Origin of the sequence: Parageobacillus caldoxylosilyticus (assembly GCF_019272935.1) — a bacterium.
Classification (GTDB): Bacteria; Bacillota; Bacilli; order Bacillales; family Anoxybacillaceae; genus Saccharococcus; species Saccharococcus caldoxylosilyticus.
Map to the genome: position 1 here is coordinate 3,670,020 of NZ_CP040553.1, position 57,671 is coordinate 3,727,690.

General features: G+C 42.9%; 53 protein-coding genes and 1 pseudogene (2 of these 54 cut by a window edge). 31 read left to right on the forward strand and 23 right to left on the reverse strand.

The window, feature by feature from the left end:
• The 4 genes in view from BV455_RS18645 to cydC are tightly spaced (at most 1 nt apart) and all read left to right on the forward strand, a layout consistent with a single transcriptional unit that may run on beyond the window.
• Positions 1–285, forward strand: partial view of a cytochrome ubiquinol oxidase subunit I gene (locus tag BV455_RS18645; protein ID WP_042408005.1) — the final stretch only. The gene continues 1,122 nt to the left of window position 1, outside the view; the window shows 285 of its 1,407 coding nt (coding positions 1,123–1,407); the start codon falls outside the window, past its left edge; it ends in the stop codon at positions 283–285.
• A 1-nt stretch (position 286) separates the two neighbouring features.
• The gene (gene cydB / locus BV455_RS18650) at positions 287–1,300 is read left to right on the forward strand and encodes a cytochrome d ubiquinol oxidase subunit II (RefSeq protein ID WP_042408009.1); all 1,014 of its coding nucleotides are present in this window, start codon (positions 287–289) and stop codon (positions 1,298–1,300) included.
• On the forward strand, positions 1,300–3,015 hold the full coding sequence (cydD, locus tag BV455_RS18655; protein ID WP_218687544.1) for a thiol reductant ABC exporter subunit CydD: 1,716 nt from the start codon (positions 1,300–1,302) through the stop codon (positions 3,013–3,015). Before cydB ends, cydD begins: the two co-directional genes overlap by 1 nt.
• Positions 3,015–4,766: a thiol reductant ABC exporter subunit CydC gene (cydC, locus tag BV455_RS18660; RefSeq protein WP_061579184.1), complete on the forward strand. Its 1,752-nt coding sequence runs from the start codon at positions 3,015–3,017 to the stop codon at positions 4,764–4,766. Before cydD ends, cydC begins: the two co-directional genes overlap by 1 nt.
• 364 nt (positions 4,767–5,130) lie before the next feature.
• On the opposite strand, the gene BV455_RS18665 is transcribed toward cydC, so the two are convergent.
• Positions 5,131–5,760, reverse strand: a complete 630-nt coding sequence (locus BV455_RS18665; protein WP_042408014.1) for a DUF2238 domain-containing protein — start codon at positions 5,758–5,760, stop codon at positions 5,131–5,133.
• Between the two features lie 332 nt (positions 5,761–6,092).
• Between BV455_RS18665 and BV455_RS18670 the strand changes: the two genes are divergently transcribed.
• The 9 genes from BV455_RS18670 (at position 6,093) to BV455_RS20725 (ending at position 15,668) form a co-directional block, all read left to right on the forward strand.
• Positions 6,093–6,170, forward strand: coding sequence for a YjcZ family sporulation protein (locus tag BV455_RS18670; protein WP_071532920.1), 78 nt, complete (start codon positions 6,093–6,095; stop codon positions 6,168–6,170).
• Between the two features lie 206 nt (positions 6,171–6,376).
• A complete protein-coding gene (locus BV455_RS18675; RefSeq protein ID WP_155835554.1) occupies positions 6,377–6,547 on the forward strand; it encodes a hypothetical protein in 171 nt (56 codons plus the stop codon).
• A 166-nt stretch (positions 6,548–6,713) separates the two neighbouring features.
• A complete protein-coding gene (locus tag BV455_RS18680; RefSeq protein WP_061579183.1) occupies positions 6,714–7,598 on the forward strand; it encodes a diacylglycerol/lipid kinase family protein in 885 nt (294 codons plus the stop codon).
• A gap of 176 nt (positions 7,599–7,774) precedes the next feature.
• A complete protein-coding gene (locus BV455_RS18685) occupies positions 7,775–7,957 on the forward strand; it encodes a DUF255 domain-containing protein (RefSeq protein WP_042408022.1) in 183 nt (60 codons plus the stop codon).
• Between the two features lie 444 nt (positions 7,958–8,401).
• Positions 8,402–10,462 carry a thioredoxin domain-containing protein gene (locus BV455_RS18690; protein ID WP_218687545.1) on the forward strand — a complete coding sequence of 687 codons (2,061 nt, stop codon included), beginning with the start codon at positions 8,402–8,404 and terminating at the stop codon, positions 10,460–10,462.
• Between the two features lie 92 nt (positions 10,463–10,554).
• Complete coding sequence (locus BV455_RS18695; RefSeq protein ID WP_042408072.1) at positions 10,555–10,974, forward strand: CoA-binding protein; 420 nt, start codon at positions 10,555–10,557, stop codon at positions 10,972–10,974.
• 163 nt (positions 10,975–11,137) lie between these two features.
• Complete coding sequence (parE, locus tag BV455_RS18700; RefSeq protein ID WP_061579180.1) at positions 11,138–13,108, forward strand: DNA topoisomerase IV subunit B; 1,971 nt, start codon at positions 11,138–11,140, stop codon at positions 13,106–13,108.
• The gene (parC, locus tag BV455_RS18705) at positions 13,108–15,549 is read left to right on the forward strand and encodes a DNA topoisomerase IV subunit A (RefSeq protein WP_061579179.1); all 2,442 of its coding nucleotides are present in this window, start codon (positions 13,108–13,110) and stop codon (positions 15,547–15,549) included. Before parE ends, parC begins: the two co-directional genes overlap by 1 nt.
• Positions 15,546–15,668, forward strand: a complete 123-nt coding sequence (locus BV455_RS20725; protein WP_255212263.1) for a hypothetical protein — start codon at positions 15,546–15,548, stop codon at positions 15,666–15,668. Before parC ends, BV455_RS20725 begins: the two co-directional genes overlap by 4 nt.
• A 274-nt stretch (positions 15,669–15,942) precedes the next feature.
• On the opposite strand, the gene BV455_RS18715 is transcribed toward BV455_RS20725, so the two are convergent.
• Positions 15,943–16,641, reverse strand: a complete 699-nt coding sequence (locus BV455_RS18715; RefSeq protein WP_061579178.1) for a MerR family transcriptional regulator — start codon at positions 16,639–16,641, stop codon at positions 15,943–15,945.
• Between the two features lie 283 nt (positions 16,642–16,924).
• Here BV455_RS18715 and treP point away from each other — a divergent pair, with 283 nt between their 5' ends.
• The 7 genes from treP to BV455_RS18750 all read left to right on the forward strand — a co-directional run bounded on the left by treP (position 16,925) and on the right by BV455_RS18750 (position 25,876).
• Positions 16,925–18,340 carry a PTS system trehalose-specific EIIBC component gene (gene treP, locus BV455_RS18720; RefSeq protein ID WP_218687546.1) on the forward strand — a complete coding sequence of 472 codons (1,416 nt, stop codon included), beginning with the start codon at positions 16,925–16,927 and terminating at the stop codon, positions 18,338–18,340.
• A 117-nt stretch (positions 18,341–18,457) separates the two neighbouring features.
• Positions 18,458–20,149 carry an alpha,alpha-phosphotrehalase gene (treC, locus tag BV455_RS18725; RefSeq protein WP_081161885.1) on the forward strand — a complete coding sequence of 564 codons (1,692 nt, stop codon included), beginning with the start codon at positions 18,458–18,460 and terminating at the stop codon, positions 20,147–20,149.
• Positions 20,150–20,172: 23 nt separating this feature from the next.
• Entirely contained in the window at positions 20,173–20,886 is a 714-nt protein-coding gene (gene treR / locus BV455_RS18730; RefSeq protein ID WP_190977449.1) for a trehalose operon repressor, read from the forward strand.
• Between the two features lie 145 nt (positions 20,887–21,031).
• A complete protein-coding gene (locus BV455_RS18735; RefSeq protein WP_218687547.1) occupies positions 21,032–22,444 on the forward strand; it encodes a Na+/H+ antiporter NhaC family protein in 1,413 nt (470 codons plus the stop codon).
• A 181-nt stretch (positions 22,445–22,625) separates the two neighbouring features.
• On the forward strand, positions 22,626–23,057 hold the full coding sequence (locus BV455_RS18740) for an acyl-CoA thioesterase (protein ID WP_017434066.1): 432 nt from the start codon (positions 22,626–22,628) through the stop codon (positions 23,055–23,057).
• 85 nt (positions 23,058–23,142) lie between these two features.
• A complete protein-coding gene (locus BV455_RS18745; protein WP_017434067.1) occupies positions 23,143–24,642 on the forward strand; it encodes an aminotransferase class V-fold PLP-dependent enzyme in 1,500 nt (499 codons plus the stop codon).
• Positions 24,643–24,712: 70 nt separating this feature from the next.
• On the forward strand, positions 24,713–25,876 hold the full coding sequence (locus BV455_RS18750) for an acyl-CoA dehydrogenase family protein (protein WP_017434068.1): 1,164 nt from the start codon (positions 24,713–24,715) through the stop codon (positions 25,874–25,876).
• Positions 25,877–25,907: 31 nt separating this feature from the next.
• On the opposite strand, the gene speE is transcribed toward BV455_RS18750, so the two are convergent.
• From speE to BV455_RS18765, 3 genes are all read right to left on the reverse strand, one after another.
• On the reverse strand, positions 25,908–26,783 hold the full coding sequence (gene speE / locus BV455_RS18755; RefSeq protein WP_017434069.1) for a polyamine aminopropyltransferase: 876 nt from the start codon (positions 26,781–26,783) through the stop codon (positions 25,908–25,910).
• Positions 26,784–26,870: 87 nt separating this feature from the next.
• Positions 26,871–27,020, reverse strand: coding sequence for a hypothetical protein (locus BV455_RS18760; protein ID WP_169735603.1), 150 nt, complete (start codon positions 27,018–27,020; stop codon positions 26,871–26,873).
• 92 nt (positions 27,021–27,112) lie between these two features.
• Positions 27,113–27,556 carry an Rrf2 family transcriptional regulator gene (locus tag BV455_RS18765; RefSeq protein WP_042408089.1) on the reverse strand — a complete coding sequence of 148 codons (444 nt, stop codon included), beginning with the start codon at positions 27,554–27,556 and terminating at the stop codon, positions 27,113–27,115.
• 170 nt (positions 27,557–27,726) lie between these two features.
• Here BV455_RS18765 and hmpA point away from each other — a divergent pair, with 170 nt between their 5' ends.
• From hmpA to BV455_RS18815, 10 genes are all read left to right on the forward strand, one after another.
• Positions 27,727–28,959, forward strand: coding sequence for an NO-inducible flavohemoprotein (gene hmpA / locus BV455_RS18770; RefSeq protein ID WP_218687548.1), 1,233 nt, complete (start codon positions 27,727–27,729; stop codon positions 28,957–28,959).
• Between the two features lie 80 nt (positions 28,960–29,039).
• The gene (gene msrA, locus BV455_RS18775; protein ID WP_218687549.1) at positions 29,040–30,011 is read left to right on the forward strand and encodes a peptide-methionine (S)-S-oxide reductase MsrA; all 972 of its coding nucleotides are present in this window, start codon (positions 29,040–29,042) and stop codon (positions 30,009–30,011) included.
• A gap of 90 nt (positions 30,012–30,101) precedes the next feature.
• Positions 30,102–31,004 (forward strand): formyltetrahydrofolate deformylase, encoded by a 903-nt coding sequence (purU, locus tag BV455_RS18780; RefSeq protein WP_218687550.1) that lies wholly within the window; start codon positions 30,102–30,104, stop codon positions 31,002–31,004.
• A gap of 151 nt (positions 31,005–31,155) precedes the next feature.
• On the forward strand, positions 31,156–31,530 hold the full coding sequence (locus BV455_RS18785) for a replication termination protein (RefSeq protein WP_017434075.1): 375 nt from the start codon (positions 31,156–31,158) through the stop codon (positions 31,528–31,530).
• Between the two features lie 160 nt (positions 31,531–31,690).
• The gene (locus BV455_RS18790) at positions 31,691–32,557 is read left to right on the forward strand and encodes an ATP-binding protein (protein ID WP_217499500.1); all 867 of its coding nucleotides are present in this window, start codon (positions 31,691–31,693) and stop codon (positions 32,555–32,557) included.
• Between the two features lie 10 nt (positions 32,558–32,567).
• Complete coding sequence (locus BV455_RS18795) at positions 32,568–34,487, forward strand: vWA domain-containing protein (RefSeq protein ID WP_218688071.1); 1,920 nt, start codon at positions 32,568–32,570, stop codon at positions 34,485–34,487.
• 19 nt (positions 34,488–34,506) lie between these two features.
• Positions 34,507–35,748: a DHH family phosphoesterase gene (locus tag BV455_RS18800; RefSeq protein ID WP_017434078.1), complete on the forward strand. Its 1,242-nt coding sequence runs from the start codon at positions 34,507–34,509 to the stop codon at positions 35,746–35,748.
• A gap of 495 nt (positions 35,749–36,243) precedes the next feature.
• Positions 36,244–36,438 (forward strand): hypothetical protein, encoded by a 195-nt coding sequence (locus tag BV455_RS18805; RefSeq protein WP_081162366.1) that lies wholly within the window; start codon positions 36,244–36,246, stop codon positions 36,436–36,438.
• Positions 36,439–36,814: 376 nt separating this feature from the next.
• Complete coding sequence (locus BV455_RS18810; RefSeq protein ID WP_017434080.1) at positions 36,815–37,378, forward strand: hypothetical protein; 564 nt, start codon at positions 36,815–36,817, stop codon at positions 37,376–37,378.
• Between the two features lie 737 nt (positions 37,379–38,115).
• On the forward strand, positions 38,116–39,021 hold the full coding sequence (locus BV455_RS18815) for a tyrosine-type recombinase/integrase (RefSeq protein WP_008881860.1): 906 nt from the start codon (positions 38,116–38,118) through the stop codon (positions 39,019–39,021).
• A 479-nt stretch (positions 39,022–39,500) separates the two neighbouring features.
• Here BV455_RS18815 and BV455_RS18820 read toward each other — a convergent pair whose 3' ends face one another.
• The 5 genes from BV455_RS18820 to BV455_RS18840 all read right to left on the reverse strand — a co-directional run bounded on the left by BV455_RS18820 (position 39,501) and on the right by BV455_RS18840 (position 43,885).
• A complete protein-coding gene (locus BV455_RS18820) occupies positions 39,501–40,667 on the reverse strand; it encodes an IS256 family transposase (RefSeq protein WP_081162984.1) in 1,167 nt (388 codons plus the stop codon).
• A gap of 246 nt (positions 40,668–40,913) precedes the next feature.
• Complete coding sequence (locus BV455_RS18825) at positions 40,914–41,159, reverse strand: hypothetical protein (protein WP_020755374.1); 246 nt, start codon at positions 41,157–41,159, stop codon at positions 40,914–40,916.
• Positions 41,160–41,245: 86 nt separating this feature from the next.
• A complete protein-coding gene (locus BV455_RS18830) occupies positions 41,246–41,569 on the reverse strand; it encodes a hypothetical protein (protein ID WP_235605642.1) in 324 nt (107 codons plus the stop codon).
• A gap of 225 nt (positions 41,570–41,794) precedes the next feature.
• A complete protein-coding gene (locus tag BV455_RS18835; protein ID WP_218687551.1) occupies positions 41,795–42,439 on the reverse strand; it encodes a hypothetical protein in 645 nt (214 codons plus the stop codon).
• A gap of 519 nt (positions 42,440–42,958) precedes the next feature.
• Positions 42,959–43,885, reverse strand: coding sequence for a LysR family transcriptional regulator (locus BV455_RS18840; protein ID WP_218687552.1), 927 nt, complete (start codon positions 43,883–43,885; stop codon positions 42,959–42,961).
• Positions 43,886–44,033: 148 nt separating this feature from the next.
• Between BV455_RS18840 and BV455_RS18845 the strand changes: the two genes are divergently transcribed.
• Complete coding sequence (locus tag BV455_RS18845; protein ID WP_218687553.1) at positions 44,034–45,194, forward strand: MFS transporter; 1,161 nt, start codon at positions 44,034–44,036, stop codon at positions 45,192–45,194.
• Between the two features lie 911 nt (positions 45,195–46,105).
• On the opposite strand, the gene BV455_RS18850 is transcribed toward BV455_RS18845, so the two are convergent.
• The 13 genes and pseudogenes from BV455_RS18850 to istA all read right to left on the reverse strand — a co-directional run.
• Positions 46,106–46,501, reverse strand: a complete 396-nt coding sequence (locus BV455_RS18850; protein WP_218687554.1) for a nucleoside 2-deoxyribosyltransferase — start codon at positions 46,499–46,501, stop codon at positions 46,106–46,108.
• A gap of 117 nt (positions 46,502–46,618) precedes the next feature.
• Positions 46,619–47,062, reverse strand: a complete 444-nt coding sequence (locus tag BV455_RS18855) for a GNAT family N-acetyltransferase (protein ID WP_087960200.1) — start codon at positions 47,060–47,062, stop codon at positions 46,619–46,621.
• An 85-nt stretch (positions 47,063–47,147) separates the two neighbouring features.
• On the reverse strand, positions 47,148–47,747 hold the full coding sequence (locus BV455_RS18860; RefSeq protein WP_218687555.1) for a GNAT family N-acetyltransferase: 600 nt from the start codon (positions 47,745–47,747) through the stop codon (positions 47,148–47,150).
• Positions 47,748–47,907: 160 nt separating this feature from the next.
• Positions 47,908–48,426 (reverse strand): GNAT family N-acetyltransferase, encoded by a 519-nt coding sequence (locus BV455_RS18865; RefSeq protein WP_218687556.1) that lies wholly within the window; start codon positions 48,424–48,426, stop codon positions 47,908–47,910.
• A 216-nt stretch (positions 48,427–48,642) separates the two neighbouring features.
• A pseudogene (locus BV455_RS18870) lies at positions 48,643–49,094 on the reverse strand (N-acetyltransferase family protein).
• A 41-nt stretch (positions 49,095–49,135) separates the two neighbouring features.
• Positions 49,136–50,008 (reverse strand): aminoglycoside 6-adenylyltransferase, encoded by an 873-nt coding sequence (locus BV455_RS18875; RefSeq protein ID WP_245005300.1) that lies wholly within the window; start codon positions 50,006–50,008, stop codon positions 49,136–49,138.
• A gap of 252 nt (positions 50,009–50,260) precedes the next feature.
• Complete coding sequence (locus BV455_RS18880; protein ID WP_041470484.1) at positions 50,261–50,968, reverse strand: Type 1 glutamine amidotransferase-like domain-containing protein; 708 nt, start codon at positions 50,966–50,968, stop codon at positions 50,261–50,263.
• A gap of 402 nt (positions 50,969–51,370) precedes the next feature.
• The gene (locus tag BV455_RS18885; protein ID WP_218687240.1) at positions 51,371–52,606 is read right to left on the reverse strand and encodes an IS256 family transposase; all 1,236 of its coding nucleotides are present in this window, start codon (positions 52,604–52,606) and stop codon (positions 51,371–51,373) included.
• A 254-nt stretch (positions 52,607–52,860) separates the two neighbouring features.
• Positions 52,861–53,697: an aminoglycoside 6-adenylyltransferase gene (locus BV455_RS18890; protein ID WP_218687558.1), complete on the reverse strand. Its 837-nt coding sequence runs from the start codon at positions 53,695–53,697 to the stop codon at positions 52,861–52,863.
• A 347-nt stretch (positions 53,698–54,044) separates the two neighbouring features.
• Complete coding sequence (locus BV455_RS18895; protein ID WP_218688072.1) at positions 54,045–55,100, reverse strand: transposase; 1,056 nt, start codon at positions 55,098–55,100, stop codon at positions 54,045–54,047.
• Between the two features lie 34 nt (positions 55,101–55,134).
• A complete protein-coding gene (locus tag BV455_RS18900; protein WP_081162459.1) occupies positions 55,135–55,605 on the reverse strand; it encodes a transposase family protein in 471 nt (156 codons plus the stop codon).
• A gap of 141 nt (positions 55,606–55,746) precedes the next feature.
• Positions 55,747–56,484 carry an IS21-like element helper ATPase IstB gene (istB, locus tag BV455_RS18905; RefSeq protein ID WP_218687559.1) on the reverse strand — a complete coding sequence of 246 codons (738 nt, stop codon included), beginning with the start codon at positions 56,482–56,484 and terminating at the stop codon, positions 55,747–55,749.
• A protein-coding gene (gene istA / locus BV455_RS18910; protein ID WP_218687560.1) for an IS21 family transposase crosses the window boundary here: on the reverse strand, positions 56,456–57,671 show its 3' portion. It continues 314 nt past the right edge of the window; 1,216 of the gene's 1,530 nt are visible here — the last part of the coding sequence; the start codon falls outside the window, past its right edge; the stop codon is at positions 56,456–56,458. The genes istB and istA overlap by 29 nt, the downstream gene beginning before the upstream one ends.

A 57,671-nucleotide genomic window follows, 5' to 3' on the forward strand; every position in this document is an offset into this window, starting at 1 on the left:
GCTATTTCATTTCCATTTTTGGCAAACACTTTCGGATGGGTCATGACTGAAGTGGGCCGTCAGCCATGGACGGTATTTGGATTGATGACGACAGCTGACGCTGTATCACCAAATGTTTCTTCAGGAACCATATTATTTTCCATCATGATGTACACGTTGATATTCACGATTCTTGCAGGTGTGATGGTTTATTTGATGGTTCGTGAAATTAAACGAGGACCGGTAGAGCATCAAGATGTAAATTCAGCGGTATCAATAGATCCATTCAATAAGGCAGGTGTTTAAGATGGAATTGAGTGAAATTTGGTTTGTCTTAATCTCCGTACTCTTTATTGGGTTCTTCTTTCTTGAAGGTTTTGATTTTGGTGTAGGAATGTCGACTCGTTTCCTTGCCCGTGACCAAAAGGAGAGGACCGTAATGGTGAATACAATCGGTCCTTTCTGGGACGCGAATGAGGTATGGCTAATAACTGGAGCGGGAGCCATTTTTGCGGCATTCCCGAACTGGTATGCAACGATGTTCAGCGGCTATTACTTATTGATGCTGGTAGTCTTGCTAGGCCTCATTGGGCGCGGCGTTGCTTTTGAATTTCGTCGCAAAGTTGAAGACACGCGTTGGACGAATACATGGGACTGGATGATTTTTTTCGGAAGCTTGCTGCCGCCGTTCCTTCTAGGTGTTCTATTTACAAGCATGCTTAAGGGGATGCCGATCGGTGAAGATATGAATATGGAAGCCGGGTTCTCGGATGTTATTAATATTTATTCCATTTGGGGCGGCTTCACGATTACATTGCTGTGCTTATTGCATGGTTTGACGTTCCTGTCTTTAAAAACAGAAGGAGAGATCAGACAACGGTCGGCTGCATTGGCGAAAAAATTGGTGTTGGCCGTTTTTGGATCACTTGTCGTCTTTGTAGGACTTTCTTCGTTTGTGACAGATATTTTTGAGATGCGCCCTATCCTTGAGCTTATTATTGTCGTATTGATTGTGCTTGCTATTGGATTATCATACTATTTCATTTCCAATAAACGCGAAGGAATGGCATTCACCATGACAGGGCTTGGAATCATGTTAACGGTATCATCGATATTCGTTGGACTGTTCCCAAGGGTGATGGTCAGTTCCTTGAACAAAGCTTTTGATTTAACGGTCTACAACGCATCCAGCGGGGCATATTCCCTAAAAATAATGACAATTGTAGCGGCAACTATTTTACCGTTTGTTTTAGGATATACTATTTATAGCTATTACGTATTCCGCAAACGAGTATCTGACAAGGAGCATTTAACATACTGATGGATAAAGCGTTGTTCTCTTACAAAGAGATGAAGCCGGTTTTAGCTGGGCTGGCGATATTAACGGCTATCCAAGGTGCTATCATTATTATTCAGGCTTATTTTTTGGCAGACGCAATCTCCTCCCTTTTCGGGGGAGATTCGTTTGCCAATGTCTTTAAAAAGTTGGTCATTTTCTTTCTTGCGTTAGTTGTCCGCCAACTGCTTACCGTTTGGAAAAAAAATATAGCCTACCATTTTGCGGCCAAAACGGGTAAAGAGTTTCGGGAATCATTGCTGCAAAAGCTGTTTCAACTCGGCCCTCGTTTTGTAAAAGAAGAAGGCTCCGGACAGACCGTCACCTTGGTTATGGAGGGAATAATGAAATTCCGCCGCTATTTGGAGCTTATTCTTCCGAAATTGATGAATTCGGCAATGATCCCTGCCATGATCTGCATCTTTATCTTTTTTATAAATATCCGCTCTGCTGTCATTTTAGCCCTAGCCGTTCCGATACTTATTGCCTTTATGATATTGCTTGGATTGGCGGCAAAAAGAAAGGCCGATCGCCAATATGAATCCTATCAAATGCTGTCCAACCATTTTGTCGATTCGTTGAGAGGGTTGGAAACCCTCAAATATTTGGGATTAAGCCGGCAGCACATCAACCAAATTATCTTAGTCAGCGAAAGATATCGTCGGGCTACAATGGGAACTTTGCGTATCGCCTTTTTATCTTCGTTTGCACTGGATTTTTTTACAATGCTTTCCATAGCGACCGTCGCCGTTTTTCTTGGAATAGATTTAATAAACGGAAAGATGGAGTTGCGTGCGGCATTGACGATTCTGATCTTGGCGCCGGAGTACTTCCTGCCAATTAGGGAGGTCGGGGCTGATTACCATGCGACGCTTGACGGCAAAAATGCGGGTAAAAGGATTCAGGAAATCCTCGATAAGGAATCGTTGCAGCAAAAACAGGATCCTATTCCCCTTTGGCAATCAACAAGCACATTTTCTGTGAAAGGGGTAAGCGTACATTTTGCTGACAGTGATCGTCCAGCTTTGCAAGATATCCAATTTTCTGTTTCAGGCTCAAAAAAAATTGGAATTATTGGAGCCAGTGGTGCAGGAAAATCGACATTGATTGATATATTAAGCGGATTTTTAACACCTTCGTCAGGTGAATTTCAGATAAACGGTAAGAAATTAACAACTTTATCCCAGTTGAATTGGCAAAGCCAAATAACGTATATTCCCCAACACCCTTATATATTTCATGATACCGTTTTTAACAATATTCGTTTTTATCATCCGGAGGCAACGGTCAAAGAAGTTGAGAAGGCCGCAGAGAGAGCGGGCCTTGCCGAAATGATTCAATCGTTGCCGAATGGATTCGAGACAATCATAGGGGAAGGGGGGCGGAGCTTAAGCGGCGGACAAGAACAACGGATCGCCCTCGCGCGGGCATTTTTAAGCAACCGTCCTATCATCATGCTGGATGAGCCAACTGCCCATCTTGATATTGAAACAGAATACGAATTAAAAGAAACGATGCTGCAATTGTTTAATGGCAAGCTCGTATTTTTTGCTACCCATCGCTTGCATTGGATGCTGGATATGGATCAAATCATTGTTCTTGATCAAGGCAAAATAGTCGAAATCGGAACGCACGAACAGTTAATAAGGAAGAATTCTACTTATTATCAGCTTGTTAAAACACAAATGGAGGGCATCTAATGGAAAATTGGATCTTCCCATATTTGCGTCAATATCGCGGCTTGTTTGCGCTGGCGATTCTTCTTGGTTCGCTTACCATTCTCTTTGGCGGAGCATTGATGTTTACTTCGGGTTATTTAATTTCGAAAGCGGCGACACAACCTGAATCCATTTTAATGGTTTATGTGCCGATTGTCGGTGTCCGTGCATTCGGAATTGCCCGGGCTGTGCTTAGCTATGTGGGAAGACTGGCAGGACACCAATTGGTTTTGAAAATCCTTTCCGACATGCGCGCCCGCTTATATAAAATCATTGAGCCGCAAGCATTGTTTCTTCGTTCCCGCTTGCGCACGGGTGACATTCTTGGTGCCCTCGCCGATGATATTGAACATTTGCAGGATTTTTATTTAAAAATACTGTTTCCTTCAATCGTTTCATTAGCTATTTACACAGTGATCATTATTTGCGCAGGACTTTTCTCGATTCCATTCGCCATTCTCCTGGCTGTATTCATAGGGTTGTTGGTTTTTGTCGGCCCAATTATTTCCTACATTTATATGAAAACAAAAAATGAACAATGGAAAAGGAGAAAACACCAACTTTATCAACAGTTTACCGATACGATTTTTGGCATAAGCGACTGGATATTCAGCGGGAAATACGCGACTTATATTCAGCGATACGAAACACAAGAACAAAAACTGCTTGAACTGGAAACGAAAAAACATTCCTTTGTGAACTGGCGGGACGTTTTAAATCAGATTGTGCTTGGCGCCATTGTCATCATAGCCATCTATTGGGCCAACGAGCAAACGCTAAGAGGAGAATTCTCGCCCACGGTGATTGCTGCTTGCGGTCTTGCAGCCCTGTCCTTAGTGGGATCTTTTTTGCCGCTTGCAGGGGCGGTTAGTGAAACATCATCCTATCAAGATTCATTAAAGCGTCTTGAAGCCATTCAACCACAGTCCCCTCCACTTCAGATAGAAGCAGATGGACGGAAAGATTCACTAAACTTATCTCAAGTAACGATTGAAATAAACCATTTGTCATTTGGATATACTTCTGAAACACCGCTGCTGGACGATTTTAGTTTAAAAATAGGACAGGGGGAGAAGATTGCCATCATCGGATGCAGCGGATCCGGAAAATCGACATTGTTGAAATTAATTCAAGGAGCGCTTGTACCGACTCGTGGGGAAGTTCTTATAAATGGAATGAACGCACATGAGTTGGCTTCGGCTGTTCCAAAATTAATGGCTGTTCTCAACCAAAAGCCTTATTTATTCAATACATCCGTCATGAACAACATCCGCCTCGGCAACCCGGAAGCAACAGATGAAGAAGTATATGAAGCAGCTAAGATGGTTCAATTGCATGAGATGATTATGCAATTGCCTAAAGGGTATGAGACGAACATGCATGAAACAGGTTCTCGCTTTTCCGGCGGTGAACGGCAAAGAATAGCACTGGCACGGATATTATTGCAAAACACTCCGATAGTCATCATGGATGAACCTACAGTTGGGCTCGATCCAATCACAGAAGCAAACTTATTGGCTACCATTTTCGCTACACTGAAGGGAAAAACGATCATTTGGGTAACGCACCATTTGATGGGCGTGGAGAAAATGGATCGTATCCTTTTCCTTGAAAACGGGAAAATTACCATGGATGGCAGCCATCAACAACTGCTTAAAAGTGAGGAGAGATATCGACGATTATATGCACTGGATCGTCCGCTTTACAGGGGGGAGTGGGGTAATGGGCTGTGATTCATATTCAGCCTCCAACGAAAGAAGGGGGTTAAAACCTCATTGTTTCTGTCCATGCTAGCAATATCAAGAATGGACAGAAGGTGAGGACGGTGAATTGAGAACAAATATCCACCATCCAAATAGAAGGAAAAAGCATTTGCTTATTTCCCCCTCCCAAATAAACAGGGTGTTTTCTGGGAGAGAAAACACCCTCTTCGTTTTACTTTCTATCAAATGAACTAGCGATGAACTGAATCGTTACAAAATTTATTTGTATAAAAAATTAGAAGAACTCCTTTGTTTTTACATGGTCTTTATTTCATTTAGACGGACTCCCCTTATTTCAACCGAAACGGCTAAAATAAGGGGAGCCCCATCTTTTTTATTCTTTTACTACTTCTTTTTTTAACAGTCTGTTATGTAGTTTAGAAAAGATAAACAATGCAACAATGGAGCCGATCAAGCAGCACAACATATCCCATTGAGTATCCCAAATATCGCCTTGGATTCCTAAAAAGTTTTTAGCTGCTTCTCCTCCCTTAGATATTTTAGAAACTAACCATTCGATAATTTCGTACAAAGCAGCGATGGCCAGCGACATGCTTAGGACAATGGCAACTAACCAAGGACCTTTCGTTAATGGAGTTTTTCGCAATAAAATTTCTCTCAGCACAATCGCAAATAAGCCTTTAAGCAAATGCCCAAATCGGTCGTAATGATTTCGCTTTAAGTCATAAGCGTCCTTGATCCAATCAAAAAGCGGGACTTTGGAATAGATATAGTGACCGCCGACGAACATCATAATGGCTAGAATAGTAATAATGACATAAGAGAGAGTAGTAAAACGAAATTTATTGTATGATGCGATGACGATGATCAAACCGACAACGGCAGGACTAACCTCCAGGAGCCATGTCCGGTAACTTGCTGGTTTGATCGCTGACCAAATAAAAACGGCAGTAACAACCAATAGTAAAAATAGATGAATTTTGATACTTCCACCTTTTCCCACGTTCTTCACTCCTTTAGGGAAGCGCTTTACTTACAGTATTTCACCCACATCCATTTTCATGCATTGCATATAGCTTCTTCGTTACGCGAAGAACGAACGACTTTGGCTTGTACAAATTGATTTTGGTTAAACAAGCGGAAATTTAAGCGGGATGCAATTGGAATGACAAATAATAATGGATGTAATCATTATTAGAAATGCAATGAATTAGATAAAAGCGGAATTTTCTTATCCGTTGGGGAATTTGTCCAATCTAACTCTTTTTTAAAAACATACCTTAAAATCAAGGAGCACAATAGTCATCCCCCAATACTCCATAGGAGGTGTTATAGATGAGCGCTTTTGCCTTAGTTGTTGTCCTATTTATTTTGCTTATCATTGTAGGATGTTCTTGTGTTGGTTTCTATTAATTCTCCACAAGGTGACACGAAACACCTCTTAAATCCCTCATTTCATCAAAATCAGTGGTTTCGTGTATGGAAAAGGAAAAGGGCAGATTTAATGATCTGCCCTTTTTCAAAATAGCCACTTGGACAAACATTTATGAATCCAGCCTATGAATGAATCGTGTATTTCGCGACCCGTAAGTTGGCAATTATCACGGGATAAATACTTTGTGAATATGGAAGCAGCCGGTTGGTTCGCAAGATTTTTTCATGAAACAACGGTTTCTTTGAAATCTTGTCTGGGGGAATATTCCTGCCATTTCAATCATTTGTATTTTGAAGTGATTCTCAAGCGTATTCGTGTAATTGTTTCACCAGATAACGTCAATGCAGCTGTTTGAATATTTTTCTTATCAAAGGGAAAATTTTTATTAAAAAATAGACGGTAAAATGGTAAAATTAGTGAAAATAGTCCTAGTTTGGAATGATCTTTTTAACCACAATAAACCGATTTCCGCATATTCTTCAAGACTATTGCCATCTCTAATAAAAAGGGAAGATCTATTTATGTATTATTTTATCGTCAATAAAATCTCGGGAAACGGAAAAGGACTAAAAGTTTGGAAAAAGGTTGAGAAGTTGCTTCAAGAGAAACAGGTAAATTATCAAGTGCGGTTTACCGAACGGCCAAAACATGCGGCAGAAATCGCTCGGGGGTTTTCTTCTCGAAGATGTTTTGCTGTTGTTGCCATAGGCGGAGATGGTACCGTCCATGATGTTGCAAACGGGTTAATCAATGCAAATATACCTTTGGGTGTTATTCCTGCAGGATCGGGAAATGATTTTGCAAGGGCTCTTGATGTACCAATGGACTATAAAAAGGCGCTGGAACGTGTATTAACAGGAAAGCAAAGAAAAATTGATATTGGAAGAATTGGTGAAGAATACTGTCTCACTATAACAGGGATCGGTTTTGACGGTAAAGTCGCCGAGGTAAATAATGCTTCTAAATATAAGAAATGGTTGAATTTCATTAGATTAGGTGATCTTTCGTATGGGCTTAGTTTCTTGCATGTTTTATTCAAATATCGTCCTGTCAACATTCAATTAAAGGTTGATGGGAAGAACCTAGCTTTTTTTAATGTATGGTTAATTGCCATTGCCAATATCCCGAATTACGGCGGAGGCATTAAAATATGTCCGGATGCTTGTTATAATGATGGCCTTTTCGACATTTGCATCGTACACAGCATCACAAAATGGGATCTGTTACGCACTTTTCCAAAGGCGTATAAAGGCAAACACGTTTTTCATTCTGGTGTAACCATGATAAAAGGAAGACAAGTAGAAGTGGCCTCTGAATGGCCGGTTATTGTACAAAGCGATGGCGAGATTCTCACTAAAACTCCGGTGAATGTGACGATTCAGAGGGATGCATTACTTATCATTTAAATAGGGAACGATAACCGTAAAAGATTTTTGATCTGCTTAGGGAGGACAATACCGAAGCTGTCATCAGATGCAAAGTATATTTCATTTTTGAATTGGTATTTCTGTTTAGGAAAAAATTTTTGACGAGATTTCCGGGCCAGAGCTATTTTTATACTCATAAAAGGAAGTGTTACATAATGAAGAAATATCTGGAACGGGAACGTTATAACGAAAAATATAATTGGTTAGTGATGTCGAAAAGTCCTTATTTGAAGCAGCATGAAACAAATCCTGTCAATTGGTTGGAATGGTTGCCAGAAGCGTTTCAAAAAGCAAAAAGGGAAGGGAAGCCAGTTTTCCTGTCTATCGGCTATTCCTAGCCCTCGAACAGGGGGCTTGGAATAGAAAGGTACCGTCAAGAATTTTGTGTAATATAATGGGGGTTAGGGTTTCTCTGAAATGGATTTAGAATAAATAGGGAACTAGTTTTCTCCGCACAGGAGACTGAATATTCAGTCTCCTGTGCGGGGGAAACCACCCTACTATCCGTTCCAAATCCATTTCAGAGATACTCCATCTATCTTGCATACATAAAATTCCTGACGGTACCGAATCTTGGATAGGGTGTTTTTCGGGTTCTACTTTGGAGGGAGTTTTTTTATGGCTAAGTTTATCTCTTTCGTATACATGGTAATGATTGTAATGGGATTTGCTCATCAAATAGAGAAGGGGGCACTGTTACTTTTGAAATTAAATGACTAGCTAAAGAAAGTTGGTGTCTTTTTTCTTTTTACGGTAATATGGAAAAAAGGAAGGTGTGAGAGATGGAGACAAACAAAAAACCAAACCGACTCATTCGTGAAAAGTCACCGTATTTGCTGCAGCACGCCTATAATCCCGTCGATTGGTATCCGTGGGGGGAGGAGGCGTTTGCAAAAGCAAAAAAGGAAAACAAGCCGATTTTTTTGTCAATTGGCTACTCGACTTGCCACTGGTGTCATGTAATGGCGCACGAAAGTTTTGAAGATGAGGAAGTCGCGGCGATCTTAAATGAAAAATACATATCGATTAAAGTCGATCGCGAGGAGCGCCCTGATATTGATTCTATTTATATGCGTGTATGCCAAATGCTGACCGGGCATGGCGGCTGGCCGCTCAGCGTGTTTTTGACGCCGGAAGGGAAGCCGTTTTATGCGGGGACGTATTTTCCGAAGCGGAGCCGCTACGGACAGCCGGGGTTTATCGACGTACTGACGAAGCTTTATCACAAATATCGGGAAAATCCGAACGAAATCGAGCGGATGGCCGAACAAATCACCGAAGCGCTCCGGCAGTCGGTCCAAACGGCGGGCGCGGAGCGGTTGTCTTTCGAAGCGGTGGAAAAGGCGTACCGTCAGCTTTCCGGCAGCTTTGATACGGTATACGGCGGCTTTGGCGGCGCGCCGAAATTTCCGATTCCACATATGCTGATGTTTTTAATGCGGTATTATCAATGGAAACGGGATGAACGCGCGCTTTTGATGGTCGAAAAAACATTAAATGGCATGGCCAACGGAGGCATTTACGATCATATCGGCTACGGCTTTGCCCGCTATTCGACCGATGCGATGTGGCTTGTGCCGCACTTTGAGAAAATGTTGTATGATAACGCGCTTTTAGCCATCGCGTATACGGAAGCGTATCAATTAACGAAAAACGAACGATATAAGGAGATTGCGGAACAAATTATTGAATTTGTCAAGCGGGAAATGACTTCTAATGACGGTGCGTTTTATTCAGCGATTGACGCTGATTCCGAAGGGGTGGAAGGAAAATATTACGTATGGGCGCCTGATGAAGTGATCAACGTGCTTGGTACAGAACTAGGCGAACTGTATTGTCGCGTTTACGATATTACCGAAGAAGGAAATTTTGAAGGGAAAAACTTGCCAAACCTCATTCATACAAGAATGGACCGCATCGCAAGACAATATCGCATGGCGGAAGAAGAGCTGCACGAAAAGCTCGAAGAAGCAAGAAAACGGCTGTTTGCCGAGCGTTCGTTGCGCGTCTTTCCGCATGTGGATGATAAAATATTAACGGCATGGAACGCGCTGATGATCGCCGCGCTGGCGAAAGCGGCAAAAGTATATAAGCGCCGCGACTATTTACAGATGGCGGAGCGCGCGCTGTCGTTCGTCGAAACGAACCTTTTTCAAAACGGGCGGCTGATGGTGCGCTATCGTGACGGGGAAGTGAAACATAAAGGAATCATTGATGACTACGCGTTTCTCGTCTGGGCATATATCGAAATGTATGAAGCGACGTTGGTGTTGTCGTATTTACAGAAAGCGAAAGCATGTACGGAGCAAATGATCAGCCTTTTTTGGGATGAAGAGCATGGCGCTTTTTTTATGACCGGAAGCGACGCGGAGGAGCTCATCGTTCAGGAAAAAGAAATTTACGATGGCGCGCTGCCATCGGGAAACAGCGTCGCCGCGGTGCAACTGATTCGCCTGGCAAGGCTGACAGGTGATTTAACGGTATTAGAAAAAGCAGAAACGATGTATAAAGTCTTCCAACGTCAAGTGGAAGCATACGAAAGCGGCCATACGTTTTTCTTGCAAGGGTTGTTGCTTCTCGAGGCTCCAACCGTCGAAGTCGTTTTGTTTGGAAAACAAGGCGACGAAAAACGGGAGCAATTGATTCAGAAGTGGCAGGATGCGTTTGTGCCAAACGTTTTTCTGTTAGCGGCGGAACTCCCGGATGATTTTGCGAAGATCGCTCCATTTGCAGCAGAATATGAACCGCTTGGGGAGGAAACGACCGTGTACGTGTGCGAAAATTTTTCCTGCCAACAGCCGACGACGGACGTAGAGTCTGTTGCCAAGCAGTTGTTTGAATGAGCTTTTTGTAAATGTTTTCAAAACTGCTAGCAGGATTCTGCGTATTCATGGAGAAATAGTACGGCAAAGACAAAGTGAAGGAGAGAGTGCTTATGCCAATTACCAATCCAAGCAGGGAAGAGATTGGAAAAATTTTACGGAAGGCAAAACGCATCGCCGTCGTCGGATTATCCGACAACCCGGAACGGGAGTCGTACATGGTGGCGAAAGCAATGAAAGACGCGGGTTATGAAATTATTCCGGTCAATCCAATGATTGAACAGTGGGAAGGAATTCCTGCTGTTAAAAAGTTGACTGATATTGAAGGACATGTTGATATCGTCAACGTTTTCCGTCGTTCCGAACATTTGCCGGAAATCGCCCGCGAATTTGTCCAAATTGACGCCGACGTCTTTTGGGCGCAGCTTGGTGTCGTCAATGAGGAAGCCTATGAATTTTTAAAAGAAAAAGGGTATACGGTTGTGATGGATCGCTGCATTAAAGTGGAACACGCGTTAACGAAACAACATTGAGTGGAATGGAAACGACCATCTTTTTAGATGGTCATTTCCATTTTTAGAGGGAATTTTGTCGGAAACGGTAAAATAAGCGTAGACGCTGGCGAATTTTATGTTACAATAAAACAGAAACAGATAGAAACAGATGTTCTTGTTTTTGGTTGAAAGGGGTATGCATGTGGCAAAACAATCCGTATATGAATACAACGATGATGCGATTCAAGTGTTAGAAGGACTCGAGGCAGTTCGAAAACGGCCGGGAATGTATATCGGCAGCACCGATAGCCGCGGACTGCATCATCTGGTTTATGAAATTGTCGACAATTCTGTTGATGAAGCGTTAGCGGGATACGGAAATTATATTCTCGTAAAAATACATAAAGATAATAGCATTACCGTCCTTGATGAAGGGCGCGGCATGCCGACGGGAATGCATAAGCTTGGCAAACCGACGCCGGAAGTGATTTTAACGGTTTTACATGCCGGCGGAAAGTTTGGCCAAGGCGGCTATAAAACGAGCGGCGGCTTGCACGGGGTCGGCGCATCGGTCGTTAACGCGTTGTCGGAATGGCTTGTGGTGACGATTCATCGCGATGGTTTTATTTATCAGCAACGTTTTGAGAATGGCGGAAAGCCGGTGACGACGCTTGAAAAAATCGGAACGACGAACAAAACGGGGACGATCATTCAATTTAAGCCTGATCCAACGATTTTCAGCACGACGACGTTTAACTATGAGACGTTAAGCGAGCGTCTGCGTGAATCGGCGTTTTTGCTAAAAGGGCTGAAAATCGAGCTCGTGGATGAACGGACCGGGATGCGCGATGTATTCCATTATGAAAATGGGATTGAAGCGTTTGTCGCCTATTTAAACGAAGATAAAGATGTGCTTCATCCGGTTGTCTATTTTGCCGGGGAACAAAATGGGATTGAAGTCGAATTTGCCTTTCAGTTTAACGACGGCTATTCGGAAAACGTATTGTCGTTTGTCAACAATGTGCGCACCAAAGACGGCGGCACGCATGAAGCGGGCGCCAAGACGGCGATGACGCGCGTCTTTAATGAATATGCGCGCAAGACGGGGCTGTTAAAAGAAAAAGACAAAAACCTCGAAGGCACCGACATCCGTGAAGGGCTGTCGGCGATCGTTTCGGTGAGAATTCCGGAGCACCTATTACAGTTTGAAGGGCAGACAAAAGGAAAACTGGGGACGAACGAAGCCCGCTCCGCCGTCGATGCGATCGTATCCGAGCATTTAACGTACTTTTTGCAGGAAAACCCAGACATTAGCACGATGCTGATTAAAAAGGCGATCCGGGCATACCAGGCGCGCGAGGCGGCCCGCAAAGCGCGCGAGGAAGCGCGAAGCGGGAAAAAGCGAAAAGGGAAAGAAACGGTGTTAAGCGGAAAATTAACGCCGGCGCAATCGCGCAATCCGAAAAAAAACGAATTGTATTTAGTGGAAGGGGATTCTGCGGGCGGCTCGGCGAAACAAGGGCGCGACCGCCGCTTTCAGGCCGTATTGCCGCTGCGCGGAAAAGTGATTAACACGGAAAAAGCGAAGCTCGCCGATATTTTAAAAAATGAAGAAATCAGCACGATTATCCACGCGATCGGCGGGGGCGTCGGACCGGACTTTTCGCTTGAGGACATTAACTATGACAAAATCATCATCATGACGGACGCGGACACGGACGGCGCCCATATTCAGGTGCTGCTGCTGACGTTTTTCTACCGCTATATGCGGCCGCTCATTGAAGCAGGAAAAGTATATATCGCTCTTCCGCCGCTCTATAAAGTAAGCAAAGGCAGCGGCAAAAAAGAAATTGTTAAGTACGCATGGACCGATGCGCAGCTAAAAGAAATTACGAAGAAACTTGGCAAAGGCTATACGGTGCAGCGCTATAAAGGGCTTGGCGAAATGAACGCCGACCAATTGTGGGAAACGACGATGAACCCGGAGACGCGCACCCTCATTCGCGTGCGCATTGAAGATGCGGCCCGAGCGGAGCGCCGCGTCACCACGCTGATGGGCGATAAAGTTGAGCCGCGTCGCAAGTGGATTGAAGCGAACGTTGCATTCGGATTAGAAGATGATCCAAATATTTTAGATCATGAGCACGTATTTGTCGCAGGAGGGGATTACTGATGGCAGAAAGGCTGCTAGACTTACCGCTGGAGGACGTGCTTGGCGACCGCTTCGGCCGTTACAGCAAATACATTATTCAAGAACGGGCGCTTCCCGATGTCCGTGATGGGTTAAAACCGGTGCAGCGCCGCATTTTATATGCGATGTATATCGATGGAAACACGGCGGATAAGCCGTTTCGCAAAGCGGCGAAAACGGTTGGTAATGTGATCGGAAATTTTCATCCGCACGGCGACTCGTCCGTCTATGAAGCGATGGTGCGGATGAGCCAGGACTGGAAGTTGCGCAACGTCTTGATTGAAATGCACGGCAATAACGGCAGCATTGACGGCGACCCGCCGGCGGCGATGCGCTACACGGAAGCGCGCCTGTCGTCGATTGCCGCCGAATTGCTTCGCGATATTGACAAGCAGACGGTCGAATTTGTACCAAACTTTGATGATACGACGAAAGAGCCGGTTGTGCTGCCGGCGATGTTTCCGAATTTATTAGTGAACGGATCGACCGGCATCTCTGCCGGATATGCGACCGAAATCCCGCCGCATCCTTTAGGGGAAGTCATTGACGCCGTATTGATGCGAATTGACAAGCCCGCTTGCACGGTCGATGAGCTGATGACCGTGCTTCACGGTCCAGACTTTCCAACCGGCGGCATTATTCAAGGAAAAGATGGCATTAAAAAAGCGTATGAAACGGGAAAAGGGAAAATCATCATTCGCGGCAAAGCAGCGATTGAACAAGGAAAAGGCGGGAAAAAGCAAATAATCATTACAGAGCTTCCGTATGAAGTCAATAAAGCGAACCTCGTTAAAAAAATCGATGAACTTCGCTTTGACAAAAAGCTCGACGGCATTGCCGACGTCCGCGACGAAACGGACCGCACCGGGCTGCGCATCGTGATTGAGTTGAAAAAAGACGCCGATGCGGAAGGCATATTAAACTATTTATACAAAAACACCGATTTGCAAGTGCCGTACAACTTTAATATGGTGGCGATTCATCAGCGCCGGCCGAAGCTGCTAAGCCTTCCGGAACTGCTTGATGCCTATATTGAGCACCGCAAGGAAGTGGTGACGAACCGCTCGCAATATGAGCTGAAAAAAGCGCACGAGCGCCAGCACATCGTCGCAGGCCTGATGAAAGCTTTATCCATTTTAGATGAAGTAATCGCAACGATCCGCGCTTCCCGCGATAAGCGCGACGCCAAAGACAATTTAATCGCCAAGTATGAGTTTACCGAAGCGCAGGCCGAAGCGATTGTATCGCTGCAGCTATACCGCTTAACAAACACTGATATTACCGCGCTAAAGCAGGAAGCGGAAGAACTAGAAAAGACGATTCAGGAACTGACTGCGGTTTTAAGCGAGGAAAAAAAGCTGCTTTCCGTCATTAAAAAAGAGTTAAAAGCGATGAAAAAGCAATATGCCGATGAGCGGAGAACGAAAATTGAAGAAGAAATTGAAGAAATTAAAATCAACTTGGAAGTCATGATTCCAGCAGAAGACGTAATTGTCACCGTCACAAAAGAAGGATATGTGAAACGAACGAGCTATCGTTCGTACAGCGCGTCGAATGGTCAAGATTTCGGCATGAAAGAATCGGACCGGCTGCTCGCGCAGTTGCAAATGAACACAACCGACGTATTGTTATTGTTTACCCGCCGCGGCAATTATCTGTATTGTCCGGTTTATGAGCTGCCGGATATCCGCTGGAAGGACGTCGGCCAGCATATTGCCAATCTCATTCCGCTCGAACGCGACGATGACATTATCGCCGCAGTGCCGGTCAAACAATTTACTGAAGCGTTAAGCCTTGTGTTTGTCACGAAACAAGGCATGGTAAAACGAACTGAGCTTGCGCAATATAAAGTGCAGCGCCATACGCGGCCGTTCGTGGCGATGAATCTTAAAGAAGATGATGAAGTGATACACGTATATAGCACCGATGGTAAGCAAAGTTTATTGCTTGTGACGAATCAAGGATACGGATTATGGTTTGACGAAGCGGAAATCAGCACCGTCGGTGTGCGCGCCGCCGGCGTGAAAGGAATTAATTTAAAAGAAGGAGATTACGTCGTTTCCGCGCATCCAGTCGCGGGCGAAAAGGAGCGGTATTTAGTCATCGCCACCCAGCGCGGGGCCGTGAAAAAAATGCCGCTTAGCGAATTTGAAAAAACATCGCGTGCCAAACGCGGCGTCGTTATGCTCCGTGAGTTAAAGACAAACCCGCATCGGATCGTTGCTTCCGTGTTAACGGCGGATGAGGATGAGACACTATTCATTCGCACGGAAACGGGGACGGTCGAGACGCTTTCGGCTGCATCGCTGCGCAGTTCCGACCGCTACAGCAACGGCTCCTTTATCATCGACAGCGATGAAGCCGGAAATGTTGTTGATATGTGGAAGGCGCCGTCCAAGCTAGGAAAAGAGGAAATGGAATGAGATTTAAGCGTCAAGAGCCATTTCGTTATCAGTTTGGCCAGCCGCTCGCATGTTTGTTGCGCGTGGCGGGAATTGGCGGGCAGCAGAAGGAGGAAGAATACATCGGCTTATATTCATAATCTTAGCCCGCACGGAATGAAGCTAGAAATCTTGCAGCGCATCCCTTATGAGCATGGTAAGACGACGGTGGAGATCGCTTTTTCGATCAACAATGCACCTCTTCGTTTTTTCGGCAAGATCGTTTGAGAGAAACCGTTCGGGCGGACGCATTATTATGGGATGCGCTTGCTCGTGTCCGCTGAAGAAGAAATGCTTATTCGCGAAATCAAGCGGCACGCCGCGCTTTATCGCAAACGAAAATAAAAACAACTCGGCTTCCTGCCGAGTTGTTTTTTACCAAAATTTCCACCATTTATTTGAACGTTTCGCGCTGGCGCCAGCCGCCGCTTGGCGGAAAGAAAGGACGAGTTCGCGAAATGCTTTTTCCCGCTCGATAATTTGTTCTTCGAGGCGTTTTCGCTCTTGCTCCTGTTTTGTTTTTTCTTCCTGTAAAAACGTAGCGACATTTTCGAGATGTTCATGGATTTCTTCGGTTTCCTGTTGCAACGTTTTTGCATATTGCGCTAATGAATCGCAAACGGTTTGCTTGGTAGCAGCAGACTGTTCTTGAATCTCATTCATATAGGATTTCACTTCGTTCATTGCCTGCTGCAAAACTTCCGTCGTTTCTTTTTTCAGCGCTCCGACAATTTCTTCTTTCATTCGCATTGCCAACTGCTCCGCTATGTATTGGGCATCGTGACGTGAAGAACGGGGAGCGTCAATAATTTCCCCTTCCATGACGGGCAGATCCAGTTCCATTTGCTGTGGCTGCTGTTTGAAATGACGGATAATGTCTCGTTTATGGCGCCCATTCGCCAGCCATTCTTTAATATGGCAAAACTGCGTTAGCAGCTCTTCTGTATAAATGCGAGCCCCTTGCTGGGTACGGGGGATGGTCACGCACTCGGCAAACTCTTTTTCCCACTGTTTCAGTATGTGTGGCGCTACCCCCAATTTCTTTGCCGCCTCGCGAAGCGTATATGTCTTCATCTGTGTTTGTCCATCCTTTCCTCACGATTTTTTCTCTATTTATTTTCCAACTAGTAAAGTTATTTTCCTGCCGGTTGACAAAACATAACAAAAGAAGTGGAATTTAGAGAAAAACTAACATGCATGTCGAAAAACGAACATACATGTTGAGAAAAAATTGTTGACGAACCTGTATATACAGGTTAAAATAAACATGACTTGTATATACAGGTTTTTTGAAAACGGTTGCTGAAAGCGGTTTAGTTGGTTTCGAGGCTACATGAGAGGAAGAGGAGGCTTTCTTATGGGGGCATATCAACAATCCGTTGAAAAAATTGTCAAAGCGGTTGGCGGGAAAGAAAATATTATCGCCGCTACCCATTGTGTGACGCGGCTGCGATTCGCGTTGAAAGATGAAGGAAAAGTAGATAAAGAAGCATTAGAAAGCATCGATATTGTGAAAGGATCATTTTCCGCGAACGGCCAATTTCAAGTTGTAATCGGTCAAGGGCTGGTGGATAAAGTATATGACGAAATGGTCGAAGTAACGGGAATCGGCAGGGCGACCAAGCAAGAAATTAAAGACGCCGCCGAAGCAAATTTAAATCCGCTGCAGCGCGCCATTAAAACATTGGCCGACATTTTTATTCCGATTTTGCCGGCGATCGTGACGGCCGGTTTGCTCATGGGGATTAACAACATATTAACAGGCCCGGGCATTTTCTATGAAGGCAAGTCGTTTGTGGAAGTGCATAAAGAATGGGCCGATCTTGCGGGCATGATCAACTTAATTGCCAATACGGCGTTTGTGTTCCTGCCAGGCTTAATCGGCTGGTCGGCCGTGACGAAATTCGGCGGCAGTCCGCTGCTAGGAATTGTTCTTGGTTTAATGCTGGTCCATCCAGATTTGTTAAACGCATGGGGATGGGGAGCAGCGAAAGAAAAAGGAGAAATTCCGATTTGGAATTTGTTTGGCTTGGAAGTGCAAAAAGTCGGCTATCAAGGCCAAGTGTTGCCAGTGCTGGTTGCATCGTACGTGCTAGCAAAACTCGAGCTGTTTTTGCGCAAGCGCATCCCAGATGCGTTCCAGTTGCTGCTGGTTGCTCCGCTCGCGCTGCTAATTACAGGGTTTTTAGCGTTTATCGCGATTGGACCGATTACGTTTGCGATCGGTAATGCGATTACGCACGCATTTGTGACTATTTTTGACAATGTTCCAGCGATCGGAGGCTTTTTATACGGAGCGTTATATGCGCCGCTTGTCGTGACGGGAATGCACCATACATTCTTGCCGGTTGACTTGCAGTTGATTGCCAACACAGGCGGCACGTTCCTCTGGCCGATCCTCGTCATGTCCAACATCGCCCAAGGCTCAGCGGCATTGGCGATGATGTTTGTTGCCAAAGATGAAAAATTAAGAGGTCTTTCCTTTACATCGGCGGTATCCGCATATCTTGGCATTACCGAGCCAGCGATGTTCGGCGTGAACTTGCGCTTCCGCTACCCATTCATCTCAGCGATGACGGGGGCGGCGATTGCCGGAATGTTTATTACGTTAAATAAAGTCATCGCGCCATCGATTGGGGTTGGAGGCTTGCCAGGATTTTTATCGATCGTGCCGCAAAAATGGGTGCCGTTCTTTATCGGCATGGCGATCGCAATCATTGTTCCGTTTATTCTAACCTTTGTACTTGGCAAAGTTCGCAAAGCGGACCGTTAATGACAGTCAATCTATACTATTGAAACTATGTTTTAAATAATCAATCGAACATACCATTGGTGCATCCCCACCAATGGTATCGTTTTTATCCAATAAATTAAATGAGGTGATGACAGCATGGAACAGCAACCATGGTGGAAAAAAGCGGTTGTGTATCAAATCTATCCGAAAAGCTTCAACGATACAAACGGTGACGGAATCGGCGATTTGCCAGGAATCATCGAGAAACTCGATTATTTAAAGCTTCTTGGCGTCGATGTCATTTGGCTGACGCCGATCTACAAGTCACCACAGCGCGACAACGGTTATGATATTAGCGACTATTTTCAAATTCATCATGAATATGGGACGATGGAAGACTTTGACCGCCTGCTAGAAGAAGTGCACAAACGCGGCATGAAGCTGATCATGGATATGGTCGTCAACCATACGTCGACGGAACATGAATGGTTTAAGCAGGCGCGTTCGTCAAAACAAAGTCCATACCGAAACTTTTACATTTGGCGCGATCCGAAGCCGGATGGAAGCGCGCCGACAAACTGGCAATCAAAGTTTGGCGGCTCGGCATGGGAATATGATGAACAAACCGGGCAGTATTATTTGCATTTGTTTGACGTGACGCAAGCCGATTTAAATTGGGAAAACGAAGAACTCCGCCGCCGCATTTACGATATGATGCATTTTTGGTTTCAAAAAGGCGTCGATGGGTTCCGATTGGATGTCATTAATTTGCTTTCGAAGGACCAGCGTTTTCCTGATGATGATGGTTCGGTGCCGCCGGGGGACGGCCGCAAATTTTACACGGACGGGCCGCGCATTCACGAGTTTCTGCAAGAAATGAACCGCGAAGTATTTTCGAAATACGATATCATGACGGTCGGGGAAATGTCGTCAACGACGATTGACCATTGCATTAAATATACGAATCCAAATCGCCATGAGCTAAACATGACGTTTAATTTCCATCATTTAAAAGTAGATTATCCGAACGGGGAAAAATGGGCGGTCGCCGATTTCGATTTTCTTGCCTTGAAACGGATTTTATCGGAATGGCAAGTCCAAATGCATAAAGGCGGGGGCTGGAATGCGCTCTTTTGGTGCAACCACGACCAACCGCGCATTGTGTCGCGCTATGGCGATGACGGAAAGTATCATAAAGAGTCGGCGAAAATGCTCGCTACCGTCATTCATCTGATGCAAGGCACTCCGTATATTTACCAAGGCGAAGAAATCGGCATGACCGATCCGAAATTTGAGCGCATTGACGATTACCGCGATGTGGAGTCGCTCAATATGTACCGCATTTTGCAAGGACAAGGCAAAAGCGAACAAGAAGTGCTGGAAATTTTAAAACGAAAATCGCGCGACAATTCACGGACGCCAATGCAATGGGATGACAGCGAGCACGCCGGGTTTACGACCGGAACCCCTTGGATTCGCGTCGCAGACAACTATAAACAAATTAACGTCAAAAAAGCGCTCGAGGATCCGACGTCGATTTTCTACCATTATCAGCGCTTGATTCAGCTGCGCAAACAATATGACATTATTACGACCGGAGACTATCAGCTATTGCTTGCCGACCATCCGCAAATTTTTGCCTATTTGCGCAACGGCGAGAAGGAAAAGCTGCTTGTTGTCAACAATTTTTACGGCAAAGAGACGACGTTTGTCCTGCCGGATGACGTAGAGATCGACGGCTACGCGGGAGAAATATTGTTGTCGAACTACGCCGACTCGCCAAGCGAGTTTCGCACGATCCAACTTCGTCCGTATGAATCGATAGTTTATTACTTAAGTAAATCGTGATACAATACATGTCGGTGAGCGAGATGCATGAAAATAAATATTTAGCGATTTATCACGACCTTGTCGAAAAGATCCGCCAAGGTCATTGGAAGCCGTATGATAAACTGCCGTCCGAACATGAGCTAGCCGGTTGCTATCACACGTCACGGGAGACGATTCGCAAAGCGCTTAATCTGCTTTCTGAGCATGGCTATATTCAAAAAATGAAAGGAAAAGGCTCGATTGTTTTAGATGTCGGAAAGTATAATTTTCCTATCTCTGGGCTCGTTAGTTTTAAAGAACTGGCGCAAAACATGAAACAGCCGGTGCGAACGATTGTCCATGAGCTGGAAATAATCAAACCCAATTCGTACTTAAAGCAACAGCTGCAAGCGGCAGGCAGAGACGAAATATGGAAAGTCATCCGTTCGCGTGAAATCGAAGGAGAACGCATCATTTTAGACAAAGACTTTTTTCTGAAAAAATATGTACCGACACTGACAAAAAAAATATGCGAAGATTCCATTTACGAATATTTAGAGAAAAAGCTGAAATTACACATCAGCTTTGCGAAAAAAGAAATATTTGTCGACCGTGTGAATGAAGAAGACCGAAAATATTTAGATATCTGCGGATATGACTATATTGTCGTGGTCAAAAACTACGTTTATTTAAATGACGCGACACTGTTTCAATATACGGAGTCGCGGCACCGGCTTGATAAATTCCGCTTTGTTGATTTTGCGCGGCGCAAGTAAATGGGCATTTGTCTTATTGAAGGCAAATGCCTGTTTCTTTTTTATTTTTATTTAATTTAAAAAACTATGTTCTAAATAATCAACTCTAACGATCATAAATTTCCGTAATTATGGCCATCCTTTTAACGATGAAAGGGTGAATGGAATGGAAGGAACATGGCTGTCGTTATTGCCGTTTCTCATCATCATTCCGCTGGCGATTTGGCTGAAAGAAATTTTGCCGGGTCTTGTCATCGGTTTGATCGTCGGAGCGATTTGTTTGAAAAAAAGCGTGCTTGCGGCGGTGGAACACGCTGTATTGGCAATGCTCGAAACGATCAGCGATATCGAGCATATTAAAGTGGTGGTGTTTTTGTATTTGTTTGGTTCCTTAATTGGGATGATGCAGATTACCGGCGGAATAAAAGGCTTTGTGGAGTGGATTGCGGAAAAACTTCATTCGAAGCGGAGACTGCTGTTATTTATTTGGCTCACCGTCCCCTTTACTTTCTTCATGCCGATGTTTCGCATTATGCTGCTTGGTCCAGTGATGAAATCGGTGCTTGGAAAGTTCCGGATCGACAGAAGGAGAATGGCTTATATTATCGACGTGTCAACCGAGCCGATTATCGTCCTTCTTCCGGCAGCGACCGCATTTGTCGGCTTTATGACGTCGGTTGTGGCAGGGGCGCTGAAGCAAAACAAAATCGATGCATCAGCCTATCAATTATTTTTGCAAAGCCTGCCATACAACTTTTTTGCCATTATTGCGTTAGGAGTCGGGCTGTTTACCACGTTTATGAACGTGAAGATTGGAAAGAAGGAAGGAAAAAAAGAAAAAGACAAGACAAACGAGCTTCACGGGTTGGGGCTGCGCAAAGAGATGGCACTGGTGGCAGGAGAACCGCTTCATTTATTTTTTCCGCTTTTTCTTGTGCTCGTGCTGACATTCTTTTTCTTTTGGTATGATGGGAAAAGAAAAGGTGCAAGAACGTTTGTCGACGCATTTTCGCTAGCCGATGCGATGTTGGTGATGCTCATTGCCCTGTTTGTAACAATCATGATTTCTGCAGCTTTTTATCTTGTACGCAAACAACCGCTGCATGAGCTGATTTATCATTTTTTTGCCGGAGGCAATCAATTAATGGCGCCGATTGGGATGCTTCTTCTCGTTTGGGCCGTATCATTGGTCGCTGATGAGTTAGGTTTTTCCGCTTACGTTTCCTCTAGGTTTGGGACATGGCTGCCAAAAGAAATTGTGCCCGCCGCCGTATTCGTGATCGGATCGTTTGTCTCTTATTTTATTGGCTCCTCGTGGGGGACATGGGGGATTTTTATGCCGCTTGGAATCACGCTCGCCAAAGCGACAGAAGCACCGCTGGCGATGACGATTGGAGCGGTGTTTGCAAGTGGAACGTTTGGCGCTTTCGCATCTCCGCTAGGGGATACGACGATCACCACAGCGTCGATTATGGAGATGGATTTAATGGGCTATGCCAAATATAAATTGCGCATTTCCTTATTGTGCGGAGTTTTATCGGTTCTTGCATATCTACTGGTGCCATTCTTGATAGGATAGCGGCTCGAAGGCAACGGCATCGCGCTTTTTGCGTTAGATGCCGCTTTTTCCATTATTTTAATCATAAACAAAACTATGTGCTAAATAATCAACAAAATATAAAACAGTTGCCGAAATAAAAAAATCCAGCTATGATAAAAACAACATACTGACTAGTTAGTAAACAGAGAGGGAGAGGTTTATGGCGACTCATACGATAACGGTAAACATTCGCTTTTGTGAAACAGATGCGCTCGGCCACGTCAGCAACACCAGCTATTTTATTTATTTGGAGGAAGCGCGCATTCGCATGTTTGAAGAATTAGGGTATGGAAGCAATATAAAAGACTGGTGTTTTATTCTCGCCTCGGCAAAATGTGATTTTGTCAACCAGGCGTTTTTCGGTCAGCGTTTAAAAATTGAAACGAATGTGGCGAGAATCGGCAATAAAAGTTTCCAGTTCGTCCATCGCATTTTGGACGAGAAAACGGGAACGTTAATCGCGCTTGGCGAAGCGACGACTGTCTACTTTAACTTTCAAACGCAAAAAAGCGAACCAATTCCTGAGTATTTAAGAAAACAATTGGAGCGTTATCTTATTTCCGAGCTGAATGAGGTAACGAAAAAAGAGTAGGAAATCCGCCCTGATCAGGCGGATTTTTTTATGGACCAAACAATGGTTGTAACATACTTTATGAATAGGAGAAAGGGGGAGGCCGATGGAAATTAAAGCAAAAATAGGGGAAACGACGTTTACATGCCGCGGGGATTTAGAGACGTATTTCCGCCCATTTCGTGAAGCAACGATCGGCACGGATTTTACGTTTTCCACACCGTTTGGCGAGCAGAAGCTGATTTATGCCGACTGGACGGCAAGCGGCCGCCTTTATCGACCGATTGAAGAAAAAATCATCGAGGAGATTGGGCCGCTGGTGGCGAATACCCACACCGAGTCCAATATTACGAGCACAAAAATGACGTTAGCATATCAATATGCCAAAGAAATCATTAAACATCACGTCCATGCCGGAAAACATGACGTGATTATCATGGAAGGGCCGGGGATGACGAGCGCTGTCAATAAATTGCAACGGCTTTTGGGATTACGTGTGCCTGAACGGTGGAAAGCACGCCTTTCCCTTGCCGATGACGAACGCCCCGTTATTTTTGTGACGCATATGGAACATCATTCGAATTTGCTATCATGGACGGAAACGATCGGGGAAGTAATCACGATTCGTCCAACTGCGAATGGGGATGTAGACGTTGACCATTTGCGTGAACTGCTAGAGACATACGCGCACCGCCCGTTAAAGATCGGCGCTTTTACTGCCTGTTCCAATGTGACGGGCATCCAAACCCCATATCATTTTCTGGCCAAAATAATGCATGAACACGGCGGCATTTGCTTCATCGATTTTGCCGCTTCCGCTCCATATGTCGAGATCAATATGCATCCCGCTGACCCGCTTGAAAAACTAGACGCTATTTATTTTTCACCGCATAAATTTCTAGGAGGCCCGGGAAGCGCAGGGGTGCTTATTTTCGATGCGCGGCTGTATCAAAACCGCATCCCTGATCATCCGGGGGGAGGGACGGTTCTATGGACCGATCCATGGGGAAATTATAAATACATCGAAGACATTGAGACGAGGGAAGACGGGGGAACGCCTCCGTTTCTGCAAACAATCAAAGCGGCGCTTGCCATTCGCTTAAAAGAGAAAATGGGAGTTGAGCGTATACAGAAGCGGGAAAAGGAATTAACGTCCCTGTTGCTGTCGCATTTAAAACAAATTCCCCGCGTCCGTGTGTTAGAAGGACATCGCGAAGACCGGCTTGGCATTGTCTCGTTTATCATTGAAGGAATGCATTATAATCTTGTTGTCAAAATGTTAAACGACCACTTTGGCATTCAAGTGCGCGGAGGCTGTTCGTGCGCCGGCCCGTACGGCCATTATTTGCTTGGCATTGATAAAGAACAATCAGAAACACTGATGAAGCAAGTCGAGCAAGGAAATTTATTTGTCAAACCAGGATGGGTACGCATTTCGCTGCATCCGATTATGACAAACGAAGAGGTGTATGACATCATCCGCGCCATCCGCCATATCGTCCGTTACGCAGACACGTGGAAGCAAGAATATATGTATGATCAAACCAAAAATGAGTTTTACCATCGTGGCGACGACCGCTATGTCCGCGGTTTCTTTGCATTGTGAGACATATTGGTTTCCTCCCCGCCCCGTAACAGGTAAAATAAAAACATATTAGAAGAGAAGGGGAGAACGAATGAACGAGCTATATCATTTGCTATTGCGCACGGAGCGGGAGCGAAATTTATACGAACAGGCGCGCGAGCTGGCCGCCAGGTTTCACGAACGGGCGGCCTGGCATGATGAATACGGAGAATTTCCGTTTGCCAATTTCCGTGATTTAAAACAAGCCGGTTTTCTATCCTTAACCGTACCAAAGCAATATGGCGGAGAAGAAATTTCCTTATATGAATTTCTTCTCGTTCAGGAAACGATCGCCCAAGGCGACGGCGCGACCGCATTGTCGCTTGGCTGGCATTTAGGGATTTTGCTAAGTTTGGCGGTGACGAAAAAATGGCCGGAGCCCGTTTTTGCCCGGATTTGCCGTGAAGTAGTAGAAAAGCAGGTGTTATTAAACAGCGCTCATTCCGAAAAAGCGACCGGCAGCCCGGCGCGCGGCGGAAAACCGGAAACGACCGCTGAATTTCGCAACGGACGCTGGGTGATTTCCGGGCGCAAAACGTTTGCTTCACTGGCGCCGGCGCTCGATTATTTTATTATTTCCGCGACGATCGAAGCGACGGGCGAGATCGGCAATTTTCTTGTGCCAAAAACGGCAAGCGGCTTAACGATCGAAAAAACGTGGAATACGCTTGGGATGAGGGCGACGCGAAGCGATGACATCCTTTTAGACAATGTCGAAGTCGAAGAAGAGGCGCTTGTCGAAATCATTGGCACGCCAAAGGCTGGCCAGCCGGCGCAAGGCTGGCTTTTGCATATCCCTGCCTGCTATTTAGGCATTGCGATTGCCGCACGCAACGAAGCGATTCGGTTTGCAAAAGCATACCAGCCAAACAGCTTGCCGCATCCGATTGCCGAAGTGCCGGAAGTGCAGCGGAAAATCGCGCAAATGGACATACAATTGATGAATGCGCGCCACTTTATGTATGCCATTGCCGACCAATGGGACCGTTATCCAGAAAAAAGAGCAGAGATGAAGGAAGAGCTGGCAGCGGTAAAATATACAGCAACCAATACGGCGGTAAATGTCGTTGATTTAGCGATGCGCATTGTCGGAGGACAAAGTTTATTTGCAGACAATCCACTGCAGCGCTACTATCGCGACGTCCGCGCCGGGCTGCATAATCCGCCGGCCGATGATATTACCGTTTCCATCGTGGCCAAGCGCGCCCTACAATAAAAGAGCAGTCTACTCAGACTGCTCTTTTATCTTATCGTTTTTCCAATGCGGTTTTCAAAAATTGCGGAAGCTCGAAACATTGTTTTAATATGCCTTCATTCACATATTTCGTATCCGCTGGAATGGCGGCTTGTTCCGGGAAGGAGAGCGGTTTGGTCGAGCCGATTGTGAAGCTCCATAATCCTCCTGGGTAGGTAGGCACGGTCGCTGTATATACTTTTACATGCGGAAATAATTCGCCAATATTGTTATACGTCCGACGTAAAATATCTAAATGGAAAATAGGAGACTGGCTTTGGCACACCATTAGTCCGTCATCTTTTAATGCGCGGCGGACGTTGGCGTAAAAATCTCGAGAAAAGAGCGCCTCCGCTGGACCGACCGGGTCAGACGAATCGATAATAATGACATCATATTCGTTTTTATGTTCCCGGACAAATGCAACCCCATCATCGTAAATAAATTTTACGCGCGGGTCGGATAAGTTGCCCGATACTTCTTGCAAATGCGCTTTGCACGCTTGCACTACTTTTTCATCAATTTCTACCATATGAATTTCTTCAATATGTGGATATTTCGCCGCTTCTCTCGCCGCACCGCAATCACCGCCGCCGATAATCAACACTTTTTTCGCCGCTGGATGCAGCTGCAGCGGAATATGCGAAATCATTTCATTATAAATATGGCCGTCGATCGATGTCGTTTGCACCACTCCGTCGAGGACGAGCATGCGGCCGAAATCGTAGGAATCTAAAATCATCACATGCTGAAATTCCGACGGCTCCGAGAAAATAACGTCTTTGATGCGATAGCTGATTTTCAAATTTTCGCGGTCATCCTCAGTAAGCCAAAGTTCGCCGTTTTCGACTTTTACATAAGGTGGTAATGTATCTTGCACGCGTTTCATTGTGACCTCCTTTTCATGATCATCGCTTATTTTGTCGCACGTCTCTAATATTAATATATTTTGCGAAATGTGACAAACAAAAGGATACTAACGGCCTGTTCCCGATGTATTCATCCCGCCGCCCATATTAGACGATTGATTTCGCTTTTCTTCTTTCCCATCATCGTTGCCGCAGCCGGCGAAAAGACCAGTCATAAGACAAAACATCGATAAAAGCAGAATCCACTTTTTTCTCATGTTTTTCCTCCTGAAAGCGATTTTGCTTATAGTATGCCTTTTATCTTTTGAAAAAATAAAAGGAGCTTGCTCTTTACACTAGAACAAGCTCCTTATTGTTCTCCTTTACGGAAAATCGCTTGTAAATGTTGTTTATTGGCAAGTAAATCGGCCAATGTATACGAATCCAGCACATGCAAAAATGCCTCCAGCGCTTCATGCAACACGTGTTTTAGCTGGCAAACCGGAGTGACGATGCAATGATTGCCATGACTGGCGAAGCATTCGACAAGGGATAAGTTGTCTTCTGTTTGGCGGACAACCGTACCAATTCGAATGTTTTCCGGTTCTGTAGCGAGACGAATCCCTCCGTTTCGTCCGCGGATCGTCTCAATATATCCAAGTTTGCCAAGTTCATACACAATTTTGCTTAAATGATTTTCCGAAATAGAAAAAGTGCGGGAGATTTCTTTAATATTTGTTTTTTCTCCACGCTCCAGCGCCCCTAGAAAAAGAAGAACGCGCAATGCATATTCCGTATAGTTGGTCAGCTGCATTTACTTCACACCTTTGAAATTAGCTTTTTAGTATTATTGTACCATAATCCATCCCCCAACAAGAATTGTGAACAATTTGTTAAAGATGTATTTTAAATATTGCTTTTAAGAAACAATCATGGTTCAATTAAAGATGTATTTAAAATACATGTTTTATGGGGGATGTAAAAATGGGTACAACAACAACATTAAGCCAAAAAACAATTGAAATTGTGAAAGCGACCGTTCCTGTACTTGAACAACACGGGGAACAAATTACGAAGTGGTTTTATCAATCCATGCTCTCAAATCATCCAGAACTGCTCAATATTTTTAACCATGCCAACCAAAAACAAGGACGGCAGCAAAGAGCGCTTGCGGCAGCAGTTTACGCTGCGGCGAAATATATCGATCAGCTGGAAGCAATTTTGCCTGTCGTCGAACAAATTGCCCATAAGCATCGAAGCCTGGGAATTAAACCAGAGCATTATCCGATTGTCGGCAAACATTTGTTGCTGGCGATTAAAGCAGTGCTGAAAGAGGCGGCGACAGACGAAATCATCAATGCTTGGGAAGAAGCATATCAAGCCATCGCCGATGTATTTATTAAGGTGGAAGCGCAATTGTATGAAGAAGCCGCATCCAAACGGGGAGGATGGAAAGATTTCCGCCGTTTCATCGTTCAGAAAAAAGTAAAAGAAAGCGATGTCATTACTTCGTTTTATTTCGTTCCTGAAGACGGTGGGGAAATTAGCGAGTATTTACCAGGACAATATGTCAGTGTCAAAGTCTCTATTCCAGGGGAAAAATATACCCACATTCGTCAATACAGCTTATCCGATGCGCCTGGAAAAGGCTATTACCGCATTAGCGTCAAACGGGAAGCGGCAACGGCGGACAAACCAGCCGGGATTGTATCCAACTATTTACACGATCATGTTCAAGAAGGGGATGTGCTTGAATTAAGCGCACCGGCTGGTGTCTTCACGCTCGATATGTCAAAAGAAACACCGGTTGTGCTCATTAGCGGCGGCGTGGGCATTACGCCACTCTTCAGCATGGCAAGCACAGCTGTTTCGCATCAACCTAATCGCCAAGTAACGTTTATTCATGCGGCAATCAATGGAAACGTTCACGCGTTCGATCAAGCGTTGCGCCGTTTAGCGGAACATCCGTCATTTTCGTATCATGTATGCTATCAGTCTCCTTCGGAGGAAGACCGGAAACATCCTTATTTCGGAAAAGAAGGGTTTATTGATTTACCTTGGATACAATCGGTTGTATCGAATAAAGAAGCAGATTTTTATTTCTGTGGACCGATCCCATTTATGAAAACGGTCTATCATGCGTTAAAAGAATGGGGCGTTTCCGACGAAAATATTCATTATGAATTTTTCGGCCCAGCCGGCGATTTAACGAAATAATGATTAGATGGACAGGCACCTTTCTGTTTGGAGGAAGGTGCCCTTTTTGATATGATAAATAAAAAGGAGGGATGCGTCTTATGGGATATGAATTAGCGACATTTGCCGGCGGTTGTTTTTGGTGCATGGTTTCGCCATTTGAAGAGCAGCCGGGAATTATCCGTGTCGTTTCCGGGTATACCGGCGGCCATAAAGAAAATCCGACGTATGAGGAAGTATGTTCAAAAACGACCGGCCACTATGAGGCGGTGCAAATTACCTTTGATCCGGACGTATTTCCATATGAAAAGCTGCTCGACATTTACTGGCGGCAAATCGATCCGACCGATGACGGCGGACAATTTCACGATCGCGGTCCGCAATATCGCACGGCGATTTTTTACCACAACGAAAAACAGCGCCTTCTCGCGGAAAAGTCGAAACGGGAACTCGAAGAAAGCGGTCGCTTCACAAAACCGATCGTGACGAAAATCCTGCCGGCATCCACGTTTTATCCGGCGGAGGAGTATCACCAAGATTACCATAAGAAAAATCCGCTTCGCTATAAACTGTACCGGATCGGCTCGGGTCGCGATGCGTTTTTAAAAGAGCACTGGCGGGATAAAAAGCGGGAAGAAATGTTGCGGAAAAAGCTAACTCCTCTTCAATTTGAAGTGACGCAGCGAAACGGGACGGAACCGCCGTTTGACAATCCATACTGGAATAACAAACGCGAAGGAATATATGTAGACATCGTTTCCGGGGAACCGCTCTTTAGTACGAAAGATCAATTTGATGCGGGCTGCGGTTGGCCGAGCTTTACGAAGCCGCTTCATCCGGAAAACATTAAAACGGAGCTCGATTTAAGCCACGGAATGATTCGAACGGAAGTGCGGAGCCGTAAAGCGGATTCCCACTTAGGTCATGTCTTTGACGACGGTCCGGCGCCAACCGGTCTCCGTTATTGTATTAATTCCGCTGCATTACGGTTTATTCCAAAAGAAGATTTAGAAAAAGAAGGATATGGAGAATATTTATCCTTATTTGAGACGGACGATAAGGCAAATAAATAAAAAAACGGTTGGCATTCCGACCGTTTTTTTATATGATGTTTTTTATATGATGAAGGATAAATAAATAATATACAGGGGGAAAATGGCCATATGCAAACATTTCGTGAACATCGCTGGCAATCGTTTCTACAAACCTATGAAAACCGGGCTCGTTTGTTAATTTCATGCCCGGACAAACCAGGTATTGTTGCGGCGGTGACATCGTTTTTATACGAACAGGGCGCAAATATTGTAGAATCTAGTCAATATTCCACTGATCCTGAAGGAGGCACTTTTTTCTTAAGAATCGAATTTGATTGTCCGGATATCGCGGTGCGAAAGCAAGAGATCGAATCCGCTTTTCAGCCCATCGCCGCATCGTTTCATATGGATTGGCGCCTCCGCTTACATAATGATGTCAAACGAATCGCGATATTTGTGTCAAAAGCAGAGCACTGTTTGCTCGAGTTATTATGGCAATGGCAGGCAGGGGAGCTGATCGCTGACATTGCGCTTGTCATCAGCAACCACGAATATTTGCGCAGCACGGTTGAATCGATGGACATCCCGTACTTTCATATCCCAGTGACGAAAGAAACGAAAGCGGAGGCGGAACGAAAACAAATCGAATTGTTAAAACAATATGAAATCGACACCATTGTGCTCGCCCGCTACATGCAAATACTATCGCCAGCTTTTGTTGCTGAGTTTCCGGGAAGAATCATCAATATTCACCATTCGTTTTTACCCGCGTTCGTCGGAGCCAGACCGTATGAGCGGGCATATGAGCGCGGTGTAAAACTGATCGGTGCCACGTCGCACTACGTGACCGATGATTTGGACGAAGGGCCGATTATCGAACAAGACGTCGCCCGCGTCGATCACCGTCATCATCCAGAAGACCTGAAACGCATAGGTCGTATCATTGAAAAAACGGTGCTCGCCCGCGCCCTGAAATGGCATTTAGAAGATCGCGTTATCATTCATGGGAACAAAACGATCGTCTTTTATTAATACCGCTTCAGAAAGGAAAGAGGGAGCCTCTTTCCGTTTTTCTTTATGATATAATAAATCCATGTTCTAAATAAAAAGTCATCGCAAAAGAAGGATTTCAGCCCAAAAGAAGAAAATATAATAAAGCAAATACACAAGGAGGAAAGAAAAAATGGGAGAGAAACGAACACCAAGTGGTTTTCTGTTAAAACAGCGTGCGTTTTTAAAACTATATTTAATCACGTTAACGGAACAGGAACGTTTATATGGACTTAAAATTTTAGACTTGCTGCGTCAGGAGTTTAAGCCATACGGATATCGCCCCAATCATTCAGAAGTGTACAAAGCGCTGCATGATTTAATTGAGGATGGAATTTTAAAACAAGTGAAACAGAAAAAAGAGGGAATGAAATACCAAGAAGTGGTATATTACCGTTTTGCCGATGGCGGATATGAAAAAGCAAAACTGTACAAACGGCAGTTAAAAGCGGAATTAGACCGCTGTGCGGCGCTCATCCGCAAAGCGATTGAGGATAATTTCAGCTGACAGGGAGCTATTAAGGTACGGTAACGGCTCTCTGTTTTCTTTTTCTGCTTATTTTACATAACATATTTATTGTATATAAATATTTTTTTTGCGTGAAAATAGGACATTTAGTAGAATAATAACCGTAATTGTTAAGAGAAAGGAAGACTACTGTGTGAAACTGCCAGAGAAAATTGAGCAAATCATCCAATATCGAAAAAACGCATTTCTCAATGACAATGACGCCGATCTGATCGGAAAAGGCGGTTACACCGCTTCCGATGAAGCGATTCTATATGATGCCATTGTGGCGCTGGCCCTTGGGAAAAATGTGCTCTTAAAAGGTCCAACAGGCTCAGGCAAAACAAAGCTAGCCGAGACGATATCCTCCATCTTCGGCCAGCCGATGCATAGCATTAACTGCTCTGTCGATTTGGATGCCGAAGCGCTGCTCGGCTTTAAAACGATTCAAAACCGTGACGGAAAAACGGAAATCGAGTTTGTTCCAGGTCCTGTCATTCAGGCAATGACAAAAGGACATTTATTATATATTGACGAAATCAATATGGCAAAGCCAGAAACATTGCCGATTTTAAACGGTGTCCTCGATTACCGCAAAATGATTACCAATCCATTTACCGGGGAAGTGGTAAAAGCAAAAGAAACGTTTGGTGTGATCGCTGCCATCAACGAAGGATATGTCGGCACCGTGCCGCTCAACGAAGCGTTAAAAAACCGCTTTGTCGTCATTGAGGTTCCGTATATTCAAGGGGATACATTAAAATCCGTCTTGCTGGCACAAACTACATTAACGGACGAAAAGCTGATCGATCGTTTTGTTGCCTTGTCTGCTGATTTAATTACGCAAGTGAGAAACGGACAAATCTCTGAAGAAGCCGCTTCGATTCGCGCGCTCATTGATACGTGCGATTTAGCCGTTTATTTGCCGCCGCTACGCGCCATTGAACGTGGCATTGTGGAAAAACTGGAAGACGATCGTGAAAAAGCAGCGGTACGCAACATTGCGGAAACGTTGTTTGCACAATGAGGGAGCAGCCATGGAACGGTTTATTTTATTTAACGATAAAAAAATTGACTCCTTTTTGTTTATGCAGCTGTCTGATTTGGCGAAAACATTGGCAAGGAGCGGAGACTGGGAGATCGAATTCGGCTTTCAATCGTATGTCGACTTTCGCGGGCGGAAGATTTACGTCAGCCATTTTTGGGACAACCGTCCAAAGGAAGAAAAAGAACATGGCCTAAAGAGCGATGTATGCTTGCGAACCGTCGGAACACTCTTTCATACCGATATGGCACAAGTCATCCTTTTTCTCGATCAGGTAAAACAGACGGCCATTCCTCATTTTGCAAAGCAGCTGTTTATGTTGGCCGAAGATTTGCGCTTAGAAGAGATTTGCAAAAAGGAGCGGCCTGGCACAAAAAGATGGTTTCGCACCCGCCGCGATGTATACCGCCGCTATTTCCAAAGCCAACTGAGCGCCAATTTAACAAGAAGCGTTTATACCGATGCCCTTTTTTCCGCCATTTATTTATTATTGACATCCGATTCGCCGGTGGAAGACATTCCCGCGATGAACGAGGCGGTCGACCGCATGATGCCGTGGCTTCGTCAGACGCTTCCGCAGTATTTTGATGCTGCTTCGACAAAGGAAGTGTCCCGCATCACGCTGCAAATTACGGAAGCGCTCGGCGAAATACTCGAAAGCGATATGCTCAACACCTATTTTTATCTGCCGGAAAACAGCTATGACAGCGGGGAAACAGGACTCGCCTTGTCTGATTTAAAGCGTACGGATCCGCTTGCGAACTGCGATGTGCTCGACAAAGAAAAACGCGGCGATGAAGACGTCCATGAGCAGGAAATGCCGACATGGCACCGCGAAACAAGCGATATGGCGAAAAGTTTTTTCCGCTTTGAACTGGAACGAGGCTCGCGGACGGATTTATTGGGAAGTAGCGCGCGCCCAGGCGAGGACGGAGACCAAGCGCTTGCGATGGTGCAAGGTTCCGCGCGGCAAACGAAGCGGAACGATTACGCCAAACGAAACGAGGTCGTGCGAAGCGACGACTACGACCGCAGCGGTAAAGGGAAGATTTATGGCAAGGAAAACCGATATGCGGAGGCGGTCTTTCTCGTTCCATATCCACCTTCATGCGAACATATCGCCGCATATGAACAAATGAAAACGGAGATTTTGCCGTACCAAAAAAAATTAAAACAAATGATCGAAAAAACGCTCGAACATAAAAAAATTCAGCCGCGTACCGATTTGCATGCCGGCCGCCTGCATAAAAAACTGCTTCGTTTTTGGACAGAAGAACAGCCGCGCCTGTTTTATAAAAAGCAGCAGCCATCTCCGCGCATAGACGCCGCTTTTACCTTGCTCGTCGACTGCTCGGCATCGATGTACGATAAAATGGAAGAAACGAAAAAAGGAATTGTTTTGTTCCATGAAGCATTAAAATCTTTGCTTGTCCCACATCAAATCGTCGGCTTTTGGGAAGACCCAAATGAAGCAACGGAAACAAAACAGCCAAACTATTTCCAAACAGTCATTTCTTTTGCGCAATCGGGCAAAAAACAGTACGGGCCGGCGATCATGCAGCTTGAAGCGCGGGAGGATAACCGCGATGGATTTGCGATCCGCATCATGACGGAACAGCTCCTTGAACGTACGGAAAAACAAAAATTTTTACTTGTCTTTTCCGATGGAGAGCCAGCCGCATACGGCTATGAACAAAACGGGATTATCGATACGCATGAGGCCGTCTTAGAAGCACGCAAACAAGGAGTGGAAGTAATCAACGTCTTTTTAGCAAACGGGGAAATGGATGAAGGACAGCGGCAGACGATTCAAAACATTTATGGAAAGCATAGTGTGCTCGTGCCAAATGTCGAACAGCTTCCTGACTTTTTATTCCCTTTATTGAAAAAACTATTGTATAAAAGTTTGTAAAGAAAAGGATGGGTGCTGAATGGTGAAATTGTTTACCGACAGCGATTTAGATGGAATCGGCTGCGGGTTGCTGGCAAAATTAGCGTTCGCGGAAGTCAATATTTCCTTTTGTTCGTACCGCAACTTGGATGAACGAGTAAGACAATTCCTTGAAGACGAGCAAAACAGGGAAGCCGAGCTTTTTATTACCGATTTGGCCGTCGGTGAAGAAGTCGAGAAAAAATTGGCGGAGCGTTTCAATGCCGGCGGTCATGTGCAAGTGATCGACCATCACGTCACCGCACTTCATTTTAATCAATATCCATGGGGATGGGTCAAGCCGACCGACGAACAAGGCAAGAAAACGTGCGCTACATCTCTGTTTTACGACTATTTAATCCGTGAGGGAAAACTTGAGCGGAACGAAACGCTCGATGAGTTTGTCGAACTCGTCCGCCAGTATGATACATGGGAATGGGAAGAAACGAACAATACGCGCGCCAAACGGCTGAATGATTTATTGACGATTTTAGGACTGGATGAGTTTTGGGACAAAATGAGCGAGCGGCTTGCTGCTGGTGGGCCGTTTTCCTTGACAGAAACAGAAGAACTGATTTTAGACATGGAAGAAAAGAAAATCCAGCGCTATATTCGCATGAAACAAAAACAGCTCGTTCAACGCTGGTTTGGCGATTATTGCGTCGGCATCGTCTTCGCCGAACGTCATCTGTCGGAGCTCGGCAACGCCCTGTCGAAACGCTGTCCTCATTTAGATTTCATTGCCATGGTCAACATGGGAACGAAACATATCGGCTTTCGCACGATTCATGATACCGTGAACGTTGCTGAATTTGCGAAGCAGTTTGGTGGCGGAGGCCATCCGAAAGCGTCCGGCTGCTTTGTCGACGAAACAACGTTCCCGCTTTTTGTTGTCGACACGTTTCCACTTGCGCCGGTATATCATGATGCGGAACAAAACAAGCTCAATACAAAAGATCAAACAGAAGGGTTCTTTTTTACCAATCATCAAGGCCAATGGTTTTTCTTTCAGCAAGCAGAGGAAACATGGATGGTTTGCCAGGAAGGAAAAGAGAAACGGTCATTCCTGACTCAAGAAGAAGCCGAGCGCTGGATTAAACGGCAATTTGCCGCTGGATTGGCCGATGACCAGTCGGTAATCGACTATTTGCACCAACAGTTGTCCTTAGAAAAAGAAAAAATCAAAGAAGAATATGTCCATGTTTTGCAGCAATATAAACAAAAAACCGGCATTCCTTCATGATGCCGGTTTTCCTCTGTTCCATCTTTATCCTCCATTATACAAAATTCCCTTATTTGCTATTTTTCTTCCCTCTCATTTCCTTATAAATATATAACCCATACGGCTCGAGCCAGCGAATTGCTTGCAACGATCACTCGCGATTACGGAATATCAGTCACCGATTTAAAAGCGTGGAATTGATGAAAATCCGAACTCACTACCGCCGGACAAACATTGTTCGTGGCCAAACCTGCAGACATACCGAAATCTCCGGGCACGCCTCGCGGCAAAAATTTCGGAATGTACGATGAGAACTGGAAGGCAATCAATCCATACACGTACGTAGAATATTGAGAATGGAAGATGCAGAGCAACTGAAAAAAACAGGCTTCCGTGTAAGTGAGGAAAGCCTGTTTTTGCTGCTGTATAGAAGAAAATGTTAACATAATTGTAACAGTTTTTATGTTTAGGAAAAACAGTTTTTGATTATAATTGATAAATAGGGAGGTGAGAAAAGTGAAACAGTATGTCTTTTCCTTTTACACAGAGCAAGCAAAACCAGTGGTATGGGAAGAAGCCATCTTGGCATCTGGAATGATGGAAGCCTTTTCAAAAGTGAAAATGTTAATGGCGAAATACAAGCAGGAAAAAGGTGTGCCAATCCGTGTAAAATACAAAGGCGTTCGCTACCGTCATACCGATATTGCCTAATGAATCAACACGGAAGGATGATATCATGATTTCCCTACTGCAACGACAATGCAGCGGGTAAACGTGCAGCGTTCCTGGATGAATTGAGGAACCGCTGCACGTTTTTATTTATTCGATTTAATCCATATGGTTTTAACCATTTGACAAAAAACATCGCATACCAGCGGAAAGCCTTGCTTGAAGGGGGGAGGGGAGCCGTCATAGGGCATAGATAGATGGATTCGAGCGGCAGGACCGCGCATACATATATACGTGCATACATACGGTTTAATATTTAATATTTTTGAACGAAGGTCTTGCGATGATTATGTTGGCTATGGTCTTGAAGTATCGAAAACACAAATGGTAGGAAAAGGTTATGAAAGGAGCTATTTTCATGAATTGGAAAAAAGTGATTGGTTGGATATTGGGGATTGTTGTCGGTGGCGGCGTCATTGTCGCTTCCCTTGCCTTTTATGTATTCATTGTGTTGGGGAACTTAGACAAAGGAAAATCAATCGTGAAGAAACCCGACAACGAACCGTCGATTGTGGAAGCGTCGGCAAACGAATCGGAAGACGTTGACAAAAAAGTCGTGAACGAACCCGTTGACAAATCGGTTGTGACGCTTGCGGACGGAACGGACGGACATTCGTTCATTTCCAAATATCACGAATTCTACAATGACACGCTTTGTTGGGGAAGAATTGACACGGCGTCATATTCGGAACAAGTGCAAACAGCAAGCGAAATCCTTCAATCGTTGGAAGGCGTCAAGATAACGAACAAGGACATTGCGAAAGACTTCGAATCTATTAAAGAGAACGCAAAGATTGTTGTGAAAGAAGACAACCGCGAAGCAATGCGTCAGCTTCACCGATTGTTTCACGACTTGGATATTTACTTCAACGGATATGATTATCACCAAACATTCGGAGTTACGGAATTCACGGGCGAATAAAATGTCCGTGTTTTATATATATAATGGAAACTCCGTCCATACCGTTTCCCGAAATGCGTATCAATACACTATCTAAGCGGCTCCTAGCTGCACGCCGAATAGAGACAAAATTTTCTTTTTGTTTGCCAAAAGAGGGAGGATTGAATTTTTGTTTGCACATTTCCATAACATTCCAATTTCATAAGCGATGTTTTCTCAGGAAATGCTTTCCATTTGCTGACGAATTAAAAAAAAGGGGGTTACAAAACCCATATCCATGTGGCAGAAATGGGAATTTGATAAATCAGAAAACACCAGACTTGGCGCAGCAAAAAAATGCTTCTCATTTTTCAATAAGGACGTATCTTTTTTAATTTTTTCTTTTATAACTTTTTATTTTGATGCTCATGGTAATAAGTAATTATGATATACAATACAGCCAAAATATGATATACAATACAGCCAAAACTGAACTCGATACTCGATTTTTTCTTCTTCGTCTCAATAACACTAGTTTACTTTATATTGAGACAGAATAATCTATAACTTCCTATAATTTATATTATGTCGACTAGCTAATTTCTGCACAAATGGAGGGTTTCTTCCCTCAAGTGCCCATAAAATCAATTATCCGGAACTTGTTAACCTAAGTTCCTCATAATTTTTTGTGTCTACGAATTATCATTTTTTAAACGAATTATCATTGTTTTTTACCGATTTATTATCGGTCGTTGATTATCAACTGGAGGTGTTTTTTCGTGTTGTTTCGACAAGCCATTGATGAATTTGTTTTGTACTTGCAAATTGAAAAAAACTATTCACTTAATACCGTTGATGGTTATGCGTATGATTTGAGATGTTTCGAGAACTTCTTAATTCAACATGGCTATTCTGTACAACTTAATGACATTACAAAAACGCATGTTCGTCGCTTCATCCAGCATCAGATTACAAAAGAAAATGTCAAGCCTAGAACGATCTATCGGAGAATTTCTTGCTTAAAATCGTTCAGTAAATACTGTGTCAAAGAAAATCTAATCGACAGCGATTTTATGATCGGAATTGATACTCCTAAAACGGATAGTAAATTACCGACTTATATGTCTTTGTCTGAACTACGAAAACTGTTTCATTTTTTGGAGCAAGATAATAGTCGAATGGCGATGCGAAACCATCTTCTATTTAAACTGTTAGCCACTACGGGTATGCGAAGATCTGAAATTGTTGAACTAACTTGGGAACAAATTGATTTATCTAACAACACGATACGTATATATGGGAAAGGAAAAAAAGAGCGCTTACTCCCCCTTCATCCCATGGTTGTCCCATTAATTAAAAGCTATATGGGAAGTTTAGAAGAATATCAGCTCCATCCTTCCCAACCAGTATTTTTAAATAAAAACGGTAAAAAACTGAATCCGCGTGGTTTACATAAGATATTTAAGGAAATCTTACAAAAAGCAGGTCTGCCACCTCAACGGTTCTCACTCCATCATTTACGGCATACGTTTGCTACCTTGTTGATACAAGAAAATAAAGAAAATGTTGATTTGCGTACCGTACAAGAACTACTCGGTCATGAAAGTTTAGTCACGACGCAAGTATATACGCATGTTGACTTTGAGCAAAAGAAAAAAGCGATTGAAACATTTAACATATTTTGAAACCTGCTTAGTACGGAAATAACTACCCTAGCCGGGTAGTTATTTCCCCATGTGAATATGAGTTGGCGGATACAAAGGCACTGAATGCGTGAGATCGTATGGCATTGGGTTCATTCCATGAGTTTGCTGATAAGGCATTGGAGCATGTGCAAAATACCCCTGCTGCGCCATCACAATCTGATTATAAAGTTCTGGTGCTTTAAATGTGAAATAATCAGAATAATTATTCCCTGATTCCTTAAGTATTTTTTGCTGTAATGCTGTAAATGCATACTTTACGAGATGTTCTTTAAACAGATTGATGTAATTTTTGTTTTCAGGTACCGTCAAGAATTTTGTGTAATATAATGGGGGTAGGGTTTCTCTGAAATGGATTTGGAATGAATAGGGAACTAGTTTCCTCCACACAGGAGACTGAATATTCAGTCTCCTGTGTGGAAAGGGAGAATCCCCCTATTTTGTTTATTTACAGTATTTGGTTAATGATAACGTTCTTCAAACATTCGTTGAAGGGCTTCATGCGCTTCGGCAAATCCTCGCAACTTTCGCCCTGCCCATTTCTCATTAAAATCTTGAATGGTCAAATACACGATTTTTTCAGCGGCTTCTAAACTATTCAAACTGTTCATCGGTTTTAGGCGTTTCCGAATCTCCTTGATCGTTCGTTCGATGGCATTGGTCGTGTAAATCACACTTCGAATACTGCTTGGATAATCCATAAATGTAAGGAGGACATCCAACTCATTGGCCCAAGATTGAACTTCTCTTGGATATTTGCTGGACCATTTCGACTCAAACTGTTGAAACATTTGTAACGCCATCTCCTTATTCGGCGCGCGATAAATCAGCTTGAGATCCTCGGCCACTTCGAATTGGTCTTTTTTCCGAACACGATGGAGCGTGTTGCGGACTTTGTGAACGACACAACGCTGCACATCGGCTTTCGGATAAACCGCCTTAAAGGCTTCCTCCAACCCCGGTAGTCCATCGAATACGCCCAGAAGCACTTCCTTGACGCCCCTGTTGTATAGTTGTTGAAGAATCTCCTGCCATACATAGGCGCTTTCCTGTCCTCCCACAAAGAAATCAAGAATTTCGCGATATCCTTCTTCATTCACCCCTAACACCACATAAATGGCTTCTTTCTCCACGGTTTCGCGACGAAGTTTTACGTATAAACCATCCAAATATAAGACAGAATAACGCTTGTGCAGTGGACGAGTGTGCCATTTCTCGATGTCTTCCTTCACTACATCGGTAATACGGCTGATCGTTGCAGGAGAATAGGCATTGCCTAAAATTCGTTCAATAAACTTGCCAATTTCACGTGTGCTCATGCCACTTTGATACATCCTGATGATGGCTTCCTCCAGCCAGCCCGTGTGGCGTTGGTAAGGGGCAAACAGCTGCGTTTGAAATTCTCCGTTTCGGTCTCTAGGGACCAAAAGACCTTCAATCCGGCCATATTGCGTATCTAGATTTCGTTGATAGTAGCCGTTTCTCATATTCGATGTTCCGGCTTGTTCTATTTCGAGGAAATTCTTGATTTCTTCCCGCATGATCAGTTCTAATTTTTCCTTTACAAACTGACGAATGACGCTTTCCAGTTGATTTGTCCAGTCGACATTCGGTATACTTTTAGACATAGGTAGGGTTCTCCTTTCTCTGGAATGTGTTGGTCCAAATCAGAGAATACCCTACCTTTTTTCTTTTGTTCTAGCAAAATGCTTTACACAAAATTTTATACATCATCAATAAAAAAGAACCCATTGCTTATCAAGACCTAAATTATAAAAAGCCTTAAAAAATAAAGGAACGTACATATTAGTCATGTATAATATGTATGCTCTTTTTATCTTTTACTAAACTAAACACCCGTTAGTTCAAGAAGTTTACTTTTGAAAATCTGCTATATTCCAATTCATTTTAGGATTAACTGTATCCATAAACTTCTTAATTTGTTCTTCACTTAAATCTTTTTCACCAGTCGAATTTTTCGCATATGATACAAGTTCCCAAGTTTCATCATAAGGTTTCTTCGGTGCTTTCCACCTAATGCTAAATGTATAATCAACGCCATCAATCTTTACTTTCATAATCAATATATCGCCAAGAAGTATAAACTTACTCATTTCCATTTTTATATGCCACCTACTTTTGTGTATTTACAGGAGAAAAAGAAAGATTGCAACTACGGGCAGAATCTTTGAATAAGAATATTTTTTTATGGTTCACTAATCCCCATTGCCAATAGCAAAAGAAAAGCAATGGCCAAAACCGCTCCATTTCCTATCAAGCTGATAATTGGCAGAAAGAAACGTTTCGTCATCAACCACGAGAACACCGCGAATAAAATACCAATAATTGATAAGATGCCATAAATTGTGATCACGAAATAAACATCAGCATTTGGACCTCTTTCAACATAGAAAATAATGATACTTATGATTACAGGCAACAAAGACGTGACACCTAATATATTTCCTACTTTTTTCTTGTCTAACACTATTACCCCCACCTTTTTGTTGATAATAACTTTTTGAATCATAGCCACCCATGCCGCATTTCGCGGCACTACAGATGATGGAAGTTCATTCGTTCTTCCATGAGAGACAACCATGCCGCATCTATACGGCACCATCAGAAGAATGAAAATATTAATTTTCAGACTTGCCTACCATACGTCAAATCATCAGGCCCATGATGTCTATCAAAGGGAAATTTACAAAATAATTTGGACTTGACTTTTTATAAATATGCTCTTTAGAATTTGTTAAAAGGTCTTGTGCCATTCTTTATCATCTAATGGTACACCTTTTTTAACATAACTAATGGAAATCATTCCATGTTTTAATTCAGCGTTCTTTTGAATAAATGATACAATCTCGTTAAAAATTTCTTCATCCTTTTTAGCCGGCTTTCTAGGTACAGATATGATAATAGTAGGTGCCGCATCGTATTCTTTATAACTACTTGGCTCATTTGGATTAACGTTATATGTTATTCCGGTTCTTTCGTCATAATCTACCCACAATTTGTCCAACGCTCCAAGTTTTTGCTCAATATAAGGACGTATATTGTTTTCTAATTCCTTTTCCCACTTCTCCGCAATATAGGAGTCTTCCATCTGTTTTGTTTCGTCATTGTAGTAGACTAAAAACTGTGTATGATCCTTTTTGTTCTCTGCTTTAGCAGCGTAATCAAATGTTGGGAAGTTGCCCATATTATCAAATAGTGTGTCATAAATAACAATTTCATCTTTAAATGTATTTTTTATATATTCCTGCGCTTGTATTTTTACCTTTTTCACTTCATCCTCATCTGGCTTCATGCTTTGTACAAATGCGAAAGCAAAAAGCCCTATACCTAATGCGAATATGCCGAATACAACGATACCAATTTTTATTTTTTTATTCATAATAATCCTCCTTGAACTGTTTTTTTAATTATAATATAATTTCCATTTTTCTGATATTCATTCTTAAATTAAACTGCTCTTCACTTCAATAAAAAAGGCATTACTTCCTGTTTATTGAAGTAATGCTCTCGTTCGCCACCCATACCGTATTTCGCGACACCAAAGACGGTGGTGGGAATTGAGTAAGAAAAGAATGATGTCTCTTTTTGATTCCTTTTGTGGCAGAAGTATCAATTCTTTTTTACCTTACTGTTTCTTTCTCAATGTGTGTTAACTTTGATTTAAGATAAGTTCTTGTTCCTCTACATTATTTAACTCTCTTCTAGGAATTATATAGGCACTTACTGAGCTAAAGATAGAAATTATATTTGTCCTCTTTGAAATTTTTGATGCCAGATCAGTCTTTTCATGTTTATACAATTATTTGGACTTAAAATGGAACTCAAACTCTGTATGGTTCACCAATGAGTTCTCGCTTTACTCATGTTGGTGTCCCCCACATTTAACGGTTTGCTTGACCTAAAAGAGATCATTCCAATCATGCTGGTTAAAGAGTGGAATGACAGATTTTTTCATTAGATCAATAAACGCATGTACAGTTGGTGATAGATTGTCACTTTTCCAAGCAAGGGCCGTCGTAGTGGTAAATGGATTATTCTGAATGTCACGATAAACAACTTTATTTTTGAATACATATTGCATCGAAGCTGGTACAAGAGCTACGCCCATTCCTGCTGAAACAAGAGAGATGACAGTAGGTAATTCTTGTGTTTCTTGTACTACCTTTGGATAGAATCCTGCCTGATAACAACCATTCATCACTGTATCATAATGGCTTTGATTTGCCTTTCTTCCCGTTAAAATGAATGGATCGTTGGATAAATCCATAAGATCAATTGGGGATGTTTCGGAAGCTAAAGGATGATCCTTTGGTAAAGCAACCACCATTGGTTCTTGTCGAATCACTTCAACCTGAATGGTGTCATTTTTTATTTTTATAGGATGGCAAAGCATTCCTACATCAATATGGCCTTCGTGTAAAGCTTTCACTTGTTCCGCTGTTGTTAACTGTTGCAAATCTATATGAATATTAGGGTATTCCTTTCGATAGTGCTCTATAATGGTTGGAAGAATATCATAGGCTGCTGAGGCTATGAAACCGATCGCTATTTCCCCAGCCTCCCCACGATTCATCATTCTTACTGTTTCGATTGCTTCCTCTAGATTCTTCAAAATCTGATAAGCTTTTTCTAAAAACACTTGTCCTTCTTTTGTTAACTCTACCTTCCTTTTCGTTCGATGGAACAGCGGTACCCCTATTTCTTCCTCTAATTGACGAATTTGAAGACTTAATGGCGGTTGTGCCATATTTAAACGAGCTGCCGCTTTACCAAAATGTAATTCTTCAGCCACTGTTATGAAATATTTCAAATGACGCAGTTCCAACGCGTTGCCTCTCCTTTTTAAACTTATTAATACTTATTATATATTAATATGATTATAAATATATATTAGACATATTACAGTAGGTTTTGTAAAGTGGAAATAGAAGAGCTCTTCCATAACGAATGATTACGTGAAAATGGAGGTTATCATGCGAAAAGTTCTTCTCCTCACGATAGGTATGTTCGCTCTTGGGTTTGATGCCTATGTGATAGCTGGTTTGTTGCCGAATATGGGGGCAACGTTCAAAATAAGCGCTTCGCAAACGGGGCAAGCAGTGAGTGTCTTCACCCTTTGTTATGCACTGGCAGCTCCAATTTTTGCGACATTGTTGGCTGGAAAGCCAATGCGTAGGATTTTAGTGCTGGCACTTGCTGTATTCTCATTAGGCAACGGAGCTAGTGCACTAGCCTCGAGTTTCTCCATGCTGCTTTTAGCACGTGCAATTGCAGGTATCGGGGCCGGGCTTTATTCCCCGTTGGCCGCTGCAGCTGCCGCATCCCTTGTTCCTGAACAGAAACGCGGCCGCGCTCTTGGTATGACGCTGGGCGGTATGAGTACGGGAACGGTCGTAGGGGTTCCACTTGGATTGATCATTGCTGAACATCTAGATTGGCACGCAACTCTCTGGTTCATCACCGCACTAGGTCTTATCGCCATGATAGGAATTGTCATATGGTTTCCAAGTTTTCCAGTTTCGGCGCCACCATCACTACGTCAACGTGTTGCCATGATGACCAATGGACGGGTGGCAGCAATTGTTGGCATCACTTTTATGACCAGCATTGCCAGCTTGGGTCTCTATACATATATCGCAACCATTTTGGATAATCTGGCAGACATTCCTATCGTTACACCTTATCTTTGGGCATGGGGCATTGGTGGCGTAGTCGGGAGCTTTTCCATTGGCACTTTAATTGACCGAATGGGGCGACCAGACTTGCTTATGGCTGGCATTTTAGCCATAATGGCTTTAGCCATGTTCAGCTTACCATTAGTACTTTCATTTTCGATACTATCATTCCTTCCTTTCATTCTATGGGGGGCGATGGGTTGGGCCTCGCAAGCTCCGCAACAACATGAACTACTTCGCTTACAACCTGATCACGGCGCAGCTGTCGTTGCGTTAAACAGTTCCGCTAATTATTTAGGTAGTGCGATAGGTTCCACACTTGGGGGGATGGTGATGCTAGCCGGATTGGCACCTTCCCGACTTCCGTTTGCTGCCGGTTGTCTAATATTAGTGACCTTATTGGGACAATGGAGGATTGTGTCATCAAAAGAAAGCGCGGGCAAGCGAGAAAAAACATGAAAAATCAAATGAAATAAAGACTATCTCGAAATTTGACAAAAACATAATATGGATCACCTTTATACTCAATCGGTGTCAAAAATAAACAATGAAATTTCGCTGAGACTTGGATATACAAAAGAAACCCCTAGTGGTCTTTTCAGGATTGCTGGGAGTTTCTTTCTTAATGAAAGGCTACCCTGAAAATAAGAGTTATACAAAGATATGAACCTAATAGTGTGGGCAATACAGCTTATTTTATTGCATCGTTATGCCCAAAAATTGGCATGAGTGTCTCTGTTTAAATTTCCTTTGCTGATTTTTGATTAAAAGAAGAAGACTACTGTGTTACGATCCTTGGTTGTTCTTGTTTACTTGTTCAATTAAAGCACCTGTTGACCAACCATGAAGCGAGCTTCACTACAGATGAAGGAAGAAGTTGAATAAGGAAAATCAACATTGTTCTTTAACAAAGCTTAGAGAGAAAATGACTTTCTTGACTTCACTGACCGGCTGATTAGAGCATATGCAAGTCCAGAAAATATGCATGTGAAACCCATTAGTAATAGAAATGGGATCCCTGTCTCATATCAAAAAAGTACCCGGAAAGAGCAGGACCAATCATGCTTCTCAATATCATGTGTAGATTGGAAACACCCGAGTAGGTACCACGGAAACTATTAGCCATTTCACCAATAAATCGAATCGAGATGCTTCGGTCAAATCGAGAAAACTTTGAAAAAACTCTGGTTCCAAACATGTAATATTCCCCTATTTCTTAATCCACTCTTTTATTATATAAAAATTTATAAATTTTTAATATTTTCGTGAATAACTCTGTCAAATTTCAATGTTGATTTTTAGAACACAGAAAAAGACCGAAATAAATCGGTCTTTCTTGACAGTCTTGTTTAACTATCGTCACCCTTAGTTCAATAAACTCTTGAATTCACAGAAACAATATCAACCAACTCTTCGAGTGTTCCAATACATTTTTCAACTTCAGGCAAATGATAAAACGTGCTGGTCGTTTCAAAGTTGTTCACATCGTCATTTGGTGAGTAAAGATAAATTTTTTTGCCATGTCCAAGCGCTATTCCAAATTCAATATGACTTCCTTTCCCTGCTGGAAGTAAAACGATGAGAAAATCCGCTTCCATTACCCCCTCTTTCTCTCGTTGACCTATTTCTTTTAGCTGTTCAATGGTCGAAGCTCTTTCATTTTGAGTCCAATCATATGTATGAATAAATCCCTTACTTTTTAGCTTTTCACTTACATATCTAACCGCATCGATATTTTTAAAGCTGGATGCAATATAAAACTTCATCTCTAATCCTCCAATTTTATTGTTTATCGCCTTAGATCTTTGGCTCTTTTACTGAACGATAAAGGTGATATCGTTTTTTGAAATATTGCTCCCGTAGTGGAACAAGCTCAATACAATTTACAAATTCTTTTTCATAACAATCCTATTGTTATTCACAACATAACCATTTTTTCTATAGAAGTTTTCTGCGAGTCCTCCATTGGAAGTTAACAGATAAATGCTTTTAACGTTTTTCTTCTGTAATTCCTCCTCTAAAAATTGGAGAAGTTTGGAACCATAACCTTTACCTTGAATTTCATTATTGATGCATAACTCTGCTAAATAAAAAGTTATTCCTTGATATGTTTTTTTGCTGTTTCCTGCTATAAAACCAATTGGAGTTTCATTGTTTTTCCAAAAAAATCCTGTAAATTTAGGAGTATGTAATAAATCCGTAAGCCTTTCTTTAGCAGTTTCATACGTCCAACTTTCATTCCAAGGCTCACTATTAAAAACTTTAATATATAGTTCGATACATTGTTCCAAATTATCTGTTGTAATTGGAACAACTGTTTCTGCCACGAAAAATTCCTCCTTCCAATATAATTCTTCAACTATCCTGACCGTTAGCCAATCATGAAGTAGACTTCATCACAGGTGATAAAAGTTAACTCGTTCTTTCATGGAAGTTGAATAAAGGATTATTCTTTTTAAACTCATCCCATTCCTCTCGAAGAATTCCCATCCGAATGGAATCATAGTATTCGCCATTATAGTAGCGGCATTTTCTCATTCTCCCTTCTAATCGCATTCCCAATTTTTCCGCACATCTGATCATTCGTGGATTTCCAGACCAAGTTGTCAGACCCACTCTCTCGATGGTTAGATTTTCAAAGAGATAGTCTATCCATAAAGATAATGCTTCGGTTCCCAATCCACCATTCCAATGTTCAGGAGAATATATGACGATTCCCATTTCAAGCCATCGTGTACGTTGATCCTCCCAATAATAGCTAACCATCCCTATAATTTGGCCTTGATATTCTATAATCATTTGACTTGGTACATGGGTAACATTCATTTTTTCTTCCATTCTCTTAGAAAACTTTTCAAAGGTACAAAATTCAAGCGGATAATAAGGAGCATCATACTTTTTCCATTCTGGATTCTCCACACCATATATCAGGTTATATAGAATTGGCAAATCATCCTGCGTTGGTGTCCGAAGAGATATTCTTTTTCCTGTCAGCGACACCTTTTGTAACATATATCCCCCCTATCTTACAGAATTCAACAATCCATGCTATTATCCCTTTTCTAAAAGGCTTTATTATCGTTAATTATTGATTTTCGACCAAATGAAAAAGCCACCTTATGATGTAAGGTAGCTTTTTTGTACATATTTTATTAAATATCGGATCCTTAGTTCAATAACCCTTCGTTACTTTCTTTAACCCCGAGTATATATAATGGTTCTTACCGAAAATAAATACTTCTTTTTCCTTAGTGAAACCAATCTTCTCTGCCACACGAATGGATGGAACATTTCTTGGATCAATAATACTGATCAGCTTATTTAAACCCAATTTATCAAACGCATATTCCTTGCATGCTTTGGCTGCTTCTGTTGCGAACCCCTGTGACCAATATTGTTTATTAATGTGGTATCCAATCTCCACTTCTATATTGTCATTTATTTTTTGTTTAACAAGACCACAATCACCGATAAATTCATGCGTTTCCTTCAAACAAACAGCCCATAATCCATAACCATCATTCCGATATCTATCTTGATTTCGTTTAATCCAGTCTTGGGTTTGCTGAATGCTAAAAGGGGCTGGATAAAACTTCATGGTTTCTGGGTCAGAAAAAATATGATGTAGAGGAGTAATATCCTCATCTTTATACTGTCTTAATATCAACCTTTGTGTTTCAAGAACAACCATTCCCCCATACCCTTCCTCTTTTGTTTAATATCACGTTTAATATTATTTGATTTAAGATTGAATTCCTTGCTCCTTCAATCTTTTCTGCCCCCTTAGCCAGCGGCTTCACCACAGATGATGAAAGGTAACTCGTTCTTCCATGGGAGACAACCATGCCGCATAATTGCGATACCATCAAATGAAAAAGGATAGCTTAACAAAAAACTACTGGATACACTAACTGATTTCATAAACTAACCATTCAGACAATTGACCACCCATTTTGTTGTAAAGAGATTGAGCAACCAAATTATCCTTTGCAGTTTCCCATGTCATGTAGGCAAAATCATTCTCTCTTATATAAGACAAGCATGTTTGAAACAGTTTTTCGCCTAGTTTTTGCCCTCGTGTTTTGGTATTACAAACAAGTCATTTAAAATAGCCATTCTTTTCAAATGAAGAGTGCTAAAGGAGAAATATAAGGTTGCAAAACCTAATAATTTCCCATCTTGTTCTGCAACAAATTGTATTCCACTGGCGGGGTTATTCAGTAGAAGCTGTATCAATCCTTTAAGTGACTTTTCCGTTGGTTTAGGTCTTTTATAAAAATCCACAATGTATTGATACATTAAATTTAAAAGTTGCGGAATATCTTCTTGATTAGCTGTTCTTATCGCTAAATCCTCCATCCCTTTCCCCCATTGTACTTTATGTATAAAGGAATTTAATCTTAAAAAATTGATTTTGCATCTTGTGGCAATTCTTTTACGTGTTTTAGAAACTCTAGTGCTCTTTTACATTCTTCTTCAGGAAAGTGAAAACCATATACTTGTCCGACATGTTCAGCCGTTTTTTTGAATAAGCCATGAAATATGAATAACGAATTCCAAATATTATCATAATTAGCATCTGTATACGTCTTCTCAAAGTCATTCCAAATTTCAGGTTCCAAGAACTTTTTTAAATGTCTTCCTCCTTTGCCAATCGAGTATTTATAATCTGTTTTAATCCCTATATGCCATTCAAGCATTTGAATTAATGGCTCCCGTAAAACAATATCTATTAAATGCATTAACAATGGTAATTCTTGTCTCCAAATGGTTTTTGGAATATGAGATCCTAATCCCCATATAAAACTATTACAACAATCGTTATATAATTTTTCCGTTGGTTTTCTTATAAGATAACTTTGTTCACTTGGAGGTGGGATATCTGGAATATTGTGGTCTTTGTCTAATAAAACCTTTGTCAAACTATCCTTAATTAGTTCATCCACTTTACTTATGTGAGTAAATTGCATATCAATTCGGTTTCCATCCATAAATTGCATTAAATATGTATACCGACCATCGCCAATGGGAGGTGGAAAAATTTTATCTTCGGGTTTTTCCATAAGCATTACTTCCCCAAAGTGAGACAAAATATAGTTTTCATCTTTAAATGGTTTAACACTTGTAACTAAATATACAATATCATAGTCTTGAAATATATCTTTTTTTATGTTTGGATTTACACGAGAACCGTTCATTAGCACTCCACGTATACGATGATCTTGCTTAGCAAATGTAATGATTAAATCCAACATTTCTTGTTCTGTTCTCATTTTCACATATGTCACCCTTTCCTACTTTTATCCTCAATACGAGTGGTGAATGACTCTCCCCGTCGGTTTTTCGATGTTGAGAACTCTTTGTAAGGCTTTGATGACCAACTTCTCCTCACTTATAATTTTTGGTTAATATTACCGTGGGATATTTTACGATGAAAGTTGTTTCTTTATTGGACTAAACTGTCCCGTCCCCATAAAGCGAGTTTCACTACAGATGTTGAAGTTAATTCGTTCTTCCATATCGGCTTAACAGGAACCTAAAAAATTCGTCTGAAGCTCTTCCTCTATCACCTTCATCACCTTGTTATCCAGATAAACCTTATAAGCCTTTGCCTTTGGTCTAGAACTAACTATATTACTTATGTTTTGTTCGATATAATGGATGGCAACTCCGTCATCCGCTGCAATACCAGCTTGTATGTCTCCAGAATAAATTAGTTTATGATACGAAGGTCTTCTATCTGACTCTCCATCATAATGCGGACAATTACTGCCCTTTAGAAAGCCTAAGCATTTAATTGGTTCTAATCCCTCTCCAAATGAATCTGTGACGCCTTCCTCGAACCAACATATAGAACCAGCACTAATGCCAGCTAAAACAATCCCTTGGTTCCAAGCTTTTCTCAAAATATTATCTAAACCCCACTCTTTCCATAAAACTAATAAGTTTCTTGTATTTCCTCCACCAACATATATAATATCCTTCTCCAGTATAAACCCCTCTAAATCCCTTGTTGGCGGTTTAAATAAAGATAAATGAGAAGGTTTGCAATTTTGTTTATTAAAGAAGTTATAATACCTTGATATATAATGATCTGAATCCCCGCTAGCAGTGGGGATAAAACAAATCTTTGGAGTAGTTTTCTTTGCTTGTTTCAATATGTACAAATCTAATAACGGGTTATCCGGTTCCATTGAGAACCCCCCGCCGCCTAGAGCAATGATTTGTCGCATCTTATTCCTTCCTTTCTAAAAAGAACTATTTTCCACACCGATAATTTCTACAAATTAAAATCAAATCCTTTTTCAACTAACCTTCCCCATTAGCCACCAATGTCGCATTTCACAGCACCACAGATTATGCAAGAAATTCTATTCTTCCATGGAAGACAACCGTACCGCATAATTGCGACACCATCAGCAAGGGTCAAGTCCAAATTATTGTGTAAATTCCCCTTTGATAGACAACATGGACCTGATGACTTGACGTATAGTAGGTAAGTCCGGCAAGTCTCCCTGCCAGTCGCCTTCCGGACAAAACATCATGTTGTCAAGGAACAGGCGTGTCAAGGAGCTTTCGCGGCATATCCTCGCTTCGCTCCGGTATTCCACGTTCTCCTTGACACGGCGTAGAGGTTATCCCACTCTCTTGATCGCCGGAGCCTCCTGATTCACCGATCGAGCTTCTTGCTCTTTCGTTTTCCGCCACTGCCAATATTCGGACATATCTAAGTATTTACGTCCCGACATCCATTTTTCATCGATTTCGATCAACACGGCACCAACGAGGCGATACACCGATTCCCGGTTCGGAAAGATGCGGATGACCCGTTCTCTGCGGCGAATTTCTTCGTTCAGCCGTTCCACTCCGTTTGTCGTACGCAGACGCCGACGATAACGGTCCGGATAGTCCAATACGGCGGTGGCGTCTTCGAATCCCTCTTCGAGGATTTGCATGGCTTTTGGGGCTTTTTCTTCCCATTTGGCCAGCACTTGTTCCAATAACAGCCGGGCCGTTTGCTTATTTGGAGCATGAAGAATCCCACGAATCTCCTCGAGCAAGGCATCCTGCATATACTTTGGTGCGGCATCGAGGATATTGCGAATAAAATGTGTCTGGCATCGTTGCCATGTAGCGCCTTGGAAATGCTTTTCAATGGCTTGCACCAGCCCACCGTGCTGATCCGAGATGATCAAGTCCACTCCCCGGAGTCCTCGGTCTTTCAGCCATCCGAAGAACTCGCTCCAGCTGGACTCCGATTCACTGTTTCCGATTTGCAGGCCAAGAATTTCCCGATATCCTTCCTCATTCACTCCTGTAGCGATCAACACGGCTCTGGAGCGTACTCGTCCATCCTCCCGGACTTTCGTATAAATAGCATCTACTAGCACAAACGGATACACGTGTTCATGAAGGGAACGGTAATTCCAGTCTTGGACAATCGGATCCAGTCCCTTGCACAGCGAGGAGACCGTGGACTTGGAAAACGAAGTGCCGCATAATTCCTCCGTGATTTGAGTGATTTTTCGGGTAGACACCCCGTTTACCACCATTTCCATTAGTGCCAGTACCAGTGCTTGTTCGCTCCGTTGATACCGTTGGAACAGTTCCGTAGAGAACTCCCCATCTCTTGTCCGTGGAACGCGCAAGGTCAACCGTCCCACCCGGGTCGTCAGCTGGCGTGGATACGAACCGTTTCGATAGCCTTTTCGTTCTTCCGTTCGTTCATAACGGCGAGCTCCCAGCTGTTCTTCTACTTGTGCCTCGAGGATTTGATTGAGGACTTGTTCCAATAGCTTAGCTAATCCTTCATCTCTGGTGAATAACCCGTGCAAAAGTTCATCATTTAGGGTAATATGATATTGAGCCATGGTTGCATTCCCCCTTATGTTTGGTGTTTTTGGTCCACTGTTTATTCTACCAAAGGGGAAGCAACATGGCTCTTTTTCTATTTCCCTTTTTACACAATTATATGGACTTAACTTCAGCAAGGATGAAAATATTCACTTTCAGGATAGACTTCCATGCCGCATTGCGTCACCAACAAATGATGAAAATGCTAATTTTCGGGATAGTTAAAAAATGGTTGTAAGCAAAACACCCGCGCATTTTGCGGGTGTTTTGCTTAAATAACCATATCAATAATTCCATTTATCCATTCAGGATTTTCTTCGATTCCGAGCTTATTACAAAGATTTTTATGGACTCTTTTAAATTCTGGAACTATACTTTTCATCACATTCATAATTTCAAGGGGATTTCTGCCACATTCCCAACTTTCAAGGAGGGATAGTTGCCAAGCTTCTAGTTTACTTCTTTCACCTTCGTATTTTGCCCAATCGCCAAACGTATTTGGTTGGATTCCTGCTTCCATATACCAAGCTGTTGCCATTGATAAACGTAAGCTGTCAATACATTTCAAAGCATAATAATACTCTTTTCTCATTACTCTGCGATAAGCTTCATGAAAATACGCAAAAAACTTTGTTCGCCAAAGTTCAAATTCCTCCATTGTTGGTTCATAGGATAAAGCCATTGATTGATCTAAAATATCTGCCAACATGCCATCCGTATCTTTTATAATTTTTATATTTTTCAACCATACGGAAGGCTGAATGTCTTCAGGTTTATAATAAAATGTATCAACTTTAACAAAACAATCAAAGTGAGCGATTGAATAAGTTACAAACGGACCTAAATCCTCAAAATAAAGAACATTTCCCCATTTTTTAGGACGATTTTTTTTGTTCGAGATAAATTCTTGAAATTTTTCAGGTAATACAACGATGCGGAGGTCAATATCGGAATATAGATCCATGTTTTTATTTCCGATTGAACCACCATAAAAAGCCGCTAATACATCATCGTCATTGAACAAATCTTTTTCAATTGCAGTCATTAAATCTTGACGGTGCTTTGGAATTTCTAAATCTCTTTCTTTGTGTCTAGTTACAAATCCCACACATTGAATAACAACTCCTCTAAATATATTTATTTTTATTTTTTGTATTTTTTAGAATATAAATCCATATTGATTTTATATATTAGATATTTAACATTTGATTCCTTCTTTATACTGCCCGTTCGTATTATAAAGTCAGATATTTCTGGTTGACCATTTTTTATATGGTTTTAATTATAACGGCAGACGGGGCAGAACGTCCCTGTTCGTGGGTCATAAACCCCGTTGGCTAAAACAGTTTATCCCCTGCTTGTTTATTGCAAAATAAAAATGGCTCTTACGTATATTTGGTGAATGCCTTCCTATCATCCCTGTTGGAGATTTTTATTGTTTTATTAAAATAATAATTAAAGTCTATAGAGAACCCTTTTTTCTAACAAGTCTAATCCAGCACGGCCATACATCATTCGTTTAATGGTTTTTAACCGATTGATTTGACCTTCTAGTACCCCATTGCTGTATGGGAGAAGAAAAGCGTGTTTTACTGCCTGCAAATCGCTGCGCAAGCGCTTCGCATAAGAATAAAATGGCTGTTTTGAATCCGAAAGCTGACCACGCAGCCAAACAAGAAAACGGTCATAATCTCTTTGATCCACAGCTTCCCGATATTCTTGCACTACTTCATAGACGGGACGAGCAGCTGGATACGTTTTTAGGCATTGTTCCAGATCCATTTTCTCTTTTTCTGAAAGTCGATGATACGGCGACCATATCCAATAAGCCAGCTGTTTTCTTGTGATACGATGTTCCAATGTCGATGGATCATTCCTCTTCCGATTCCGTCGAATCGTTTCTACGGCGGTTCGCACTGCCGAAAACGTGCCGGCATATCCTTCTTTGCGAAGAAGGGAATCGATGGAGGAGATGGTTTGACCTTGGGATTCTAACTCAATGACACGGTCCAAAAAAGGGGAAATCGGTGTTTTTCTTTTTCGCCGATGAACCAGTGGCGGGGTGGTCATCTGGAGATATTTTTTCACCGTTTTCCAATCCAGCTCATATTCCCTTGCGAGCCTGGAAATGCTTTTTCCTGATGAATGAGCGGTTTGGATTTCTTGAATGAGTGCCCATTTTTGTTCCTGACGCTGCTTTTTCCTTTTTTCTGCCTTTGTCATTTCGATTTCACGAACAGAGGGGTTAGGTTCACTCCATGTCATTACAGAGGGAACGATCGATAAAAGAAGAAGATCCAGTCTCTTCTTCGCATTCCCGGTAAAATGCCATCGATCATATACATGAAGGATGGAAGGGTTGGCATTCGTAATCCCCTGACGAAATCCTGTAAACCCATCCCTGCTCATCACTTGTACATGAGAATATGATTTCAGCCATTCGGTTAGTGTTTGTGGCAGCCGATCAGGCAAAAGCGCAACAGGATGATGATTGTCTAAATTGCAAATGATGGTTCCATACGTATGTCCTTTTCGAAAAGCGAAATCATCGACTCCGAGGAAAGGGAGACACCTCTACAGGAATAGAGGTTTTCCGAATGATGGTTAACAATGTATCATGGCTGACAGGAAGATGGACGGATTGCGCCACCTTTTGTGCAGAGAGACAGCTGGTAGAAAAAGCAATTTGCCGCAAGATGTGTTCTGCCCGAAGGGTACGGCGGCCATGCGGTGCCAGCCAATCATAACGCTCTGTAAATACTTTAACGGGACAAACAGGAGAATCACAAAACCATTTTCGAGAAATAAGCAGAAGAGAAACAGGCTGATCGGCGATAGGAAGATCTTGAATCACACGTGTATACCGACTATGCGGGCGGGAGGAAATATGATGACAGGCAGGACAGGGAGAAGACTCACGGATGCTTTTTACCGTTAAACGCAAACTATTACCGACATCAGATATATCCAGCAGTTCGATAGTTGGACTGAGAGGAGACCAGGAAAGATGAGCCATCGTCATACACTCCTTTTCTTTTTATTATATCAGTGTAGTTAATAGAAAGTCACTTCCCCAAATTAGCGTAAGAACCCAAAAAATGCAGAGAATTGCAGTAAAAAATACATAGGCTTGCAGCTCGATTTTTCCAATTAACTGCTAATTGGATGTCTTCTTTACAGAAGAAAGCGCATGTCTTAGGCGATAGCTTTCTCCTGTAAAGGCGATGATATGGGCATGATGGACCAGACGGTCCACTAACGCAGCAGTGAGACGGTTATCCCCAAATACCCGGTTCCACTGCCCAAACTCTAAATTAGAGGTCACTATGACACTTTTTCGTTCGTAACAGTCCGCGATGATGTGAAAAAGCAGTTCTGACCCTTGTTTTTGAAACGGCACATATCCCAGTTCATCTAGGATCAATAGTTCGCACGCCTCGATTTGCCGTTTCAGACGGGGCAACGTCCCGTCTTTTAAAGCCTCCTCCAGTTGGACGACGAGATCAGCCACTCGGAAAAATCTCACCTCATGGCCTTTCTCACATGCCTTCAACCCTAAAGCCGTGGCTAAATGGGTTTTCCCGGTTCCGGGCGATCCTAGAAGCAATACGTTCTGTCTCCTCTCCAAAAACACAAGGTCGCAAAGCTCCTCTTTGGTCGTTGTCGAGGGCCAATGAATGTGATCGGACCACTCATAGTCCTTCAGCCACTTTAACTCTCGGAATTTAGCCTTTTTGATCAGCTTCGACCGTTTCGCTTCTTGGCGCGATGAGACTTCCAAAGCCAGTACATCCCGCAAAAATTGCTCTTTTGTTTCGTATGGCACTTCCTCAAAACGATCGGCAATATACGCCAAATGCAACGCTTTACAAATCTCTTTGATGTCCCGAGTCATCCCGGTTTGCCCCTCCTTCCCATGACGGGCACAGCCGTTGATCATAAAGGTGTAAATCCGTCTCATAATCGACAAACACTGAAGGTGTGTAAGTTTCTTCCCACTTTTCCGGATAAGCCTGTTGTCTCGCCTCCAACAACACCTTTAACTCATGAGGGGCCAAGTCGAACCGTTGCTCTTTGTTCAGCCATTCATCCAGTTCTTTCAATGTGTGGTTTTTTAAGAGTTCCCGAACTCCCCGAACGCGTTGTTTGACCTCTTCCTTGCGGAAGGTCAAGTATGTTTGCACCCTCTCTGGCAAGTACTTAAAAAATCGCGAATAACTCACGGATCGAGGTTTCTTTTCCCAATCGTTGAAAATCTCTTCCCAAGGAATTTCTTGTTTCTGGTTCATATACGGCCGCGGAGCCTCAAAAACGACTTCTCCTTGATCGGATAGGCAGATAAAGCGATCCCACTCTTTTTGCACCACGAGAGACTGGTTCACCTGGGCTTGATGGATCACCCACTTTTCCCCATCCACCGTAATCTCTCCGTATTTGTTTACTTTCACTGTATCCAAAGAGAAGATCGGAAGATCGTCTACAGGCAATGCTTTCAGCTCTTTTTGATCTTCTTTCCACAACTCTTCGATCGACACTCCTTTTTCATAGTGAAGGCGAGACCGATCTTCGATCATTTTGACCCGCAACCATTCGACCAGCTGTTCGTCGCTCTCCACGACAGGGGCGGGGACAAAACAACGATGGCGTACGTAGTATACTTTCCTCTCCACATTCCCTTTTTCATGCCCGCTGGCGGGGTTGCACGGCTGTACTTCAAACCCGTAGTGGGCTTGGAAGCGCAGAAACGCTTCGGTATACTGACGGTTATCTCCTTTCCCGACGGTCACCACGGCAGCGGACAAATTGTCCATCCTTAAACGCCTCGGCACTCCCCCTGCTTGATGAAATAACTGTTTCAATCCTTTCAAGAAACATTCCCTATTTTCTGACGGGAGAGGATGAACAAATCCGGCATTGCTATGGGGGAAGCTCAAAATCAAGAGCTTTTTGTCCTCAAGAGCCCCATCCTTCACTACTTGCATCGTGCCAAAATCGACTTGTGCTTCTCCCGGAGGATGCTCCAGCCGTTCGTATCGTTTTTCCTTTTCTGCCTTGAGCTGCGGTTTCCGTTCCTGAATGTAG

Coding starts and splice junctions, on each gene's coding strand:
- msrA (WP_218687549.1), top strand. CDS start 29,040: ATGGGATATGAATTAGCGACATTTGCCGGCGGTTGTTTTTGGTGCATG.
- BV455_RS18750 (WP_017434068.1), top strand. CDS start 24,713: ATGAACGAGCTATATCATTTGCTATTGCGCACGGAGCGGGAGCGAAAT.
- BV455_RS18795 (WP_218688071.1), top strand. CDS start 32,568: ATGGAACGGTTTATTTTATTTAACGATAAAAAAATTGACTCCTTTTTG.
- BV455_RS18735 (WP_218687547.1), top strand. CDS start 21,032: ATGGAAGGAACATGGCTGTCGTTATTGCCGTTTCTCATCATCATTCCG.
- hmpA (WP_218687548.1), top strand. CDS start 27,727: ATGGGTACAACAACAACATTAAGCCAAAAAACAATTGAAATTGTGAAA.
- BV455_RS18695 (WP_042408072.1), top strand. CDS start 10,555: ATGCCAATTACCAATCCAAGCAGGGAAGAGATTGGAAAAATTTTACGG.
- BV455_RS18745 (WP_017434067.1), top strand. CDS start 23,143: ATGGAAATTAAAGCAAAAATAGGGGAAACGACGTTTACATGCCGCGGG.
- BV455_RS18845 (WP_218687553.1), top strand. CDS start 44,034: ATGCGAAAAGTTCTTCTCCTCACGATAGGTATGTTCGCTCTTGGGTTT.
- BV455_RS18785 (WP_017434075.1), top strand. CDS start 31,156: ATGGGAGAGAAACGAACACCAAGTGGTTTTCTGTTAAAACAGCGTGCG.
- BV455_RS18860 (WP_218687555.1), bottom strand. CDS start 47,747: ATGTTACAAAAGGTGTCGCTGACAGGAAAAAGAATATCTCTTCGGACA.
- BV455_RS20725 (WP_255212263.1), top strand. CDS start 15,546: ATGAGATTTAAGCGTCAAGAGCCATTTCGTTATCAGTTTGGCCAGCCG.
- istB (WP_218687559.1), bottom strand. CDS start 56,484: ATGACTCGGGACATCAAAGAGATTTGTAAAGCGTTGCATTTGGCGTAT.
- BV455_RS18850 (WP_218687554.1), bottom strand. CDS start 46,501: ATGAAGTTTTATATTGCATCCAGCTTTAAAAATATCGATGCGGTTAGA.
- BV455_RS18825 (WP_020755374.1), bottom strand. CDS start 41,159: ATGGAAATGAGTAAGTTTATACTTCTTGGCGATATATTGATTATGAAA.
- BV455_RS18765 (WP_042408089.1), bottom strand. CDS start 27,556: ATGCAGCTGACCAACTATACGGAATATGCATTGCGCGTTCTTCTTTTT.
- purU (WP_218687550.1), top strand. CDS start 30,102: ATGCAAACATTTCGTGAACATCGCTGGCAATCGTTTCTACAAACCTAT.
- BV455_RS18810 (WP_017434080.1), top strand. CDS start 36,815: ATGAATTGGAAAAAAGTGATTGGTTGGATATTGGGGATTGTTGTCGGT.
- BV455_RS18875 (WP_245005300.1), bottom strand. CDS start 50,008: ATGAGAACAGAACAAGAAATGTTGGATTTAATCATTACATTTGCTAAG.
- BV455_RS18820 (WP_081162984.1), bottom strand. CDS start 40,667: ATGTCTAAAAGTATACCGAATGTCGACTGGACAAATCAACTGGAAAGC.
- cydD (WP_218687544.1), top strand. CDS start 1,300: ATGGATAAAGCGTTGTTCTCTTACAAAGAGATGAAGCCGGTTTTAGCT.
- cydC (WP_061579184.1), top strand. CDS start 3,015: ATGGAAAATTGGATCTTCCCATATTTGCGTCAATATCGCGGCTTGTTT.
- BV455_RS18670 (WP_071532920.1), top strand. CDS start 6,093: ATGAGCGCTTTTGCCTTAGTTGTTGTCCTATTTATTTTGCTTATCATT.
- parC (WP_061579179.1), top strand. CDS start 13,108: ATGGCAGAAAGGCTGCTAGACTTACCGCTGGAGGACGTGCTTGGCGAC.
- BV455_RS18680 (WP_061579183.1), top strand. CDS start 6,714: ATGTATTATTTTATCGTCAATAAAATCTCGGGAAACGGAAAAGGACTA.
- BV455_RS18760 (WP_169735603.1), bottom strand. CDS start 27,020: ATGAGAAAAAAGTGGATTCTGCTTTTATCGATGTTTTGTCTTATGACT.
- BV455_RS18740 (WP_017434066.1), top strand. CDS start 22,626: ATGGCGACTCATACGATAACGGTAAACATTCGCTTTTGTGAAACAGAT.
- BV455_RS18835 (WP_218687551.1), bottom strand. CDS start 42,439: ATGAATAAAAAAATAAAAATTGGTATCGTTGTATTCGGCATATTCGCA.
- BV455_RS18800 (WP_017434078.1), top strand. CDS start 34,507: ATGGTGAAATTGTTTACCGACAGCGATTTAGATGGAATCGGCTGCGGG.
- cydB (WP_042408009.1), top strand. CDS start 287: ATGGAATTGAGTGAAATTTGGTTTGTCTTAATCTCCGTACTCTTTATT.
- speE (WP_017434069.1), bottom strand. CDS start 26,783: ATGAAACGCGTGCAAGATACATTACCACCTTATGTAAAAGTCGAAAAC.
- BV455_RS18900 (WP_081162459.1), bottom strand. CDS start 55,605: ATGGCTCATCTTTCCTGGTCTCCTCTCAGTCCAACTATCGAACTGCTG.
- BV455_RS18885 (WP_218687240.1), bottom strand. CDS start 52,606: ATGGCTCAATATCATATTACCCTAAATGATGAACTTTTGCACGGGTTA.
- treP (WP_218687546.1), top strand. CDS start 16,925: ATGGGGGCATATCAACAATCCGTTGAAAAAATTGTCAAAGCGGTTGGC.
- treR (WP_190977449.1), top strand. CDS start 20,173: ATGCATGAAAATAAATATTTAGCGATTTATCACGACCTTGTCGAAAAG.
- BV455_RS18865 (WP_218687556.1), bottom strand. CDS start 48,426: ATGGTTGTTCTTGAAACACAAAGGTTGATATTAAGACAGTATAAAGAT.
- BV455_RS18830 (WP_235605642.1), bottom strand. CDS start 41,569: ATGATTCAAAAAGTTATTATCAACAAAAAGGTGGGGGTAATAGTGTTA.
- BV455_RS18690 (WP_218687545.1), top strand. CDS start 8,402: ATGGAGACAAACAAAAAACCAAACCGACTCATTCGTGAAAAGTCACCG.
- BV455_RS18880 (WP_041470484.1), bottom strand. CDS start 50,968: ATGCGACAAATCATTGCTCTAGGCGGCGGGGGGTTCTCAATGGAACCG.
- treC (WP_081161885.1), top strand. CDS start 18,458: ATGGAACAGCAACCATGGTGGAAAAAAGCGGTTGTGTATCAAATCTAT.
- BV455_RS18715 (WP_061579178.1), bottom strand. CDS start 16,641: ATGAAGACATATACGCTTCGCGAGGCGGCAAAGAAATTGGGGGTAGCG.
- BV455_RS18685 (WP_042408022.1), top strand. CDS start 7,775: ATGAAGAAATATCTGGAACGGGAACGTTATAACGAAAAATATAATTGG.